This is a genomic window from Niallia circulans (assembly GCF_007273535.1).
Classification (GTDB): domain Bacteria; phylum Bacillota; class Bacilli; order Bacillales; family Cytobacillaceae; genus Niallia; species Niallia circulans_B.
Window position 1 is genome coordinate 1,326,447 of the sequence record NZ_RIBP01000001.1, and the last position, 57,671, is coordinate 1,384,117.

Below are 57,671 nucleotides of genomic sequence, written 5' to 3' on the forward strand. Positions count from 1 at the left end.
CTAGGAGAGAATCGGTTTTTTTAATCAAAATTTCTATCTAATAAAATTCCTACTTGTGCTGCCACGGCCTGAGTAGACTCAGATAATTCATTGGTAAACCATGCTTCTACTATTTCTACTATTGCTGCAGCAAAAAATTTAAGGATTAAATCCTTACTTAACCCCTGATTCTGACCATTATCTACATCCACTTCAGCTTCTAGCTCTTCCATCACAAACTTTATAAATTGACTGCGAAAAACCGGTGCCCCTTTACTTGCAAACATAGCCGAAAAAAAGGAGGAATGACGTTCAAAGTATTCAAACCACATAAGATTTCCTTCTGCAAAGCTCAATTCTGATGCTGATTCGCATAGTTTTCTTAATTCGCCGATATGCCCTTCAATCAGCTTTTCGAGTAAATCATATTTATCTAAATAATGCAGATAAACTGTTCTCCTGCCAACATTTGCTTTATCGGCAATATCTTGGATCGTAATTTCATCAATAGCTTTTTCAGTCATCATTGCAATAAAAGCATTCTTGATAGCTTCCTGTGATTTGATTATCCTTCTATCCACCTTGTTCTCCTTCATACATATCACCAATCTTTCTATTAAAAAATGCACAATTCACCATAATCCGTGCATTAAAACACAAATCTATCGAAATTGGTCATTGTAGGTATTCTAATATCGATTATAATTATACACAAATGTGCGATAATGCACCAAAATGTATTTTACTCAATCCATTAACTAACTGCGCAAATGTTAATGTGTAAATTTAATAGCATAGGAGGGGTAAATATGGACCGTATGGAAAAAAGTATGGAAAAATACGAACAACTTTTTGGCAAGGGAGAACCTGCCTCCTATTCTACAGATCCTGAGTTTCAAAACATCTTAAGCAGGTTTATTTTTGGCGAGGTGTTTTTTCAAGGGAAGCTTGATGATAAAATGCGTGAACTGATCACTATAGTTGTTTTAACTACTAATCAGACACTTCCCCAGCTTAAAGCACATGTTAATGCTGCATTAAATATTGGCCTAACACCTGTTGAAATCAAAGAGGCTGTTTACCAATGTGCACCGTATATTGGATTCCCAAAAACATTGAATGCTATCAATGAAGTGAACGAGGTATTTAAAGCTCATAATATTTCCTTACCAATTGAAAGTCAGACAACTGTAGATGAAGATACGCGACTTTCAAAAGGGCTTGCTATCCAAGTAGAGATTTTTGGTGATGTAATTACAAAAATGAGAGAAAAGGCTCCAGCAAATCAAAGACATATTCAAGATTATCTTTCCGCTTTTTGTTTTGGAGATTTCTACACACGCAATGGACTTGATTTAAAAACAAGAGAGTTATTAACCCTCTGTATTGTCAGTTCCTTATGTGGGGCAGAAGGCCAAGTGAAGGCACATGTGCAAGGAAACTTAAATGTGGGCAACGAAAAGGAAACGCTAATTACCGCTATTACTCACTGTTTACCATATATGGGGTTCCCAAGAACATTGAATGCATTAGCTTGCATTAATGAAAGTAACCCTTGAAACTAGAATATTGCTTTCATTTATTTTCATCTTTTACCTCACGCACGGAATCATTAAAAAAGAAGTTACTTGTACAAGCAGGTAAAGCTTCAATGAATCCTGTAGAGTATAGCATTCAATGTTTCTAAAGAAAGTTTTAATGAAAAATGAGATACCAAATTATAAAAGACAAGTACTCTAAAAAGTAACAATGCAAGGAGACAAAGGCATGTTTAATGAAACTTACAAATTAGCAAATGGGATAGAAATCCCCAAATTAGGTCTTGGCACATGGCTGCTTAACGATGCACAAGCAGCACAGGCAGTCGTGGACGCGATAGCTATTGGATATCGTCATATTGATACTGCTCAAGCCTATATGAATGAGGCTGGCGTAGGAGAAGGTATCCATTCTTGCGGTGTTGCAAGAGAAGAACTTTTCATCACAACAAAGGTTGTGGCAGAAGCCAAAAGCTATGAGTCAGTTACGCAGTCTATTGATGAGTCATTAACAAAGATGGGACTGGATTACATTGACCTTGTGATTATCCACAGTCCACAGCCTTGGAAGGAGTTCCGCGAGGAGAGCCGCTACTTTGAGGAAAACAAGCAAGTATGGGCTGCTTTGGAGGATGCTTATAAGAAAGGCAAGGTAAAGGCAATAGGGCTTTCTAACTTCCTGCAGGATGATATTGAAAATATTCTTGCAAGCTGTGAGATTAAGCCTATGGTAAATCAAATATTAGCGCATGTTAGCAATACTCCTTTGGAGTTGATTGAATTCTGCCAGAAGAATGACATCCTCGTAGAGGCATATTCACCAATCGCACACGGTGCAGTTCTTGAGAATGCTGAGGTTAAAGTCATAGCTGATAAATATGGCGTATCTGTTGCTCAGCTATGCCTCCGTTATGATATCCAGCTTGGTCTTGTAGTAATTCCAAAAACGGCTAATCCTAATCACATGAGTATAAATGCAAAGCTTGATTTTGTTATCAGCGACGCAGATATGGAGCTTTTGAAAAATGCAGAGCCTATTCAAAATTATGGGGAGCATAGTTTTTTCCCAGTATTCGGTGGAAAACTAAAATAATCAAGTAGTCACTGAATTGGAAAATAATGTTGAAAAATCAATAAATTGGTTGCAACAAATTAAATAATGTATTTAGGAGGAATATTAATGATAAAGCATGAAAACGTTAAAAATGGCGTGATTTTCCCAGCGGGTGAAAAAAATGAAGCATTCTCCCAATTTTTCGTTGGACAAAGTTACCTTAAGACATTAATTGCTGACCCTAAAGTGAGTGTTGGTGTCGGAAATGTAACTTTTGAACCTGGCTGCAGAAACAACTGGCATGTTCACCGTAATGGTTTTCAGCTATTACTAGTAACTGGCGGTGAAGGCTGGTATCAGGAGGAAGGAAAACCAGCTCAATTCTTACAGGCTGGTGATGTTATTATCACACATGACGGAGTGAAACACTGGCATGGCGCTGCAAAGGACAGTTGGTTTGAGCATATTGCAATCACTGCAGGTACACCTGAATGGCTAGAACCAGTAACAGATGAGGAGTATAACAAGTTAACATAATAAACGAGAAAAAAAGCCCTGCAGAGCAAGGCTTTTTTTGCATTATCCAAGACTGCTATATAAACGAGCATTTCTTAAGACAGACCATTTATTTTTGCTATCTGACAGCTTCGCTAGACTGAAAATAATAAGAACTAAGAGCTAAAGACTGCTTTGTACAGGACTATCCATAGCCGTAATGGAAACATTCTTGTGGGTAGTTAGTACGAAATAAAGCAAACTCTGTTTGGCTTCGGATATTCATTATTTATGGTGGTAGCCTGTGTCTCTTTTATTTATGGAAGAGTTTATTACGGTGCATCAATTAAGTTCCAATTAATTGTAGCGGTATATTGCCCTTTATACACATATGGTTCGATTAATAATAATGGCCCTTTATCTTCCTCCCAGTTCACGGGGATAATTTGCTGTTCCTTTGTAATAGCTTCATAGACTTTTGTCGCGATGCCAATTTCCATATTTATTTCCTCACCATTATTGTCAATATACTTTAAGGCATTTTCTAATTTATGGCCTTCACTGGTCGTAAACTCGTCCGTTAAAGTCGCTGTTAAACGAAAGGTGCTTCCTTGTCCGCGAGTATCCAATACCACAATTCCCCAATTATCGCTTCTCTTTGAAAAAACGCGCTCTCCGGAAATTTCTGTGTTGTCAAAACTCACATTATCCGGTACATGGTCAAACTTCAATTCACCAACTACCTTAAGCGTTGTTATTCGAACATTAGATTGTCTATCTGTATCATCAATAGCATAGATTTGCAATTTATGTGTACCAATTGATAGCAGTTCAGCTGGAATTTCAAACTCAAAATCAATATCATTCCCTTTGTCAGTGTCGTTAAGTACATTATCAGCAAACATTATAGGACCGTTTTTACCAAGAACATAGTATAAATCAACTTCATCACTATCTAAGTCCTTCCAAGTTCCTGTAATAGTATAGCCGGCTCCATTATCAACGGTGACTTCATTATTTGCATCCTTGAAAGTGATGGAAGGAGGACTTTCGACAATGATTGTTAACTGAACATTTGAAACTCCACCTGACGGATCTGCTAGTGTTATAACCAAGTTATTTTCTCCTAAATTCAACTCACCTGCATGAATAGGATAACTCCATTCAAGCGACTCTAATTCCCCCCCATTATCTAGTACCTCTGTTCCAAGCATAATACCATTTAACTCAGATGAGATGGTATTTGTAGGATGATCTAAATCTTTCCAGGTTCCCTTTACTAAGTATTCTTCACCAACAGATAGATATATTGGTCCCGCTACATCAATCGTCAATTCGGGGACAAAATTAAAAGACTCCGTTATAGTTTGATGAACAGTTCCATTAAAAGAATTATTACTTTCGAGATTCCAAGTTGATACATTTTGTCCTGCTGTATCCCATATTAACTGATTGTGATTGTAATTCCCTTGGCCAATTTCGTAGGTAATATTAGGTACTGACCCGTCTAAGCCAGCCAATACAAGATCTGTAGGATTACCCGTTATTCCTTCCGAAAGATAAATTTGTTGACCTCCAGCTTCAAAGCCCTTGAGATGCAAATCTTTTAAAGTACTTATATCACTTATTTGGTTGTAAGAAATACTTAACGAATTTAGATTCCCTAAATTCTTCAACGAACTTATGTCTTTTATTTGGTTGTTTGTAAGATCTAACTCCTCTAGCTGAGTCAGCCTTTCTAGTCCTGTTATATTTTGTATTCCTTTATCAATCAGCACTAATCTTGTAATACCTTGTAATTCTTCCATTGAAACAGGAACACTCGTATTCTCGTTTTTATTTAAAATATTTGCCATCTCTTTAGCTAAGTAATCATCTGGGAAAATCTCGTGGATTGTCTGGTCTGCCCCGTATGCTTGATGGGGAGGAACGAAAACTGTCATTATTGATAATATTACTATTAAAGCTGCCATCAAACATGAGATAACCCGATTACTCAGCAAGCTTCTTCTATTTTTGCGCATTTGGTAGTCTCTCCCTTAAGAAATGCTTTCACTTAATGAAAACAAAAAAATCTAATCCTCTTCTTTAGGTTTTCTTTTGTTTTTTACAAGTAAAATAGTGATAAGTAGAACTGCTGCTAGTACGGAAGCTGACCAAATAATAATTTTGCTATATTCTTTTTTTGCTTTGACTGCTGTTAAATTAAGTTTTTCTGCAGCAGTATCTTTAATTTCAAACATTTTGTCAAATTCCCATGTGTCCTTGCCGGCAGTCGCAGTTATATATAAATGATATTTTCCAGGTTCAAACTCCTGATTATCCCAGCTTATCGGAAAATCAAAGTTGGAATTAGGGGCCATTGATAAGGATTGTTTTTTCGTTAGATGGAGGACTTTTTGTTCTCCTTCTTTCGTAATACGGGCATCCACAGTTAAGTTATTAATAATGACTGGTTTAATATTTTGTAAATTTGCTGTCACTGCATTTCGATAATTTAATAATTCCGGCTTCACCTTGTTTAACTGTAATTCCGGAGTAACCAATTTATTTGTTTCCGTTAATTTTACACCAATGACATAAGAAAATTCGTTATTAATTTGCACACTTTTGTCTGAGGTTTTTTTGTCCTCCTGAATAACTTCATATATATAGAAACCACCTAATATCACACCATCAAGTGATTTTTCTGGCATTTTAATAGTAAATGGAAGCGTTTTTGTCTCGTTTGCTTCCAAAATAACTTTTTGACTTGGAGAAATAAGGTCTGAAAATGCATACTTTAAAGAGCTGTCTTTCTTGCTGTCAGCTTTACTATAGTCAATGACTCCATTTTGGTTTGTAGTGGCAGTATTTGTTTCAATCATCAGTTCCATTTTTCGGTCAGAGGTATTGCTAACTGTTATTGTTATCGTTTGTTTATTTCCCGGGCTCATTTTTAAATCAAAATAGCTTAGATTTTTATTTAATTGATTTTCTGGCAGGTTCGCTTTCACTGAGTATTCCATCGTTGCAGCAAATGCTCTATCATCCTGCGAATTAATTCCGATACCAATCAAGATTAAAACGAGTAACAAAAAAAAGCTTCGTTTCATTCCTTTTCCTCCATACTTTAACTTTCTAAGAAAAACGAAATTATCTTAAAAAAACTAATATTGTAAGTTCATGTGCAGAAATACTCCTGAGACTTAGCTTTTGTTGTCTTGATAGAAGACGACAATATCTCAGATGAGGGGGCACAGCTCTCGCACATTCATGTGCGAGAGCTGGACTATCTAACGGTTGATACAGCCTCACCATCTCAACTCGAGTCGAAATTTTAAACTTTATTATTGCGGCGCGGCAATAAGGCTCCAATTTAAAGTAGAAACATAATCTCCAACATAGTTGCCTGTTGGTACAGATAGGGTAACCTCAATTGGATTGAATTTATCAATCCATGTACCCATTCCTTCATCTTTTTGAGCTTGCATGAGGATGTTTGTTTCTTCACTTAATACGACTTTCCTTAAATCTTTTGGGGCAGGAGAGATATTTTCGGGAAGCGTCCGGGCGGACCCTTGAGGTAATGTCAATTGTGCTCCCTTTAATGTTTTATTGGTATTTTCATCAACAAATGGTGTTGCCGATACTTGTAATGACCAGCCTTCTCCAGTTCCACGTCTATCAGTTACTTGGACATTAGGATTGTGTGCTGTCGTTATATACACTTCATCTTTTTCAGATATTTTACCCTCGAACTTTAAAGGAGTGACATAGTCGATTGTAAGTTCGCCAGTATTGCCTGTTCCTGGTGGCTCTGGCTGTGGTTCGGGATCAATTGGCTTTGTCGGTCCGTTTCCAGGACCAATAATGATGCTGCTTTCAGAAATAGCAGCATCATCGGCAAAAGCTGGTGTTACCAGCAACAGTGATGCTGCTAATGCTAATCCTCCAAATAATAATTTTTTCTTCTTCATCTTCAATTCCTCCTCTTGAATTCACCTAAAAATTTGTTCGTTAATGCAAGAAGGATTATATCACGGGGAATTTGCAATTCATTCTCAATAATGAAACAAAGAATTTTCTATTTTTTAGGTCTTAAAACATAGTTTTAGATAAACCCGTATGATTCTGCTGAATTTTTGGAAAATATCGTTTTTTATTTAATTTATTTACTATGCCAAACTAATATTTTATTTCAATCATGAAACTAAACAATTCCTAATTGTATCTATTTAACTATAATTTTTAGCAAGGTATTGTAGTTAGTACAGTTTTTTCAGCAAATTTTTGAACACTTGGGTAATGTATAACAATAAAACATTTCACTTCTTATCTAGAATCAAAAATCATATTTGACTGTCTTTATTAACATTTTTTTATTAAGCTCGAATAATTCGCCAGTTGCTTAACTTCCTCGGCAGCTACAGCAAGATACTTTCCTGATTCTCCTGCTCGGGCAGCTTTAATTCCAGCCTTAAATGCCAATAAATTCGTCTGTCTGCAATACTCGTAATAACAGCATTATTTCTATCAACCATCTGTTCACTTACTTTACTAATTACACTTTTCTAACCATTTACCTATTTGTTGCATTGTCAATATCGATGACCGAATTTCCCGATAAATAATTAGTAAACTATGCCTTATTGTGTTGCTTATTTTTTTAATCAATCACCTGCCTGTTTTTTTGCAGTGTATTATCTTTTGAAAAATAGTATTCTAAAAGATTAATAATCGTAAAATCAACTCCATTTACCAATACATTGCCTTCACTGTAATCACCATACCGATTATTAGAAGTAGTATTTTGCTTTATAGCTTCTCTATTTAATTTAGAAACATTAATAGCATCATCCGCGGTAAAGGAAATAAAATTCTCTCCCGCCTGATAAACTACCAAGCTTAAAGGTAAGGAATATTCTAAATCGCTCTTAAATAACAACTTACTTGTATCAATTATCGCAGTATCAATTGTTAGCCTATTGCTTTTTGTATTAATTTTAAAAGGTGACAGGTATGTCAATTGTGTCCATCCAATAAACCAATTACATGTATGCGAAGAATTATCAGCTATCCTTATATCATTTGTAGTATCAATCAATCCTACTATCTTTATAAATTCAAGCTTTAGAGCAAAGTGCTCCTCTCCGATTCTCACCAATAAAAAGTGTTCTTTTTCCATCTAATCTCCTATCCCCTCATACATAATTGTCTATAGAGAATCAATGTTATTATTCTTTTTCAACCTCTAGAACCTGCTGCAAAGCTTGATATATTTATTCAGAAGTTATATTAATTTATTACTTAGTTTTAATCTATTCATATTGAAAGGTCTCGATATAAACTAACCTTGGCAATAATCTACTCCCAATTGCTTTGCTAGCTTTAAATCCTGATAATTTTCGATTCCCTCTAAAACAATGCTAAATTTACGATCTTTAAACTTTGTAATCATCGAAATTACCCTTTGTTTTTCTTTTGAAGTATAAAGGTTTCTAGAGTATGATTTATCTAGCTTTATATAATGTGGATTTACATTACATACTTTACTTATATTTGCAGCCCCAGTGCCAAAATCATCTATAGCTATTTTAAAACCCTATTTTTTCAAAGCAATTATATGCATTTTATATGCAAAACTATCCCATACCTCTTCATCTTGAATATCTTCGTTTAATTCAAAAATAATATTTTTCATTATTTCTGGGTATTTATTGCTTATCTGATTAATGAATTATATAAATTGAGGTTTTGCAATAGTAGACGGAAATACATTGAAAAAAATATTAGTCCAGACTATCCCTAATTCATTTAACTTACTTAAAGCACAATCAATCGCACTACTGTCCAATTGATAAAGATAGTTTTGTTCTCTTGCTGCTTGAAAGAGGTTTAATGGAGAGCTTTCATTAGCACGCAATAATATTTCTTAGCCAAAGGTAGTATCAGTATGACAACATATTATAGGCTGAAATATGAAAATCCATTGAATATGAGATTTGATCACCTTTAGCACTTTTTAGTTCCTGATTTAATCTCATAATGTCTCCTTTTTTCTTTAATTAGTCCAATATTCAAGCATTTCTAATTATTAGCCACCTCTTTAAGGAGTTTCATCGCATAACTAAAGCACTCGTTCCTATTGATAATTCTATGATCATTTGTGTACGGAGTAAATTTAATCTTTCTATACACTGTGTTAAGTATTACTAACTTCATCATTACTAATAATTAAAAACATTGGTCTTATAGTATTTATAGACCTCAACAATTTTTCAAGCAGAAAAAAGCCGATTAACTTTTTGAAGAAACCCAGAAAAAATACTTAAGATTTATATAATCACGAGAAATGTAAAATCTAGCCCAAAATAAAAGGCATTATCATATGCATTACTGATAATGCCAGCAGCGTCTTCTCTTACTCCTTGCTTAAGTTCAAGAAAAGAGCCTCTTGTTCTAGAATGCTTTAATAGCACCAAGGATTTGCATCCTATCCAGTAATCACCATTTAATTAAAAATGAATAAATATATCGGAGTTGATTCTCCACTTATTTAAGAAGAAACTATTTATAAAATCCTCAATTACATTTAATTCACCTTTTGATGGAAAGCTAGATATTTTTATTATTGGTAAATGTTCAAAATTTAGCTCATCTGTGTCTATTACTGCTACAACTAAATCATACTCATTATTTTTTTTTAGTTGCTCATTATCTATATAGTCCATTACCGTTAAACTCAAATTACTTCCAAATTGGTAGTGTAAAACTTGTTTTATATACTCAGCTTCGATAAATGTTCTACATATTAATGCAGCTGTAATAACGGTCTGCGCCTTTTTTCTTAAAAGTGCTGCTTGTACTAGTAAAAAAATCTCAAAAATCCCCATCCTATCTACACTTATATTATCTGTATAATCCTGGTCAATTAAAGATTTGTTAATGATGTCATCAATTTTCTTATATAGTGGATTCGACTCTACATAAGGAAGATAAGAAACCATAGCACTGTTTATACTATTAGTACCTAATTGTGAATCAATATAAATTCTTCGAAAGGTTTGAACAAGCTTGTACAAAAAGGTATCATCTTGAGCTATATCAAACCCTAAATAATCTGAGAGATATCCCATAAAAATCGACAGAAGATTTGCTCGATCATCTGCATTTCCCCTCATTCTGAACCTAACCTCCATAATATCCTTAGATTTATTAACAGGTATTTTTTCGTTAAGAATATTTAAGGAGAAGTAGAGAGCTTCGTTCATTTGGGTTTCTCGATTAGGGCATTTCCTCATGAAATTAAACATTTCACTAGCTACTTTATAAAATTCTGAATTTCCGTATTCCTTATGGATATATTTCGGAAGATTCATGTAACACCCATGAGAAATACGCAGGTTTATAACATCCATTATTGTTGCAAGTCTATGTAATGCGCCCATATGTAAAGCTATTGAATATTTTTCAGTAGAAAGAAGTAATTTACTTTTAAAGTCGGCAATATTAAATGTATCTACTATAGAAGGATCGATTAATTTATTAGAGAACTCGAGATATTGGACAATAAATCGGCGGATTTTCCTTTCATCTCCAGTAAGCCGTAAGCGATTATTTGAGATACTGATGCCATTGAAGCTTGTTACCTCTTTAATTTTTTCAATGTGGCGATAAACAGTTGCTCTACTTAAATGAATCTTTTCCATTAATTCTGCGACTGTTATCCCATTATTAAAAATAATTAGCCCTATAATTTGAATATATGTATTATTTTCTCTTAAATACGTTAGGACATCCTCAATCGTACCGTTACTTGGTTTTTTTAAACGTATTCCCCTTAGCTCATTTTTTTCAATACTCCAATTAGGAGGAAGATTAAAATTCATAAAGCCAATCTCTCGCCAAATCGTACTTTTTGAATAACTAGTTTTTTCCGAGAGATACCCTATACTACACCATGTGTCTTCATGGAATAACTGATATATTATGTCTGAATATCTTTCATTAAACCTGTTCATATTATATTCCTTCTTTATTCATATTTAGTAAGCAACTCCTTATTACTTTTTTCCAATTAATTTTTTTTATTCAAATCGCTTCTATCCCAAACTAGAAATTATGCATTCCATCATCGAGACAGTTTTCACGCAAAAATTTATTAATATAAAATATGTTTTTAAAAGAACTATTTTTAATACCCTGTTCAAAACTTCAAATGCAGATGGACATAATGATTCGTGAATGATAATTTTGTAACAATTTGTTTATGGTATCTTGCTTTAATAGTCTCTCACCGCTTGTGCTGCTCACTTCCCGGTGGGAGAAATGGAGCTTATTTTTGGGATATCAATCATTTCTATTTCCCTCAGAAATCGAGTGTTCTCCGCTCCATTCAACTAAGTTTTTTCAGTCTTGTGTTTAAACCAAAAAAACTGAACTATTAATCGATAATCGATAGTATACTTCAGTTTTTTACTTTAGTCTTACATACTAAGGTTTCTAGCCTGTTATCTTTTTAGGTTTTTAAATTCATTAATCAACTTTTCAGCGTGTTCTCCAAGCTTATTAGCAAGGTCATTCATTTGTTCCATGGATGCTGCTTGTTCCTCTATAGATGCAGAGACTTCTTCAGTGTTTGCAGCTGTTTCTTGTTTAAAAGCAGTAATATCCATGCTTGATTGAATGATTTCTTCTTTTTTCGTTATCATTTCTTCAATGGCTGTAACCACGTCATCAATATTTTGTCCATTTTGTTTTATCGTATGTTCAATGGCTTGAAATGCGCTTTCCGCCTCATTAACAGTCACATTTTGAGCCTTAACTAACTCATGCGTATTCTCTATAAGACCAACAGTATTTTTAGTTTGACTTTGCATTTGTTGAATTAGACCAGCTATCTCCTTTGAAGATTGCGCTGATTTCTCCGCAAGTTTACGAACCTCGTCAGCAACCACAGCAAATCCGCGTCCCGATTCACCAGCTCTGGCAGCTTCGATTGCAGCGTTTAACGCAAGTAGATTAGTTTGGTCGGCTAGCTCTTGTATGGTCAAAATGATCTCGTTGATGTTGTTAGAGTTATTTTCCAACAAATTAATAGCCCCTACCATTTCATTCGTCATACTATTTGTTTGTGCAGATTGTTTTCTAAGCTCAACAACCTTTGTATATCCCTTGTCTGTTTGTAGCAGCATAGCCTCAGAACTGGTTCTGATTTCGACACTTTGCTGCACTACTTCTTCCATCTTCTCCGAAAGAAGCGAAAGATTACTTGAATCTCTTTCGGCAAGGTCGGCTTGTGTTGTAGCGTCATTAGCAATCTTATCCATTGCAGTAGATGTTTCTGCAATGGCACTAGCATTTTCATTCACGCTTATCACTAAGGTATTGGATGCTGTCATTACTGCTCCAGATGCTTCTGCTATCGTGCTCAACATTTTCCTAACTTGCTCTAACATATGGTTAAACCCATTTGTTAGACTTCCGATTTCATCACTCGTTTGTACATCAACAAAAATAGCGAAGTCCCCAGCTCTTACTTTATCCATCGCTGTGCTCAAGTCTTGTAAAGGACGCAGCATCCTTTTGATTACAAAATAAAAGATAGTTGCTATGACAATAACAATAATGCCAAGGATTATTAACATAGGTTTTATAAGATCCCTAGCTTGTGTAGCAAATTCCTTTAAAGGTATAACACCTACTATATACAGGCCTGTAGTTTTATTTTTCACAAAGAAAAGTTCTTTCGCGTCACCTTTATATTCATAACTAACGTTATCACTATTGTTATTGGACGTTATAATCCTTTGAGTGAACTCTTCCGAACTTATGTCCTTGCCATTCGTATCTTTATTTGGATGGTACACAGCAAGTCCCGTTTCATCTAATAAGAATGTATAGCCTGTCTTTCCTATTTCTGTATCCTTCAACAATACGTTAAAAATAGATAAGTCAACATCGATAGCTAAAACTCCTAAAACCTTTCCTTCGGCGTTATTAACCATTTTCGCAACAGTCATCGTTAATTTCCCACTACCTGCATCATTATAAGGTTTAGTTAAAACTATTTCTCCATTTTGCTCAATCGCTTTTGTATACCACGAGCTTTCACTTGCGTCATAATCATCAGGAATATTCTGTTCTGGATATAATAACAATTTGCCTTTGTTTAAATGAATATAAGTATTAAGGATAACAGGGTTATTCTCCTTAAAACCAGCCAATGCCTTCATACCTTTAGCTTCATTTTCTTCTATTCCTTGTATCGCCGGGACTTCAGAAAGTTGAGCCAATGTAGTGCTAAGACTGTTAAATAGACTATCGAATTGTCTGTCTGTTTGTGCAACTACATTTATAGCATTATTAACCAAAATCTCCTTTGTATTTTCTTTGACAAGATCATAATTTAAATAGGTTAAAACAGCTCCGCCAATAGCAAGCAAAGCAATAACTGGTAATAATACTTTGCTTACAACGGATCGTGGTTTCTTCATTTAAGCCTCCTCCATAGCCCTCTTAATAAAAATTAGAATGGTGTTCATATACTCAGGTTTTTAAAATAGTTCTTTCTGTTGCGTTCTACAGCGGGGAGGTATGGCTACTCCTCATCTTTGCTTGCCGGGTCTAAATTATCACTGTTTTCCGCAGCAGTCAGTACACAGTCTCTGCCTCCTTCAACATCATTTCATAGTTAAATTCTAAACCCCAAATTTACAAATAGTAAAATTAAACATTATATACACGATGTTTAGAAAAACTTATTCCCCTGTTAAAGTCCTAACATAACAATCAATGGCTAACTAATAGATGTTCACGTATAAATATGTTTGTTTTGTGCCAATAAAATCTAATGAAATTGCAAAGTTCCGTTACCTTTCACGGTAAATTTTTATCTCATATCTGGGACGACCAGTTTTAATTTTGAGACTATTTCTTACTCGGGATATTGTACTATATTGCCGTAGCAACAAATCTTCAACTTCTTAGAAAACGAGAATTAGAGAAGTAACAAAAATATATAGGAGTTTGGAGTATAAAAATGTGATTATGAAAGCTATTTAATCACCAGTATGTAAAAACTTTCAAAAGAAATAGACATTTTTATCTTTACAATTTTATGGGGTTATTTTTTATCATGTTCAATATCACCTTCCCTCGAAAATATTCCTTCTTTTGTTCACAATTTGTTGCCTATTTACTTTACGAGAGCGGTTCATTAAACATAAAAAACATCCTTCCCTAATAAACCCTAGGATTTATTGGATACCGGGAAGTTTATCTTTGAGAGGAATAATCAATATTATTTTCAAACTATCTAATGGAATTTTAATCCACTTACATTCAGGAGGTATTTAGGAGGATGAAACTAAATTTAGCGATGATGAAGAAAGAGAATCAGAATTGTCTTGAGGAAATTTCACTTGAAAACAGATTACTATTAATTTCCGAAATGAATATAAATTACATTAAATATAATCTAAAAAACGAGAATCCCTTTAGAATTTGTACAAATAATGGAATTGTAGAATTAGAAAGTGCGGAATTGATTAACCTGATATTAGAGACTCACTCAACAGATGATATAAGAGCACTTGTAGCTAATATTAGAAAGATAAAAAAGAGAAATATGCCGATACGGCATTTTTTTCAAACAATAGCTACTGGCCTTATTTAATTTACAATACGTATAGAATAAAAAATTGCATTAAACAGAGGAAAGTATGTCTTTTGACAATGAAGGATTTTTCGTTAGCATAATAAGAAATATTACAGGTTTTTGTACAGAGTACTCTTCTTATTAACTTCAAACTAAATGGAAATGGATATCTTGCCCTTCCATACTACTTCGCCTTGGGACAAAACATAAGATAACCTTTCTAAACACGAATAATAAAATTACATCTAAATTTGAAAAAGGAAACACGTGACTAAATAGAATGCGGGTTTAAAATTAGTTCGTTTCATTGCGCGCTCGACCTCGCGCTTTCCGCGGGGAGGAAGCTGAGCGCCTGCGGGGTCTAAAGCGTCCTCTATTTTCCCGCAGGAGTCGAGTGACCTCCGCTCCATTCCACTAAGTTTTCTAATCAGGTATTAAAACAAAAAAAACGAACTATTTTAATCATTGATTGATTAAGTAGTTCGTTTTTTACGCAGATTCACTTACTTATGTCCCAGCTTCTTCTCTTATTACTTATGATTTAGTCTTATTTGCATAAATGTATAGCAGCATAGATAAGACAGCGCATAAAGAAATGATGACAGAATAGCGAAAAATAGTAAAGAAATACTCCGAATAGGGAATCTCTGTGTATGATGTCCAGCCCTCTTCATCTATGTCACTTATTTCCCGTTTCTTAAAGATTACTAATAGGAAAAACGAAACAATAAATGAGTAAATTCCTGTTTTAACTAGAATTTTTTCCAATGTGTAATCCCCCTTTTCAATACATTTTCTTCCTTTGAATATATTACCAAATTATTATAGTTTTACATACTCATTTTTGAACTAGGAGCGTTCTATTAACCTCAGAATCCATCACCAGTTTAGTCACAATTAGCAGTCACTATAGTTAATTCACACCTTAAAATTGAGTTAAATCGAATGAAATATTCCTAGTTATCATCTGCTATTAACATAGAATATAAGCGCATTTGTTAATAGACACTATATAAGCCCACTACTATTAGTGGGCTTACATAGTGTCTATACTTGTCTATCAACCTAAAAAGTGCTGGCTCAGATCTGGTGATTACTCACTTATTAATTTTTATATGTTTAGTTATTTTAAAATAGTCACATACTTGGCAGAAACATATCCAGTCTTTGATCCGTATTTCACCTTATACCAGGAACCTTGCTGTGATTGAATGACAACTGTTTGCTTTTTCTTTAGCTTAAGAATAACCTTTGAGGAAGTGCTGGGCTTCTGTCTTAAATTAAGCACAGACGGTTTAACACTAGCTTTTTTCACCTTAACCGGTTTTTTAATTATAATTTTCTGCTTCATTGTTTTCTTGTATCCATGTAAATTTTCTGTTGTGATTTCGGCTGTATATGTTCCATTTCCCACCTTGCTGATATTCCAGCTAAATGATAGAGATCCTGTCTTTACCTCTTTATTTTTCACTAAGGTGGATACTGTCTTTCCTTTAGGATCCTTTAAGACAATAGTGATTTTTCCAGCTTTATTGGTTTTCATACCGATTTTGACTGTATTCTTCTTATTATCTGTACTAGCCTTAAGGCTTGATATGGCAGGAGGTGCCTTGTCCTTTTTTACAGTTACCTTATGAGAGGCTGTTTTTTGATAACCATCTTTATTACTTGCTATGATTTCAGCCGTATATGTGGCATTTTCCACTTTGCTAATATTCCAGTCAAAAGAAAGAGACCCAGACTTCACTTCTTTATTTTTTGCTATTGTGGCTACTGTTTTTCCTTTAGAATCCTTGACGATCATTGTCAGTTTCCCTGACTTATTTATCTTCATTGACAGCTTAGTAGTATTTTTCTTATAATCTATACTCGCTTTAAAGCTTGATATATTAGGTGGCACCGTATCGTCCATACCTTGTGAATTGCTTGCTGTACCACTATATTCTTTCATAAGAGCGGCCTTTGGGTAATAGAACTGCAATATTTGATTAAAGCTATGCCCAGCCTCGGCCCTGTTTCTGGCCCCATATTGACTAAGTCCTACAGCATGCCCATTGCCTCTCCCCTTCATATAAATGCTACCGTTTTTCGTTACTGTCTCATCGATTAAATAGCTAGTCATTCTGTCAATACCGACTATTGCGCGGATTTTAGATGCTGCAGTCCCATTCATTTCTAAAACTTTCTTCTCGGCAGTCTTCCCATTAGCCATTAACAAGTAATCCATTTTTAATGTTCCTTTTAACACTCTTCCGCCAGCAGATAATGAAGTTAAGTCTACCCCTAGCTTGTGAATTTTAGCTATTTTAATCTTAGCAACATCATTTGTATATCCTTCGCTTACAAGCCACTTCTTAATATTAATCAGTACAGCGTTATCTGCATCTGTCTCCTTAAGTGTGTTCCACCATATATCCGCTATCGCCAAATTCAATGTAGCGGGCAGTTGCTCTTGTTTCAGTTGAATCGCCCAAGTGAACTTTTCCTTTGTTGCAGGGTTAAAATCAAATGTATCCTCCTTAACTGCGAAGTAAGATAATGCTGCACCACCCCATACACTGCTATTTAATTCTGTCCAACCTCCATTACTTGCAGAAAACACAGCATCTATTAATGCTCCATTAGATTTTAATACCATTCCTTCTGTTTCCTTAACAGCAGTATCCGATTGAGCATGATTTGCCGAACTTCCTCCATATACTTGCTTTGCAATCGTATCTACCATATTACTATCATTCATATGTTTAATTGCATACGTTCTTGCAGCAACGGTTTGTGCCTTAAGTGCCTCCATGCTCCAAAGCGCTGGCATTTCTTGAGGAACCACTCCTCTTAAATATGTTTCTATATCTACTTTGTTAATTGGACGAACATATAAATTACTGTTTTTTGTATCTTTTTCGATAACAAATTGAAAGGAACCATTGTATTTGCGACCATTAACAGAAAGAGTTCCATCTGTTTTAACAGGAGCTGCAGAAATGGTACTATCCTTTTCTATCAATACCTGTCCTTTGCTTGTTTCCATACTCAACTTACTGTTACTAAGCTTTATGACAGCTTCTGTTCCTGAAGAGACCTTTATACCGTTCGAAAGCTTATATTCTCCATTAAAAACTACAGTAATGGACGTTTTATTACCGAGATAATTAACTAATTTCACTTCAATTGTTGGTATAGTTGATGCAGCCTTTATCTTTTCAGGATAAATAGCTGCTCCAAAAAATAATGTAAAAAGAAGCAATATCAATCTAACTTTACGCATCTGTTTTCCCCCTCTTATACTAGTAGAATATTGTCTGACTATTTAATTCTATAGCCTTATAGATATGGTTACTAGTTTTAATCGGTGGAAGAAAACAGGTTCTTATGACCTATATTTATACGATTTTAAACATAATCATAAGCATCATTTCAATTGTTTTAGCACGCCCTCTTAATACAAAGTGATAAAATCTCATAACGAAGTTTGGTTCCGGTATGTAACAAAAAAAGAGTAGTAGATTTCATGAAGGTTTAACTAGCATTTTCCTTAGAAAGCAAATAAGGATATTTATCTCCTCCATTTATAATAAAAAAATAACCCGTTAATAAGCGGGTTATGATCTTAGTATTCTTGAGGGATAGAATCTAGTTTAAGATTGACTGTCTTCAACACAGACAACCACTTTCCCTTTGGTTTTTCCTTTTCCCAAATAATCAATTGCCTCAGGAACCTGATTTAAAGAATATTCTTTATCAATTACAGGAACTAGTTTACCAGCAGTATATAGGTCTTTTAAAAAATTTTGATCCTCCTTGCTTGGTTTGTGAAGCAGAATGGTCATTTTCTTCCTTTCTGTTTTATTAATAATTGGTCCAAGTAATAATAACTGCAAAATTAAGAAGGAAGAACCACCAATCATCACATACTTTCCTTCTGACTTTATTGCTCTTTTATAATGAAAGATAGACCGATTTCCTACAACATCAAGAATCAAGTCATACTTCTGGCCATTTTTCTTTGTGAAGTCTTCTGTTCTGTAATCAATCACATGATCCGCACCTATTGACTTCAGCATTTCTAATTTCCCCTTGCTGTCCACACAAGTTACTTCCGCACCGTATAGCTTAGCTATTTGTAACGCAAAGGTTCCGACTCCTCCTCCAGCGCCATTGATTAATACCTTTTTAGTTTCATGAACCCTTCCTTTATCACGAAGTGCCTGTAAAGCAAGAACTCCTGCCTGGGGAATCGCAGCAGCTTCCTCAAATGTCATATGAGCTGGTTTCAATGATAGTGCCTCTTCAGAAGCACAAACATATTCTGCAAATCCGCCCCAACCGCACCCGGATATGTCCCCGAACACTTCAGCTCCAACAGAAATATTCTTTACGTTTTCTCCAATCGCTTCAACCCTACCCGCTATATCTGCCCCTAAAGTTTTGTACCTCGGCTTTCTAATTCCCCCTAGTCTTGTCAGAAACGGCTTTCCTCGCAAAAGGTCCCAGTCCCAAGAATTTACAGAAGCAGCATACACCTTCACTAATACTTCATTTGCTTTTATCTCTGGTATGTCTACTTCTTTGAGCTCAAGTACATCTGTCAGTCCATATTCACTGTAAACCATCGCTTTCATACAAATAACTCCTTCACTTTAGCTTTGCATATGGATGAAACCATTAAGCATATGACTGTTCATAAGGAATATTTATTTTTAGACCTTTGCATTTATGAGCAGAATTTATTATAAGTTACAGAACCAGTACTTAGAGAACAACTATTTACTATCTACACAATCTTGTCTTTTGTACTACTATTATTCCAGACTTCCCTTTCTAAAACCTTCTTCTTTCTGTTTTCACATGATTTTTGCCTCTCTTTACACATAAAGAAAAGCGCCTCGTTATTTTTAACAAGGCGCTGTGTTAAAACCAGTCTGTTTAACCGCTATCAATCCTCTAATGAATTATAGCCCGACTTCTTTCTTGTTCCTCTTTCAATTTTTCTGGTGTAACATCATTTCCTAATGGATCAATAATAGTTGTATTTAACAGGATACTATCCATGGAGCCACGAAACTCTTTTATATAATCATTAAGGAGGAGTTTGCGTTCGTCTGTTTCTTCTTGTGTTAAGTTTCTTATTTTAGAAGTTCTAGCTAATTCGTTTATTCTATTCAATTTCTGTCTCATAATTGTTACCCCCATGCTCGATTTATTTTTGTCTTCTTAATAATTTATCTTGATTTCGAGATAAATTACCTTTATAAAACTCCTCTTTTAATTAAGGAGTTGAAAGGAAGACTGAATTAAATTATCTTTAATTCAAGATAATTTTACAATACAAACAATCATCTGTCAATAACTTCCTTTCTATTAGAATTTTTTACTGGAGTCATCAAAAAAACTTTCCTCTGCTTAAAGGAAAGTCCTGTTACTATGCTTTTATTCTATACCAGTATTGATAAGCTTCCTTAAACCCTAGTTTTGAGTAAAGCTTTATTGCTGGCGAATTATTTACCATCACTTGAAGATAGGCCAACTGAGCTCCATTATCCTGTCCCCATTGTAAAATATTCTGGATGAGTTTATAACCATAACCTTTATTTCTATGCTGTTCAGATGTGACGATATCAAACAATCCTATGCAGTCATTTTCCAATACACACATCCCACAAGCAACAACCTCATTACTTTTTTCATTTTTTAATTGAAAATAGCGAGCTTCAGCGATTATATTTTTTAGCATAGCGTTCAATGTTAATTGGTCTTGTTTCTTAACATTGTTTAGCTTACAAAAGTTGCAGAACCAATCGTCTTGTAAATGTTTATAAACAACAGCATGATGTTCTAATTCTGTCTGAACATCTTGTAAGGATAAAACTTGAACACTAGTCAAACTGTCTTGAACATAGCTGTTTTCATCCAGTATTAAATCTAGGTTTTCAGGTGACACTTGCTTGGTCATTTTATAAACAACCTTTAAATTCTTATTACGATACATTTGTTCAACAGTCTTTATTTTAAAATCCACATCCTGATTTGAAAAATAAATAGGATTAATAGAATTTGCTCTTTTCGTATATCCACCAGCAAAGCGGATTATCCAGCCATCATACAGCTGTATTTGCAGTGCAGGTAACGCATTCATTGATAATTCCTCTATTTTTTGGATAAGTTGCTTGTTTGTCATTTTCCTATCGCCCCCTTTAAATTGTATAAAAATATACAATATTAAATAATTATACATAAATTCCATAATTCCTTCTAAACATAAAAAAGATGCTTCTTTTAAACAGAAAGCATCTAAAGTTTATCTTTATTGGTTTATACAGTCTTTATCAGGATTCAATTTCAGCTGCTTCCATTTTCCATCGCCATTATTACGGTAGGAGGCAATTTCGATGTCTGTTCCATTTGTCAAAATGAAGAAAATAAAAAAATAGCTTGCACCATCGTTGCCGTAAAAAAATATATACTTCACATAACCCTTTGTTACGGCTGGATATCTCTTCTTAATCAATTTACACCAATCTCCGTATTTCACATCAATTACTGATTCTGCATCATGCTGCCACAGATGATATGGTGCACATAGAAAGTCTTCACGTTCTTGTTGTATATTGTTAATTCGATACCCGCCATTTTCATGAATAAGGTCTATAAATCCATATGAATAACCAAAGTATTCCTCATTTGGCTCAATTAAGCTGATAATTTTTTCAATCTCATAAAAGTACCGTATTCCTTGTGTTCCATCAGGTAGCTTACAAAGTTTAATTAAGTTAATATGTCCAACCCCTGCAAAAGAGTTTAAATAAGCTTCATAATTCAACTTTTTTTGATACGTTTTCGATAAAAAGTTGTATGCTATCGGATAAGGAATATTACCATTTCCAATCGAACCACAATATCTAATCGCAAGATTTGCTGCTTCACGTAAAATGCTAAAGTAATTTATAACAGTATCTTCAGGGGTTTTCGTTAACTGTGCAGGCAAATGTATTTGATCGTACGATTTGTCATAATATTCATCAAAAAATTTCCAATCACTAAATCTTAAATTTAATGCTTTTAAGCAAGACGGCCGAAAATATTTCTGGTTACGGGCGGCTTCTTCCTTCTCGTTTCGTAACACCACATGAATCACCCCCTTTATTGTATGGGTGATTCACATATAGGTGATAAAAAGGCATTGGAATTACTTTGTTGGGTGGTTCTTAAAATAGGCTCGGAACACCCTTTGACTTATGATATTTGCTGCACTGTGCGGCTGTGTGAAGCCGTCAAGATAAGCATTCGGAACTATAACGGCTATAGCAATTTGCGGATCTTTATAAGGGGCAAAACCTGCAAATGAAAGATTCCAAGTCTTCACACCATGTTTATAAGATTCAGAGGTGCCTGTTTTTCCTGCCGCATCATATGGTTCATTGGCGAAATAACTTTTGGCTGTACCTTGGGAACCATGGGTTACAAGCCGCAAACCTTGCTGTACCCGCTCAATCATTTGATTACTCATGTCTACTTTATTCAATATGACCGGTTCTATTTCGTCTACAATCTTTCCTAATCCCTGTTCATCATTAGTTGATTCACGTATCTCCTTAACAAGCTGTGGCTGCATGCGGTACCCACCATTGGCAATCGTTGTCATATATTGAGCAATTTGCATTGGTGTATATGTATCTAGTTGTCCGATAGCAATTTGAAAATACGTGCTGATATTGTTACCTTTAATTCCTGCCGTTTCATTATCAAAACCAATCCCTGTCGGAACGCCCAAGCCAAACTGGTTAAAATAATAGCGAATTGTTTCAATTTTTTTGGAATCAATATTTAATGTGCCATTAGGGATATACTTACCACCCATCATTTCAATCGCTGTTTTCCACATATATACGTTGGATGAGCGCTCAAGTGCTTCCAAGTCATCAACAAGCCCCATAGTTTGATAAGAAGAAAAGGTTCCGGAGCCTTTAAATCTCATTACTTCATCACGCTCTGTTTCGCCTATATTTCTTACACCCGACTGAAAACCAGCTAATACTGTTGCTCCCTTCACAACAGAGCCCTGTTCAAACGCATAAGTAAAGGTTCCCGGCGTAAAATCGCTAAATTCCTTTGACTTCCGATCATACACTTGTCCAGACATAGCAAGTATCCGGCCAGTTCTTGGCTCCATCGCAACGACAAAGGCTGTGTCGAGCAAATTTGTATGAGGCTTTTGGATGGCAGCGACAAGCTCCTCCTGCATTATTTTTTCAACTTGCTCTTGGAATTCCATATCAATTGTCAAAACTATATCATTTCCGTTTTTCCCTTCGGTAACTACATCTGTGTTTACAACCTCTCCATTTCTGTCTGTACTTACGTTTACAACTTCATTTTGGCCCTGTAGCACACTATCATAAAGCTCTTCTATATAGCTTTTTCCAACCCGATCATTAAGTTTGTACCCTTTGGAAGTGTAGAAATCTAACTTTTCTTCTGGCAGACCTTCTTCTGTCGTCGTTACTTTACCAAGCATGTTGTTAAAAGTGTTTCCGAAGTTATGCGCTCTTTTCCAATCTGTTGTTACATCAATCCCCGGCAGATTTCCAAGCGATTCAGCGGCAATTGCGTATTCTTGATTTGTCACATCTTCATTTTTTATAACCGTTTTGGAAAATGCTGATGCAGTCGATAACTTCCGGTATATAGCCGCCATATTTTTATTAATAGACTTTAAATCCTTCTCTGTTATCCGGTCTAATTTCAAGTTATATAGTTCTTTATCATTCACTTTATCATCTTTGAATAATTTTTCTTCCTTATCTGTCAGTAGCCCCGCTCCATTGTCATTTACCAGCAGCCAAATGTCCTTTAAGTCCCTGGTTGTAACTTTTTTTATATCCTTTTTATTCATCGTAACAAAGTCAGCCAACTTTTTGGCCAAGAGCAGCATTTCTTCCGGTTGTGGATGTAATCGCGGCGTATAAACAATTGCCTTTGCTGGAATATTGTAGACTACTAATCTATTATTAGTATCATAAATTTTCCCCCGCGGAACAGAGGCACTAACTGGAGTTACTACTTTATTTTTTACTTGTGCAGTATACTCTTCCCCACTCACAATTTGAATTAGTCCAAGGCGTATAATCAGAACCGAAAACAGAATAAAGACTGAAAAAAAGATACCCGTGATTCTTATTCGGTATTGATTATTTGCTTTTGGTGTTTTTTTGGCTTTTTGCTTCACAGTAATTTTCCCTTTCTATATGTGTGATAGCACTAAATACTACAATTGTAGTATTTAGTGCAGAAATGAGCCAAAAAGAACGCTGAATTCTTTTCGGCTTGCTATTCAATATATATTTTTATCCTTCAAAATTTGCTTGGCTATCTCCATAGCTTTACTTCCACTGGCTTCTGTTCCCTGATTTTGGATATTAATTGCAAAATAGTAACTATGCCCTTCTTTTTTCACAAAGCCAATAAACCAGCCATTTACATTATTCCCGTTTATCGTTCCAGTACCAGTTTTTCCATACAATTGCTTATCCTGTTGGTCATCAATTAACATCGCTTCTTTTATTGCTTCAACATTTTCTGCTTTGAAGCCAAACTTATTTTCTGATAGCTCCTGCAATAAAAGCACTTGTTCAATCGGTGATATTTTCAGAGAGGATTCCATCCAATAGGTATCCAAACCTCCAGACAAGTCCTTATTTCCATAGTTGACCTTATCGAAATAAGCTTGCAGGCGTTTATCTCCTACCTCTTGATCCAGATTTTGAAAATACCAGTTTACTGAATTTCTCATGGCAGATGTTAAGTTATGATCTTTATCCCACTCTTTAAAAGGGTTGCTTCTCCCGTTCCAATACTGTTCAGAGTTATTTATTGCTATAGCATTTGATTCTAATGCAAATAACCCAGAATAAATTTTATACGTGCTATCTGGTGAAATCCTTTGTTCACTTAATATACGATTGTATATTTGAAAATGGCTATTGTCTGCATCGTATAAAACAAAACTCCCTTTATAACCTTTAAAATACGCACTTAAGTCCTCATAGGCTGTATTCCTCCCATCAAAATGATACACATCATTAGAAGTAGCCAATACAGTCGTAAGTGGTGTAATCACGAGTACAAGTATTCCTAAAAGCATACAAATAACCTTACTTTTCATTTTCAATAAAGCAGATGCTTCAGAGAAGTTAGCAATACTTTGAATTCTTTGTTTAATTTGTTGATTAGTTCCGCCAATTCCTGAGGCAAACAATTCAAATGACTTCTCCTGTTTGTTATGGGCAAATCGAATAATTGTATGACCATATTCAAGATAGCCCTTCTCATCTAAAAGATTTAGAACAGAGTCATCACAAGCCAATTCGCGGTCCATTCGGATCCTTTTTAAGGAATACCATATAAATGGATTAAACCAATATATGATTTGAAAAATCCACATCACATAATGAACTAGCATATCTTTGTTTTTATGATGTGTTAGCTCATGCAGTAATACATATTTAATATCCTTTAAAGTAAATACTGTTTGTAAGTTTGATGGTACTAAAATATAAGGCTTGAAAATACCAAACGTAATTGGTGTGGTAATAAAAGGTGTTTCTTTAAGGATAATATTTCTTTTAATCCCAACAACCTCTTTGCACTCTTCTAATAATAGATTTACTTTAATGTTCTTAATAAAAACAGCAGACTTTTGTAGTTTATGAAGCTGATAGTTTGAATATATCAGTATTGCAAGGCAAAGAACCATGCCTATTATCCAAACAGCACATATGAGCTGGTAAATATATTCTGGTGTTGAGTTGTGCACAGATACGGAAAAATCACGGATTAAATCTGTATTAGCACCATTTGACTCTGTTAGGCCACCACTTTTGTACTCATTCTGAGCTGCTGTTTTACCAGTAAACGTCAGCAAGTTTTTTATATATTGTATTCCTTCACCTAACCCTAAATAATTCCATGGTAAAGTGGAAACAAAAAGAGGGACAAACAGAAAAAACCAAATTTTATAATGCGTTTTAACTGACATATGTTTAGTTAATGCCTTTTTCATCAAGAGAATAATAACAATTAGGAGGGATAACGCTATTGTATTAAGCAAAAGCCGTTGTACAACGATATCCATTATTTTTCCCCTCCCTCTTTCTCTCTCTGTGATAGTATTTTCTGTAATTCAGAAATATCTTCATTAGACAACTTATCGTTTTCAATGAAATTTAATACCATTGAATTTAATGTGCCATCGAAAAATTGTTGAAGAAAGGTTTTGCTTTTTTGCTCTATATAATCGTGCTTTTCAATTAGTGATGTATAAATAAACACTCTGCCATTTTTTCTTGCGTGCAGTGCCTTTTTCTTAACAAGACGTGCGAGCATCGTATGAATAGTATTCGGTTTCCAGTCAAACTCTGCAGATGACAGCTTCTCGACTACCTCAGGTGTTGAGATGGGCTCATATTTCCATACAATATTCATAACTTCATATTCTGCTTCTGATATTTGGGGACTCTTCGTCATGGTGAAACCTCCTACTTTTACAATTGTAGTATTTATTATAGCATGAAGGCTTCATTGCTTAAAGTATACACCTAATACCAATTACTGCATTCCAAAATATACATACAGCTTATCTATGAATGATTTATTCAACTGAGTTGCTGAGCTTCCTTGTTGATAATTTTCAACAAGTGAAAGCATAAGAAAATTATCTTGCTCTGTATCAAAGGCAAGTAAGAAACTATTTTCATTCCCCTTTTCCCCTTGTTTCAATTTTAATTCTGCTGTTCCCGTCTTTGCAGCTAGCTGATACTGTTGGTTATATAGGAGATGGGCTGTTCCATTTGGATTACTGACAACCTCTATTAAACTTTTTTTCATTTCATCAGCTGTTGCCTTTGTAATAGCTGATTTTGTTTTGGGGCCGTCTTTACTTTTAACCAACATTGGATAAACGATATTCCCTTCATTTTGAAAAACAGTATACATCGCAGCCTGCTGAATAGGATTTATCAATAATTCGCCTTGACCGTATGCTGTATCTGCCAGGAGAATTTCTGAGTTAAATGTACTTTCTTTTGAGATTTGTGCCGGATTCATGGCAATTGGCAAATCCAACTCCTCCCCAAAGATAAACTGCTTTAAGCCATTTCTAAACACGTCTTCCCCGAATTCAAGCGCCTCTTGGGCAAAATAAATATTATCCGAATAGATTAAAGCCTTTTTCATATCGACTTTTTGTACATCTGAAACACGCGTCACTGAATAACCGCCCCAGCTCCCATCCTTTTGCCAGCTTCGTCCATTTATAGTTCTTTGTTTATCTGGATACGTCACCTTAGTATCAAGCCCAATGCTAGCAGTTATCGTTTTAAAGGTAGATCCAGGCGCATATCCAACAGCAAACCTTGAAATAAATGGCTTTTTATCGTTATTTGCATATTGATCATAATCCTGTTGAGAAATCCCTTGAACCATTTTATTAGGATCATAGGAAGGGGAACTAACTAAAGCAAAAAGCCCGCCTTCTTTAGGGTTCATTACAACTGTCGAACCAGAATTACCTTGCAGATGCTCAAATGCTTCTGATTGAATATAGGAATCTATTGTCAGCTGTATATCTTCGCCATCCGCTTTATCCACAGTTTGAATTTCCTGTTTATTGTCGCCTTCTTCATCAACAATCCATATTTCTCCGCCATCCTTGCCGCGCAGTCGCTTATCAAAAGCCTTTTCCAATCCTGCTTTTCCAATGATATCGCCATCAACTAAATTTGGGTGTTTTTCGATATCCTCTTTCGTTACATTTCCAATATAACCAATTAAATTAGCTGCTGCTTCCTTTAAAGGATAATATCGCAGCTTTATATTCTGATAGGATACTCCCGGAAGTTCTGTTGCTTTATTTGCTTCGATTGTTTTTAAAGGGACAAACAGCTCATCTGTGACCCAGCTTTGATTTAGTTTTTTATTTATCTCTTCTATCGTTAGATCAAATTGTTGACTGATTTTTTGGAGATTTGCCTCCTTTACATTGCCCGCACCTAATTCTTTCGGAACAACACCCATCGACTTAAAATTTTCATTTATCGCCAGACCATTGCCTAAATGATCTTGAATTTCTCCCCGTTCTGCTTTCAGTAATTGATACGAAATTTTATCTTTACCTTCCATACCAGGAAAAATTAACGCAGGTTCCCATTTCACTAAATATTTATCATCTTTCTTCGTCATTTCTGTTTTATATTCCAGCTTTTCTAATGCTCCTAATGGCGTAGTAAAGCTTAGTTGATAACTTAATCCATAAAGATTGGTGTTCACCTTTTCTAATGAAACGTGAGAAGCATGAATATCCGTTATATTAATCCCATTAAATATGCGATCATACTTTTGTTCGACCTCCGCTAACGTATATTTTAAGGACTTATACGACTCCTCATCCAAGACCTTGCCTAAGTTCTTATAATCTCTATTTTCTAAAATCCGAATAAAATCATCTGCGGCATCAGCAAATAGTGCTTTATCATTCTTTTTGATTAATAGGTAGGAAGCCGTGGCTCCGCCCACAATTACAATAACGACTAACAATAATAGTAAAGGCTTGAATCTTCGTCTGTTGTTCTCAACTCTACTATTCAACTTATATCACTTCATTTCATATAGTTTTATACTACATGCGTAGTATTTCATTCAGAACTACACTTGTAGTATTTAGGAAATTATAGCACATTTTTTTGCTAAGGCAAATTATCTTTGGAAATATGCGTAAGAATTACTGAGCAGCACAGGTTATTTTATTCAACGAAAGAAATTCACCATACATAGTTCCTACCGCACATATTACAGATTCAAGTTTGTAAAAAAGCATCCTCTTCAAGAAGATGCCCCATACACTTACTTCTTACACTTAATCACAATAAAGTTAATCGACGGTGCGTTTTCATGGTGCTTATTAGGTTCGTCTATGGTTGAAAACTCTGTCAGTCCATATTCACCAAACTCTCGTTTTACACTATCAGCATCATAAAAGAACATTTTTAAGCCTTCCATGATTTCAAAATAATCTTTATCTATTTGTTTGCCTTTGCCAAACATTGGCGCATCTTGTGATACAGTTGTAAAAATCATATAGCCGTCTGGTTTTAACTGGTTATAACAATCGCTAATAAACTTTTCTCTCTCCTGTTTGTTTAATAAGTGGATAAGTCCATGGCTAAATATTCCATCATAAAGCTTATTTTCAAAAGGCATATCATTAACTGAACCATGAAAGATGTTAATATCGAGCCCATTTTTCTGCGCCAGTTCAATCGCTGTTTTTGAGATTTCAATACCTGTTACATTTATGCCGTTTTCCATAAATACCTTTGCATTTCGGCCATAGCCAATTCCTGGTATCAGTATATCCTTCATACCTTTTTCGAGAAAAAAGTCCTTCGTTAAGATTGCTGAGTCTGTTGGATCAAATCCCCACATCGTTTGTTTTTCAAGAAAGCTCGATTCCCAGAATTCCATTATCTCTCTCCTTTTGTTTTTAGTTTGAATACTTGAACAGCTATATTCCAATTAACGATAAAACGACTCTTTAATAACTATAATAGGTGTTAGCGATTTTGTAAATAATTATTCATTAAGTGTTCTTTTTACCTATTCTATTGAGTTCTTTAAGTAAAAAAATAGTATGCCTGTTAGAGACATACTGTTTTTTAATCTACTTTATTCATTTCACTACTCAATTCTTTTTATCTGTTGATGCTAGTGGGCTAGATAAGGTAACACGGCTCTCACCTGGCAAATTAACTAACCAGATACCAAAAAGAACGAAAGATATTCCCAGCAATGTAATCACTTTAAGCTCCTCATTAAGAAATAAAAATCCTGATAAAGTACCAACAACAGGAACAATCAGTAAAGAAACAGATGCTTTACTAGCTTCTGTTTTAGAGAGGACATTAGACCATAAAACAAAAGCTAATGCAGAAGCTAAAACACCAGAATATAATAGATACAATACGGCCATAGGACTCCAATCTACTGTTCCATTCTCAAAACAAAAGGAATAAAGAAACAGCCCTGCTGCTCCGGCCCCCATCTGCCACGTTGTAAACTGGACATTATCACAGCCTTGTAATTTTTTCTTAAAAATCAAGCTGGATAAAGCCCACGTTATTGCGGAACTTAAAGCGAGAATCGGTGCCCAGATTGTTGCTCCAAGGTGTATATCCATTGCTAGAAACAAGCCTATTATGCCGATTAATATTCCAATCGTTTTGTTGAAATTTAGTTTTTCGCCAGGAATGAAGTAATGGGCGAAAACAGATAAAAACAGTGGCATGCTATATGTTAATACAGAAGTAAGCCCTGCATTTATGTAATTCAATGAAATTTGGATAGCGATATTGAAGTATGTTGTCTGCAGCAGTCCACATAGTATATACCATTTAAGCTGCCCTTTTGCTGGCATAGGTGTTTTTTTTAAGAGAGTTAATCCAAACAGCACGATGGTGCCCAGAAGGAAACGATACGCTGCAAACAATACTGGCGGAAATAAGTCATTGCCCATTTTCATGATTACAAAATTAAATCCCCAAATTAAACATAAGAAAAGCATAATACCCTTCATGACCTATATCCTCCAAGTCTATTATCCTTATGAATTGCTATGACAAAAAGGACCTAAAATGGCCCTTTTTGAACACAAAATGATAATTAATCTAATTGCTCTCCATTACTTGAAATTACTTTTTTGTACCAATCAAAGGATTTCTTTTTTATACGGCGCTTTGATCCTCTGCCTATATCATCTTGATCAACATAAATGTACCCGTAGCGTTTAGACATTTGGCTAGTTGAAGCGCTTATCATATCAATACAGCCCCAGCTTGTATATCCGAATACATCTACACCATCTGTGATGGCCTCTTTTATTTGTAGAATATGATCTCTTAAATAAGAAATGCGATAATCATCATTAATAACGTCGCCTTCCTCCAATTCATCCACTGCTCCTAGTCCATTTTCGGCAATAAATAATGGCTTTTGATAGCGATCAAATAATTGGTTTAAAGCAGTACGTAAGCCCTTAGGGTCAATTTGCCATCCCCAATCACTTGTCGGCAAATAAGGGTTTTTAATACCGCCAGTTATTAAGTTCCCAACAGCTCCTTCAAGATTTTCAGGATGGGCACTAACTGCACTAGACATATAGTAGCTAAAGGAAATAAAATCCACCGGGTAATCACGGATAATCTGTTCATCTGAAGCCTCTGTTTCAAGGACAACATTCTTATCAGCCAGCATTCTTGCTGTATAACCAGGGTAGTAACCTCTCGCTAACACATCAGTAAAGAATAAGGACTCTCGCTGTTTTTCAACTGTTTTTTGAATATCATCTGGGTCACAGCTGTATGGCACTAGAAGCTGATAACTGATCATGCATCCTATTTTTGCATCAGGATTGCTTTCTAGACATGCTTTTTTTGCCAATGCACTAGCAATAAATTGATGATGTGCGCCTTGATATTTTGCTTGTTCGATATGGGGATGGTTTTCCTCGACAACTCCGACACTTACAAACGGATGATGCTTTACACAATTGATTTCATTGAATGGAACCCAATATTTGACCTTATCTTTATAGCGCTCAAAAACCGTTGAGGCAAAACGAGTATAAAACTCAATTAATTTTCGGTTTACCCAGCCTCCATATTCTGTTGCAAGATAAAGAGGCATTTCATAATGAGAAAGAGAAACGAGTGGCTCAATGCCATGCTTATTTAATTCATCAAAAACACGGTCATAGAATGCCAAGCCAGCCTCATTTGGTTCTAACTCATCTCCTTTTGGGAAAATGCGTGTCCAGGCGATCGACATTCTGTACACTTTAAAGCCCATTTCTGCGAACAAAGCAATATCTTCCTTATAGTGATGATAGAAATCTACTCCATGCCTTTTTGGATAGTATTTTGGACTATGCGGGTCTTGTGCCTCTTCTACCTGCTTGTGGGTCATCATATGCCACTGATCTGTCCACTGCTCTTTTGGCATGTTCTCATCAAATATATATACATCCGAAACAGACAGGCCTTTCCCGCCAACTTCACTTGCCCCCTCTACTTGCATTGCAGCTGTAGCGCCACCCCATAAAAAATTTTCTGGAAATGTTTTTTTCATATTAAACATACTTTAATAGCCTCCTATATTTTTTAGTCTATTTTTATAATAATAAAGATAATGCCTCTTCCCCATGTATGATTTGGTTTTTCTTTAAAGGAAGAATATCTAAATATTTATCTGAATTTGTGACAACAATTGGTGTTGTTATATCATAGCCAAGTTCTTTTAACATCTGAATATCGAACTCTGCAATTAAATCTCCTTTTTTCACCTTTGCTCCTGTCTCAACAAAACTAGTAAAACCTTCTCCGTTTAATTTAACGGTATCTAAGCCAATATGAATGAGGATTTCTCCCCCAGCAGTGGATGTAAGCCCATATGCATGTTTTGTTGGGAAGGCCAAGGTTACTGTTCCATCAACAGGTGAGTAAACTTTGCCGTCTTCAGGTATGACAGCAATTCCTTTCCCCATCGCTCCACCTGCAAAGACAGGATCACTTATTTCTTCCAATGGCTTGGCATAACCTGAGAGCGGACTGATAATACTTTCTCTTTTTATCATTGCATTCTCTACAGTTACAGCTGATTCATCTGTTTTTTTCACATCTTCTTCGCTTGCTTCATCTTTAAAACCGATTAAAATAGTTAGAATACAAGAACCTATTAAAGCAAAGAAATAAGCAATAATATATCCAGTCATACCATGAGCAACTACTGGTATTGTCAGGATACTTTTTTGTACTTGAGCAATAGCTGCAGATCCAAATCCACCAGCAATTCCTCCGCCAATTGCTCCCATCGTACAAGCAATTATAAATGGTCTTTTCAGCTTTAAGGTAACCCCATAAACAGCCGGTTCCGTTATACCCATTAACCCTGCAAAAAACGCGGAGAGAGATAAGCTTTTTAGTTTTTTATTTTTTGTTTTAAAGAATACGCCAAGAGCTGCTCCTGATTGAGCTGCAACAGAAGGACCAATCATAGCATTGATAGAGTCTTTTCCATAGACAGTAATATTATTAAGCATGACAGGTACAAATCCCCAATGTAGACCAAATATAACGAGAATTTGCCAGCAAGCGCCTAAGACGATACCTGAAATAATTGGACTTAAATTATAGATAAATAGATATCCTGATGCTATTAATCCACTTGTATAAATGGCAACTGGGCCGATAGCAAGCAGGGTTAAAGGCAGCATTATTAGCAAACAGAAAAATGGCGTTAACAGGTTACGGATACTTTCGTGAAGAAACTTTGTGAAGAAGCCTTCCACATAGTTCAATATCCAAATCGCGATAATAATAGGGATTACCGTACTGCTATATTTTGCTAAAACAACCGGAATTCCTAAGAAACTAAGCGACTCGTTTGCGTTAAGAGCATTAACTAAATCTGGGTAAATTAAGCCACCTGCTAAAGCAACGGCTATAAACTGATTTACTTTAAACTTTCTTGCCGCCGTTATGGCTAAAATAATTGGCATGAAATAATAAAAACTGTCTCCTGCAGCGGCAATAATTCTATAAGTACCTCCAGCTGGGTCAAGAATTTCATACTTTCCGAGTACAAAATTTAATCCTTTAATTAAACCTGAAGCCGCTAATAATCCGAGCACAGGGCTAAATATACCTGAGAGCAAATCAATAAATCGCTCAAATAAGTTACCCTTTTTCCCATCTTCTGCTGTTTGCTGTTTCGTACCTAAACCTGTCTGATCGATAATGGCATCATGTACTGATGCCACATTATTGCCGATAACAACCTGGAACATGCCCCCACTCTCTGTAACTGTAATAACACCATCTAATTTTTCGATTGCATCTCTATTTGCTTTATTGTCATTTTTTAAAGTAAATCGCAACCTTGTAGCGCAATGATAAAGGTCAGATATATTCTCTTGACCGCCAATATGCTCCACTATGTCTTTCGCTAATTTTTGGAAATCCATCTATAACGCCCTCCAGATAATAATAAAAAAAGACTTGGATTCAACTAAAAATTCATGTCTTTAACATGAGTTTCGAGTATAAATCCAAGTCTAGCCTCCCGCAGAGTAACAAGTTTGAATAATAATATTTAGTTTTTCCTTTCTAACAAGCGCTGAATATGAATGGTAAGATAAGTAACTTCCATATCAGATACTTTATATGAATACTGCAAATTAATATGCCTCTTCACTTTTTGAGCAATTTCAAATGCTGCAGCGTACCTTTCCTTGACGACTTCATATAAAAAGGGGTCATCTGAGCTTTCATTAACCTCTTGAGAAAACATCCTATTTGCGAAAAATTTCAAGTGAGTAATAAACCTAAAGCCACTTAATGATTCTTCATCTATCGTCATTTTTAACTGGTATGTTACAATATTGATAATCTCACTAATAAATTTAGTGATTTTTGCAACCGTGTTCATTCCGCTGTTTAGCTGTGCATTTACAAAGTGAAAGGCAATAAATCCAGCCTCATCATCACCAAGTTCAATGTTAAATCGTTCATTTATTAATTGTACAGCCTTTTTAGCAACCAAATATTCTTCTTTGTACAATTTTTTTATTTCCCAAAGCAAACCATTTTTAACATTTAGGCCAGTTTTTATCCGATTGACAGCTAAACTAATGTGATCAGGTAAAGAAATATAGATACTTTCACTAAGCTCTTTCTGTAATTCTCTTCGGGCTAAACTAATAATATCGTCCGCTATATCTATTTCCTCTACAGATACCTCTTGTAGCAGTTTTTTGAATTTAGCATATAAACCTTTGTCCTCTAAATAAAATCGTTTTTCGATTTTCTTATTATCAATCTCATCTCCTTTTTTCTTGCTAAATGCCAGGCCTTTTCCAATTAGGATGACTTCATCCCCTTGGGAATCAATACTTATGGCAATATTATTATTGATAATTTGATTTATTACCATATTACTCCCTCCAATGAAACGTAAAAAGGCAAAACTTCAACAAATAAAAGGACATTAATCCCCTGCATTTGTTGAAGTCTTGCCTGCATAATCAGTAACAACCTTCAATTGAATTTATTTACTTGAGTCCATAATACAATACATCGTGGTTTATGTAAACCTTTTCTTTTGAATTTTGTATTTACTTATGTAATAACCCTATAGCCATGCTGCTCTGTTAGCCGTAATAAGGCTGTCAGTGATACTTTATTTTAATCCTCCACTTTACCTGATTGAGCATTAAAAAGGCTGAGAATTAAGGACAATCCTGCAATAATTCCAACAACATTCATCGAAAATATTTTTTGTAGTTCAAATGAAATGGAGGAACTTTCAAGTATTTCCGGCAAATGCCCACCAAGGGAAAGACTCGCTAAGATCGGAAAGGCAAATGAAAGGATTAGACATGGTATAGCAACACACAATAATAAAGAGAAATTTAGTTTAAAAGACCATTTTTTTACTAAAATAAGTGAAATATATAGACCAAATATTATTGAGATGACCAGCTTAGTCCAAATAACAGGTAGTAAATTGAATGTTTCACTTGCAGATTGTTGAATGTGATTATCTAAATTAAAAGCTATAATGGCTAATGCGACTAAACCTATGAACCAAATTAATTTTAATAAATAGGATACCCAATTATTCTTCACTTAAAATCCTCCTTTTATTTAACTACGTTTGAAAAGTGAATATAGTTTCAAGTAATTGTATAAAACGAACAGGATGTCTGCTCTGCTTAAAAAGGAAGGTTGCTAAAATAACAACATAATAAATAAATTAGCTGAACAATAGGAATATGTAAGTGAAATTCCCCATTAATTGCGGGTCTATATAACTACATTCGGTTCGATTTCCCTTGAAAAAATAATTTAGTTACCCAATACATAATTAACAATTTTATTAAATGAATATACAGGCTTCTAATAATACATAATGGTATCTTTCTTCAAATAACCGCTCCTATCTATTTGCACGCAGAAATAAAAAAAGCAAAAAGATGCTAAGAGGCTGAGACTTTTAAAACCAGATTGCAATTCTTCATCCTCCCGCTTATTTAGGGAAGTATCTGAAGTCTCCTCAGCCGTTCCGTAGATTTCCCAGCACCATTCCATCAGCATCCGCTTAAATAAATAAACAGATAAGCTGAAGCCTTACCAATTACCACAATAAAGAACCCGGAGATTATGCAATTTTTCACATAGTCGTCCGGGTTTATTAAGAGTTATGTCCAAGGTCACTTCCTGTTAAGGAGTCTTGGATCCACCATTTAATGTAGTTAATGCTTCAAGCACTTCTTGAAGCTTAAATTCCGTAACAATTTGTGATTTGACTACAGTGCGCAGCGTTTTCTCCACGCTTTGATTGACAGCTAATAAATCGTATGGAGTTGGGTTAGTACCTTCACTAAAAATAGCCGCTTGGATTTTTTCCCCTTCTGCATTAATAATATGGGAAAGCCCGATCTCTTCTAATGCAATCGAGACTAATACTAAAGATAAAGCATTCTCAGGGCTAATGTCAGGCAGATTTGGAATTGCAGGTATATTTGGTAAACTCATATGAACCACCTCTCATTTTTTGTACCCTGTAATTGTATGCTTTATAAATTTATTTGGGATGGGCAATTGCCCTAGGATAATAGGATTATGTTTCGTATTTAGAAGCTACTTGTCATTTAAGCCTTTGCGTGTTCTAGGTGTTATTTCCTGTTTTTTGTTTTTGCATGGTATTTTATATATATTTAACGTAAAATTCACTTTTCAACAAAAAAATAGCTGCCGAAAAGCAGCTGTTCAAAATAAGTCAATTAAAAGAATATTAACAATAAAGCTCCGACGATAAAACAATAGTAAGTAAAATACACAAGCTTACCTTTTTTCATAATTCCCATAAACCACTTCATGGCAAGATAACTCATGATAAGCGTTGCAATAAATGCTGATAAGTAAGGTAAGGCTAATTCAGCTTTATTTGGTTCTCCAAGAAAGTCAGAGAATCCGAGGATAACTCCACCAAGACTAACGGGAATATACAATAAAAAGGAAAATCGAAGTGCTGTTTCCTGTTTTATCCCTACCGCAATACTTGAAATAATGGTTGCACCTGAACGGCTTATTCCAGGAGTCAAGGCAATCGCCTGCCCTAAGCCCACAATAAAGGCATCTTTAGCTGTAATATCAGCCTCTCCCTTAACTCCGTTCATATTTCTAATGAGAAACAGAGCAATTCCTGTGACAAACAGCATGATAGCAATAGTAGTCATGCTTACATTTGCAGCAATAAAATCACTTAACAACACGCCTAGGACTCCTGCTGGAATCGTACCGATAATGATAAAGCAAACAAACCGAAAATCGCTTTTATATTTATTATCTTTTGTCTTTAAGTACTGAAGCATATTAAATGCTAGTCTTATAATATCTTTTCGATAGATAAATAGGATTGCCAGCAAGGAAGCTGTATTCGTTAAAATCGCAAAAGTAAAGCCCTGTTCTCCCAAACCTAAAATTTGACTGGCTATCATAACGTGTCCGCTTGAGGAAACAGGAATCGGCTCAGTAAATCCTTGTACTAATCCGATAATGATCATTTTAATGATTAAGATTATATCCATTTTCTTTGTTATATCTCCTTAAGTATTATTCGTTCTAATTAAAAAAGGATTTAATAGCATCTTTATTCATATCTAAATCTGTTTTTAAAACAGCTCCTACATTCACTACATCATTTTCATAAGAATCTTGAACAGGGATTCTTAAACTTTCCAATCCTTCTGAGCCATTCATAATTAGCCCTTTGCTCAATGACAATAATGATTGAGTATCTAAGTTTGTATCGATATAAGGTGTTGAGAGCCCAATGATTTTTGGCAGGTTATAAATACTATGAACTGATATTGCTTCTTCCTTAAGCTTTGACATCACTTCCTGCTGTCTTGCGACACGGCCAAAATCACTTAATCTATCATGGCGAAAACGGACATATCCCAACAAATCTTGTCCGTGGAGTACTTGATTACCTGGTTTTAAAACCGTTCCAATTCCATACGACATTTCATATGGAATATCGACCTGTATCCCATCTGGAGCAATAATGTCTACTAACTTAGAAAAACCAGTGAAATCAACTATTGCATAGTAATTAATATCTAAATCAAAGTTTTCCTTCAATGTTTTTCTCACCAATTCGGGACCGCCAAATGCAAATGCTGAGTTAATTTTTTGAAGCCCATGCTCTGGTACTTCAACATATGTATCTCTCATTATCGAGGCTAGTTTTATTTTGTTATTATTAGAATTATAATGAGCAACCATTAAAGTATCAGAACGGGCATGTTCTTCTCCTCTTGAGTCACTGCCAATCAATAATATATTTATTTCTCCTAATTGAGGTTCTGTAGGCAGAAAATCATAATCCTTATGCCCTTTTAAGTTTACATCCTTAGAAGACTCTAATACTCCACTTCTAAATTGATAAACACCAAATGCAACAATAACAATCATCAGCAACACTACGGCAGATAGGAAATACCGTAATCCCTTTCGTTTCCTTTTTATTGAATTTCTCTTTTCCAAATAGCTCCACCTTCTAATATTTCGAGTAATAAATTGATTTTTAAAAAACAGTTTCCACTTTATGTAGTGGCACATTCCCAAAGATAAATCCTTTGTTTACCATGGCAAAGAATCCATTAATCTTCGTTTCTTTGCATTCCAGTATAAATAAGAATTAACCGGATCAGCTCTAACACCGCAACCGCAGCTGCTGCCACATATGTTAACGCTGCTGCGTTCAACACTTTTTTTGTTTGTCGTTCTTCTTCATTATTAATGATTCCAAGTGAAACCACTTCATCCATTGCTCGGTTGGATGCATTGAATTCAACAGGCAATGTAACAAACTGAAACAAAACAGCTGCTGCCATAAAGATAATGCCTAATAATAAAAAGTTAGTTAATCCTGCAATTATACCTATCATGATTAAAATCCATGAAAAGTTACTCCCAATATTTGCAACAGGGACTAATGCATGCCTTATGCGTAAAAAGGAATAAGCCTGTTGATCTTGAAGAGCATGGCCCACCTCATGTGCTGCAATTGCGGCAGCCGCTAACGAATGCCCATGATAATTCTCACTGGATAATCGGACTACTTTTGCTTGCGGATCATAATGGTCGGAAAGCACTCCATGTGTTTCTTCAACATGAACATCGAATAATCCATTTGCGTCCAAGATTTTCCTTGCAGCTTCTCTGCCTGTTAAGCTCGAAGACGAGTTTATTTTTGCATACTTTTTGTAAGTTCCCTTCACTCTCAATTGTGCCCATATAGGTACAATCAATATGATAATAAAAAAAACGAATAACATTTTCCTTCCCCTTCTGCGTAAAAGTATGTAAATACTAATCTTTAAATAAAACTGCTAAATAAATCGTAAATATTACGCTTTTCTTGTTATCTCTGTAATTAAATATTAAACTAGTATCAGCTTAGTATAACCGTTGACATCTTGTCAACATTAGAGTATATTTCAATTGTGAAAAACGGAGGCTGAATTTCAATGACGAGTAAGGATATGAGTGAAAATAAACTCGGACAACTTTTAAAGATGACACTAGAAAATCAAAATATTTCAATGGGCAGGCTAAGCATAGAAACAAATATTGATAAAGCAACCATCTCAAGAATCATTAATGGAAAGCGCAGGGCAACACCACAACATCTGCAAGCAATTTCTGATTCTCTCAAGATACCTGTCTATGAATTATTTACTGCAGCAGGCTACACAGAAAAATCCAGTCAAGCCGAGACTCATTTTGATCTGCATTCGAAAATAGATGTGATCCAAAATATGATTAATTTATATAGTGATGACTTTAAAGTGGAAAAAGTAGAAGACCAATTAATTGGTTATAAAAATCAGTTTGAATCACAAATTGACCATAAGAATTTATTTAGTCAATTTAAGAAAAAAGTTAAAAATTTGGGCGGTGAAGGTCCTTTTATAAAGCAGTTGGAGGATTTATATAACCGATTAAAATACAAAAAAGGAACTCCGGCTCAACTTATATTAATCGGGAGCGGACTGTTGTATTTTGTTAGCACAATAGATGTTATTCCAGATTATTTAATTCCAGTTGGATACCTTGATGATGCTATAGCTATTAATATCATTCTCGATAAAATATCAAAATTATAATGAATTAGAATACATTCATTATTAACAGTTTAGATAATATCCTGTTATGCAACATCCATAGGCTTGGGGTATATCTGTCGTGCATTATCGTATAGGAGTATAAAATGCGAAATTATTTTATTAATTACATTCTGTTAGTAGGAATCATACTTTGGATTTCATTCTTTGGCTGGATTAAGCTAATCAGACAAGGATTGGCCCATTATTTCGGATAAATGCAGAAGAAAAGAAGTGCGGTCGCTTGCCAGAGGATGAATTATTTGTTTTTAAAAGTTATAATATGTGATATACAAATAGGATAATCACTTAGATATGGGCGACCGTTGTAATAAAAAAGGGGTATGCCTGTATCAGTTTAAAATGATCATCTATTTTTCTGGAGTCATAAGGTCACCTTAGAGATAACTTTTACATAACGGAAGAGGTAAGCAAAAATGAAACTGCAAAAATATATAACATGGAAATTATTATTAAGATTAGGGCTACTTGCATTGATTCTTTATTGGTATCGTGGCGAATACAACGCACACTTCCAGGAAATAACCATGTTTCATCAAATTTTATTATATATTTCCTATCTTGCCGTCATACACTTGGCCTTAGAAGTAATGAAGTGGAAATTCTGGAATAATTGGTTTTATGAAGAAGTTATTAAAAACAAAGGAATACACGAGTAAAATGGAGTATGGGCTTCCTGTTATATATATAAATTGCGATTTAAGGGAGCTCGAAAATATAAGGGAGGAATTTCATGCTAAAAAAAGGCGATATTGTTTTATTTCAAATGAAAGAGTATGAAATTCTTTATGTGTATTCAAGTGGGTTTGCTGAGTTAAAAGAACAAAATAAAATTACTAACTTTTTCGAGGTACAATTAGTTTCCCTATCACAAATAAAAAGGAAACTAACCTGATATAAGTGCCTGCGTTAATTTCCTCTGTAATCGCCATACATTTAACAATAGATTTAGAAATTACCATTACTTATTAACCGAAGAATAAATCAAGTATGTTTGATGCACCAGAAGTTTGTTTATTATAAAACTCCGAATAACCACATTTTTTACAATACACCACGATAAACGTATTATGTTGTATATCAAACATCTTAGATAACCCTGTTCCCGTCATTGCAACTTCCTATTTGTCAGCATCTTTGCTTCCACATTTTAGACAACCTTTATTTGTCATTATTAATCCCTCTCTAACAAGTTCAAGTATTTAAATATAGTACGGAGGAAACTCGAAAAGGTTTCGGGTGAAATTATGATTCTTTATTGTTCTTTCGTTCCTTACTATATCTCCTCTCAGCGAAAAATAAGATGACCCCTGCCAAAACCGAACCAGCATAAACAATTCCATAAATTATTTTATTTTTCATTTATCTTTTCCTTTCGATAAGCATCGTCCCATCCCAGATCAAATTAAAATTATGTATAGCTTAATTATAAAGAAGTTCTAAATAGAAAAATATAGTACAATTGGGTATTCACTTTTTTCTAGTTAGGTAAATACTCTTTTCCTGTTACAATTGACACTTCTTCTGTCCAAATAATTAGGATGTATTCCCTCTCATTCTGCACAAATATTTATGATAACTTACCTTTATAGCGAAAAATAGGACAATAATAGCTAAAAAGCTTTGTATGGTGCTTATCAGTTATTGGATAGAACATACGAAAACTATAACAATGCTAGTGGGTGCTGTTAAACAACCTAAACAATATAAGTTTTCGCATAACTCTTTGCAAGTGCTTTAATGATTAATTAATTGCCTACACCTTTTCCATGCATATCATGCATGGTTTTTTTCGATTTTCCGATTCTAAATGAATTAACTGCTGTTAATAATGCTATTAATACGGTAACTCCGCCAATCCATCCTAAATTTATGACGGAGGTATACTTAATCACTAGTCCTCCTATTAATGCTCCTAATGTCATACCAATATTCATTAGTGCTGTATTAAAGCTTAGTACAATTTCTGATGATTGTGGTTTTAGTGAAATTAAATAAAATTGGTTGGCTGGCGTAGTTATCCACGCTGATGCTCCCCAAATCATAAGTGCGATAAGTATTCCAATCATTGAGGTTGCAACTGAAGTAAACACGATTAATATTATGGAATGAAGTATTAAACTCAGAGAAATAGCTCGGACTGGCCCCCGTTTATCGACTGCATATCCACCAATACGGGATCCAATAAACGCAAACACACCAAGGACAAACAAGGCAGTACTTATTTGTTCTGTAGAAAAACCACCTAAGTTACTTAATAATGGTGCAATATAAGCAAACACCATTGTATATCCAAGAATCCAAAATACTGTTGTACATAAACTGCTAATTATTTGTTTATCTCCAACTAATATTAATTGTTGTTTTAATGAAATAGTGCTATTGCCTGCGAGTTTCGGAAGCAATTTAGCCAATAATAGTAAGCTAACTAGCGTTACTGCCGCGATAAATAGAAAAATATAACGCCAATCAATATAGGTAGCAATAAATGTTCCAATCGGTACTCCTAGTACTAAAGAAACAGTGAAACCAGTTATTATAGTGGCAATCGCACTCCCTTGCTTTTCAGGTAAGGCGAGTTTAGCCGCATAATTGGTTGCTACGACAAAGTATAAACCGCCACTCATTGCCATAACGATACGAGAAAGAACCAGTACAATAAAGCTGGAACTTAAAAACGCAACAATATTTCCAACAATAAAAATAATCATGGAAAAAGTTAATATTTTCTTACGCTCATATTTGGAGGTCAGCATCACAAGAACTAATGCTCCAAATGCATGTGATAAAGCATATACAGTGACCAATTGTCCCGCAACAGAAATAGATACATCTAGTTCATCAGAAACTATTTCTAAAATTCCAGAAACAACAAACTCTCCAGTTCCCACACCAAAAGCACCCAGTGCTAACAAAAAAATTGCAAAACGATTCATCTTATTTTCTCCCTCTTATTTAAAAATGTAATAGTGGCCTGCCTAACCAATGTCACTTACTTTACAATCAACAACAACTTAAACAGTATATTAAAGACACTTTATATCCTTAATTAACGTGCACTTACCTACCCTTTATTTATTAATCTGCTAGTATATACTCATCACCTCCTCAATTAATACATTAAAGACTCATTATATCCCTAATTAACGTGCACTCCTCAATTCATAACAGATACAATATCGATTTTCATACCTTTAATCTAAGGAGGAATGTATTTCACTGAGATTTTGCCAATTATTTTATTGACTGTTTGTGCGCAATGTCAACAATTTTAGTCTCTTTTAAATACTGCAGCATTTTTTGCTCTGCATTTTTCATTTCTGCTTGAATGAGACATTCGTCTCCGTGGACAAAATCGCATTCAAACATGGAAGAAGTGCCTTCAATTGCATGAATTATATCTAAAAATGTTATTTCGTCTTTGTTTCGCGTTAATCGGTATCCCCCTTGAGCACCAGAAGCAGACTCAATAATACCGGCCTTCGCCAACTTTGTTAAGATTTTAGAAAGGTATGTTGTTGAAACATCCTGAGATTTCGCAAGTTGTTGAACCCCAATTGGTTTAACGGAAGAAGCAGAAACGAGAGCAAGTGTTGTATGCAGAGCATAATTTGTAGCTTTTGAAAATTTCATTCTAACACCTCATAACAGACTTATTGACTCTATAATATCTTCGTTTAAATTTATCTGTCAAGAGGAACGCAAAAGTAAAAGCCTTTCTTAGGTTAGTTTTACCTACAGTTGTATTTACTTTAGATAAGCTTAAAAATCGAAATTTTGTGGAATATACGCTAAGGAGAACTCGTAAAAATTAGGAGATCCCCTTCCTTAAAGTATCATTAGACTTCTCTTATACTACTCTAATAAATTTAATAAAATACTCTGCCTATACTGAGTGATTTGCTTTACGCGTAAAAATATTTATCAAATATTGAAATACTGGTCCTTGCGAGCTGCTTTTCCGATAGAGTAATTGACTATAAAAATGGAAATCTTCATCCTGAAAGGGAATTCCAGTTACTTGATCCTGCCCCTCTATACTGAATTCAGGCAAAAAGCCTATTCCCCATTTATTGTGCACAGCTTTCTTTATTGTCTCTATACTGCTTAACTCCATTGATAAAGTGAAATCAATATAATTTCGTGCTAATTGGTTCAATAAATAAGCTCTGTATGTACACCCTTCTTCTGTCAGAATGATGGTTTCGTTTTTAAAATCGGCAAGTGTAAGAAATGGTTTTTTTGTGTATGTATGGTCAGGTGGCACGATGACTTTCATCTTTTGTTTTTTTATAGAGAGACTTTGAATTCTTTCAGAAATAAACGGTTTGTCAATTATTAGCCCAAAATCAAGTTCTTTATTATTAAGTTTCTCTATTATCACTGCTTCTGTATCAGGAATAATTTGTACCATTACTTTAGGATATTTTTTCTTAAACTGTGCTAAAACATGGGGCAGTTCGTAAATTGCTAACGATTCGATCGTCCCAATTCTTATTGTTTTGACTTCTTGATTGTTTAATATTTGCTGAGATTCTTCAAATAATGCCAGCATTTTCTCCGCATAACTATACAGAACCTCGCCTGAAGGAGTTAGTTTCATTGCTTTTCCGTGTCTCTCTAACAGACGCTTTCCTCCATACATGGCCTCAAGCTTTTGAATATGGGTCGTAATACTGGATTGTGCATAATCCAAAACAGTTGCGGCTTTAGTATAATTCCCACACTTCACAACTTGAACGAATGTTTTGAAATATAACAGTTCCATCACTTTCCCCTCCCATAACTATCGATATTATTGATAGTATATATCAATAACTATCTAAGTTGTTAAACTATTTCCACCCTATAATGAAGAAGAGAACAATAAGGGAGGAAATATCATGAAAACAGAACCAAAATACTCGTTGACTTTGAATATCCAGCCAAGTGAAACAGAAGCTGCCTATGAGCACTTTATGAGTAAATTATCCTTTGAAGCAGATGTTGCTGATTTACTCATTGACCTAAAAAAGGGGTATAAAGGCATTACAGTTATTGATGTTAGGGATGAGCAAGCTTATCAAGAATGTCATATCTCCCAAGCAATCTCGTTTCCTGGAAATACAATATCAGAAAAAACGGTTGGAAAATTATCTAAGGATCAGGTTATGGTTGTCTATTGCTGGGGTCCTGCATGTAATGGTGCAACAAGAGCATGTGCCAAACTTGCAAAATTAGGGTTTCAGGTAAAAGAACTAATTGGTGGACTTGAATACTGGAGGAAAGAAGGCGGGGAGGTAAGTGGTACTTTAGCCGAAAATGCTCCTATGTACTGGTCATTTGAGCGGTAAACTGTATGATATATATCGCTGGCAGAACAAATAGTAATAATGCTCCTACCTTTTTTAGCACTTTAATGAAGTATCTCTAACCTTCGTACAAAAAAATATACCTTGTTACAATATTAAACAGGAGTATATAATTGTATGTAGATTTTATTACTTAAAGTGGTGATACTAGTGGCTAAAGTAGATAGAAGAATCCTAAAATCGCAGGAAGCAATTAAAAATGCCCTTATTGAGCTTATGTCTGAGAAGAAGTTTGATGACATTACAATTCAAGATATTTCTGATAAGGCAAATGTAAGCAGAGGAACGATTTATCTTCATTACTTAGATAAATACGATCTCTTGGAAAAGCTTATAGCAGAACATATTAATAGTATGCGAGACTTATGCGAAGCTACTTCAGAGTCAGAATACAGTGAAGCAAATTTACCTTGGTTTAACTACCTTGAAAGAAATTACCTTTTCATTTCAACTATGCTCAAAAGCAAAGGTGCTCCTTATTTCAGAAGCCAATTTCATGAATTTCTAATCGAAGAATTCAAGGATGAGGTTGATACTTCTAAAGAAAAAAATACCGAATTGCAAGAAGAGGTTCTTCTTCAATTCATTGTTACGTCATATGTTGGATTAGTGGAATGGTGGGTTATTAAAGGCATGCCAATCTCACCTCAAGAAATGGCGTTACAAGTGGGGATTTTATTAGAACGAAATTTGTAAATACGAAGAGTTGGTGGCATCAAGTATTAAACTAGGTTAAAACTGAACTATTTTATCGATTATCGATTAATGGTTCAGTTTTTTTAACGTTGAAACAATGAACCGTGGAATTTTAAATAGTGCTTGTCTTTAAGATTAGTTCGTTTCATTACGCTCGTCCTCGCGCTTTCCTCTATTTCCCTTTATAGTCGAGTCGCCTCCGCTCCATTTCACAACAAACACAGAATAGTAAAAAAATATTTATCCAAGCCTCCTTCGCATTACCGATATAAATTCGGGATTGTTTCGTTTATGTTTGTTTTGAATGAATGCTATCTATTGTTACTTTCAAACGATTTGTTTATTAATGAACAAATCAGTGTGAATTGTTCATTAACCTGTATTGACTATAATGCGTAAAAAAAGAATAATAAAACTGTTCCATTTTAATAAACAACCAATTTCAACCTTTTATTGATAACGTTTTCTTTTAATTACTAAAAAAATCCAAAAACGACTAACTTTATGGATAATATAATACAATTTTCAAATTATAAGCTTTTTTGAAACTAATATACACAACAAGTAAGGGGAGAAAACCGATGAAGCTTATAGCACTTGATTTGGATGGTACTACTTTAAATTCGAAAAAGGTAATTACCAGCGAGACTATTCAAGCAATCCAGAAGGCACAAGAACAAGGGCATATCGTGATGGCATTAACTGGAAGATCGGCAACGCCGGTGATTGCAGAGCTCGCAAAATATCAATTAGATTTACATGTGGGCGGAAACAACGGAACAGAAATATACGCTAATGGAAAATTAATCGAGTTAACCTCACTACCGCTGCTTCAATGCCAAAAGATTGTGTTAGAACTTGAAAAAGAAGTAATGCCATATAAAATATGTACAAATATAAGTACATTTGCACATATTGATTGGCTTGACCGCTTTGAAAAGGTGGTAGTATCCGGCCTTGTCCCAAGTGAATATTACGACCACAAGGATTATACAATGTTTACGACACCTCCGCATGTGTATGGTCAGCCCGTTTTTAATCAACCAGAAGAAGTACTAAATATTGAATCTTCCGTAATAAAGTTTCTTATTTTAGGTCTTGATCCCATCCAAAAAAACCGGGTTAAAGCACTTTTAGAAGCAATTGAAGACACTTATGTTACCTCCTCCTCTCCATTTAATCTTGAAGTCACTCACGTTAATGGACATAAAGGAAATGGACTAAAGGCAATGGCTCGCTTTTTTAATATTCCTATTGAAAATACGGTAGCTATTGGGGATGAAATTAATGATATCCCCATGTTTCATGCGGCTGGTTTGTCTATTGCAATGGGGAATGCAGAGGAAGAAGTAAAAAAACATAGTGACATAGTAACACTATCAAACGATGAAAACGGAGTAGCTTACGCTTTTGAAAAATATATTTTAACGGATTAATTAAAGGTGGTGAAAAGGAATGCTAATACGCATAAGGAAATTGTTCACAATTAAAGGGTATAGCCTTTTCATGATTTGTATGCTCCTCGTCGGCACAGGTATCTCTATAACCATGCCCTACTTATCATTGTATTCAACCGAAGAATTGGGAATGAACGCGGGAACCTTTGGGATTTTCATGGCTGTGAGCTCCCTTAGTGGCGTATTCATAAATTCTTTTATTGCCAAGCAGTCAGACAACGGCATTAACAGAAAATCAATCATAGTAATAGCAATGCTTTCTTCTGCTATTGGGTATGTATCCTATTTACTATTTCATAACTATTTTGTTTTGTTAATTGTAGTTACACTATTTAACGGCTTAGGGGCTGCTGCTATGCCTCAAATCTTCGCATTCGCACAGGAATCGGCCAATGCTAGCAAAAGTGATGATAAAACATTTGCACTTTCTACATTACGCTCCCTTGTTTCACTTGGTTTCCTTATTGGGCCGTTGGGAGGTACTTTGATCTTAGGAATAGCTGGTTATAATGGACTATTTCTTGGTACTTCAGCCATTTTCCTGATTATTGCAGCACTCGTAGTCTTTTTTCTCCGAAATCAAAGTAATACTATCGCTACTGAAAAGAAGAATAAATCACAAACTCCTGTTTCTATATTTAAAAACAAGCAAATAAAATTCCCTTTTTTCGCCTTCATTCTTCTCTTTGCAGTTAATGCTATTAATGCAATAAATACACCACTTTTTATTGTTAATGAACTGCATGGCAGCCATGCTATCGTGGGCATTGTCGTCAGTGTTTGTGCAGGCTTAGAAATTCCAATAATGATTGCGCTTGGTGCCTTAAGCAAAAAAATAACTAATCATTCATTAATGATGATGAGCTGTTTTATTGCCGGTCTTTATTTTATTATTCTAACAACCTCCACAACTTCTTGGATAATTATAGCAGCACAGTTACTTCAAGCTGTTTTCGTTGCAATCGTTATGGGAAATGGGCTTAGTTATTTTACCGACTTGCTTCCTAATTCACCTGGTATGTCAGCAACTATCTACTCAAACGGCTCTACTATTGGAAGATTAGTAGGCAATCTTGGTGGCGGTCTTTTTGCCACATTGATAGGCTATCGGTTTGTTAACATAGTTTGTCTGCTGCTGGTAATGCTCTCCTTCTTTATCCTTTGGAGAGTTAATGCAGATCGAAGGATAGATAATACAGCAGAGAGTGCTCCTACTTTATAGTTATCTATAGCAACTTAGACAGGATTTATCCTGTCTATATTATCACTAAAGTTTCATTGCTTGAATTTTTATTGCCATGCTAATAGCCCCGACTGTGTGAGAGTTAATATACGCTTATTAAATAAAGATGAAAATATATAAAAAATCCAGTTGCAGTTAGCATCTGGATTAATCGTAGATTGTTCTTCCTTCTAATATTTATCTCTTAACAATCTATCAGCCATTAAATCTAATTTATTCAATAACTCTGATCTTTGTTCTTCGTCTCTTTCTTTCTCTATTTGTTCTGCCACTTCCGCTGCTTTTTCTAATTGTTGTTTTGTACTTGGATTTTTTTCTAACGCAGCATAATGTTTAGCATACGCACTTGCTGCATAGCCGATATTTTGTTCGAAATCTCCTCTATCAGCATATGGTTTATAGGATTCAGAATGGATACTTTCTTTCAAACTAATTAACCAATCTTCCATGTTTGCGAATTCCAGTTTTTCTATTATGTTATTTCTCTCATCTTCAATACCGTAATTCTCAGCAATCATTATTAATTGCTCAACAACGTCATCTAGCTCTGTCATAATTTCACTTCTTTTGTCATCATTATCAGCCTGTTGGAGATATTTACTCCATTTACCTATCTCTATCAAACCGTCAATAAGCGCTGTTTCCTTTGAAGTAGAAGAAAATTGGTTAGAATAATATTCAGCAAATTCTCCAACTTGTTTTGCATAATCTGTTTCTTTAACATGAAGATTATTCTTTTCTTGCAACTTAACGTTTAATTCATATAAAAAGCTTGCTAGATTAGGAAATTGTTGATTATTTTGTTCTTCCTTTTCATTATCAATAGGAATCACCTGGTTATGCTGATTTCCAGAGTTACCTGTTTGGTTTATTATGTATCCACCAAAAAATACAACGAAGCAAGTAATAGCAGCGATAGAAAGTACTGGTGCAAATGAGAAACCTTTCCTTGCTTTTCTATGTAGAAGCACTGCTTTATATAGTTCTTCTTTATCAGTAATACTCATTTTTCCTTGTTGTAAAATGGAGTTGCTCATGCTTTTTCTTAATGACTTCAAGTTACTCATTTCCCTCGCTCCTTTCCAGCTTCTTCTGAAGGATTTGTTTTCCCCGTCTTAACCTAGTTTTAATAGTACTTATATTCAAATTTGTTAGATTCTCTATTTCTTTGATTTTTAGTTCTTCGTAATAGAATAATATAATAATTTCTCGATATTTGGTCGGCAGTGCTAATACCTTCAATGATAGTTCTAAATCATCTAACTTGGTTATTACTCTGTCTTCCACAGAAAACTCATTGCTGGTTACTAACTTTTCCTTCGTAAAGTCTGTCGGAATAAATGCACGATACCATTTACTTTTCAAATAATCTTTACATTTATTTCTGGTAATCTTATAAAGCCATGTTTTATGTGAGCTTTCACCTCTAAATTCATTCATTTTTTCATAACATTTTATAAATACATCTTGTGTAATATCTTCAGCTGCTGACCAATTTCTCACATATGTATAAGCTAACATTTTGATACTCTCAGCATAGAGATCAATAAGTTCTTTTAAATTATCCTCATTTCTATCTAGATGTGACTCCCTATTGCTTAATAACATGGCGAGGTTAATCCTCTCCTTCCTGTAGGTTTATCTATTGACGACTTAAAATGCGATAAGGTTTCTTTTTTTACCATATATGTTTTAAAAAAATTAAAAGGCATGAGTTAGAAAAAAGCTTAACTCATGCCTTTATATTGTTACACGTGTTTTTAAAACATGTAATACATTAAGAAACTACAGAAAATTCATCTCTTATATCACTTACATTAGGATCTATTATTTCAATAAGGGTGAATTGATTGTTTTCGTATTCGAATTTTAGGATGCAGCAATTTCCGATTTTCACTTGTTGGTTGATATTACTTGTATATTCCCAATATCTCATGAAGTTTCGGCAAGCTCCACTATGTGACACAGCTAGAACAATCGCATTATCTTCGTCCATTATTTTTTGACAAGTCGTAACCATTCTCTGTTGTACTTCCTTTTGATCCTCTCCGCCATACTTCACAAAAAAATCATTGTAGGGCAATGGTGGATTTAGGTCTTCACTTTCTCCTTCAAAGGTGCCAAAACTGCATTCCTTTAATCCTTTTAATCTTGTATATGGCATACTAGTTATAAGCTCAAGTGTGTCACAAGCTCTTTCAGAAGTAGAACAGTACGCATGATCGAATACAATATTGCGCTCTTTAAAGTATTCTGCAGCAGCCTTTGCCTGATTTATACCTAATGATGTTAGTGGTGAGTCACACCAGCCTTGAATCTTCCGTCTTTGGTTAAATAATGTTTGTCCGTGTCTCATAAGATACAGCGTCTTTTTCATGTAGTTCCTCCTCTACTTTCTTGAAAATCTGATTTGAATATACTCTATGTAAATTATCCACCAAGACAAAAGAAAGCGCTATCATATTTTTGTGTTTGCCTAGCAGACTTAGGGTAACAAATAGCGTCATATTAAATATCTATTTACTTATGTAATAAATAATGACCTAATTATCGATGAAAATGCCTAATTTGTACTTAATAAAAAAAAGCCAGTAGCGAATAGCAGCCGGCTGATTCATTTTCTAAATGTTGCTGGCACGTTCGGCCCAACATATGGAAAGAATATTTGTTCCCCTGGAGGTCTTGGTGATATCATAAATTGATATCCGCCAATATTATAATGATACGGCGGGCTTCCAAGCAGTTGTTGGTTCCACGCTCCATATGCTGGATTAGGAAAGTTTTGATAAATAGTTCCTCCATTAAGTCCTGTAATGATAGTAGGATGCAAAATAATCCCCCCTTCTGTTTGTTATTTTATGCGGAAAGATGCAAGCATGCTTTAGGTCAAATACATGTGACAAACCAAAAACAACCTCCACAGGACAAAGTGGAGGCTATGAGCATTTCAACATGAAACTTTATCTTTGCATCAAGTTCTAATAAAATGCACAAATATCAACATCAAGAAAGAGATTGCTATTATACTCAATACCCATAACCAAGCCATTTCCATGTTTCCCGAATCAAGTGCAACATAAATGGCTGTCGGAATGGTTTGTGTTTTGCCAGGTATATTCCCCGCAAACATTAACGTTGCTCCAAATTCCCCTAAGGCTCTTGCAAAGCTTAAAATGGCTCCTGAAACAATTGTTTTACTGGCTAGCGGAATGGAGATAAACATTAATAAGCGGTATTCACTTGCTCCATCCACTCGAGCAGCATTCTCAATATCTTCATCCACTGCCTCAAACCCTGTTCTGGCAGATTGATACATTAGCGGGAACGCAACGATAGTTGAAGCAATTAACGCAGCCCACCAGGTAAACATTATTGGCTGCTTAAAAAACCACTCAATAATTTGACCTACTGGACTATTTCGTCCGAAAATGATGATTAATAAAAAACCTACAACGGTCGGTGGTAAAACTAACGGTAAAAGGAAAATCGTATCAACTATTATTTTCCCTTTGAACTTCCTGACTGCCATAAGCCTTCCTAAAAACACCCCAAAAATAATGACTAATAGCGTGGAAACAGCTGCAATTTCAATGGATAATTGAACGGGTGTCCAAAAATTAGTTGCCATGTAGAATTAATTTAGTCCCTTGAATCCATATTCTTCTAAAACTTTCAGAGCGGCATCACTTTTTAAATAGTCGTAAAATAGCTCAGCCTCTTTATAATGAGAGCTATTTTTGATAACCCCAACTGGATAAATAATTGCATCATGTGTCTTTTCCTCTGCAACAGCAGCTATCTCAACTTTATCAGAGGATAATGCATCTGTTTTATAAACAATACCTGCATCCACATTATTCGTTTCCACATATGTAAGTACTTGCCTTACGTCTTTTGCATATACGACTTTCCCTTCAATCTCACTCCACAGACCAAGACTTTCTAACGAATCCTTCCCATATTGTCCTGCTGGAACAGATTCCGGGGTACCAAGTGCTATCTTATCGGCTTTTGTTAAATCCGCAAAGGTACTTATTCCTTTATCTGCCTCTTTAGGTGTGACAAGGACAAGTTCATTACCAACTAGATCTGTACCGTTCTTTTCATCAATAAGTCCATCATCCACTAGCTTTTGAAATTTATCCTCTGCAGCAGAAAAGAAGATGTCTGCTGGCGCTCCTTGAGAAATCTGCTGTTGCAGTGCCCCAGATCCTCCAAAATTAAAGCTAAGTTTAATATTTTGATGTTCCTTCTCAAAGTCTTTCTGAATATCAGTTAAAGCATCTTGTAAACTCGCAGCAGCTGAGATTGTCAGTTCAACATTCTCTTGAGTTGATTCTTGATTTTCTTTTTCTTCTGTTGCACCCGATTGCTCATTAGTAGCACAACCAGTAATGATGATTAATACCATAAACATTGAAAATAAAGAAAGCCCTAATTTTTTCATTTTTTTACTCCTTATTATAATTGGTTATATTTAATTATAACTAATTATAACTAATATGAAAGGTCGAAATCTGTAAAAATGAGGAGATTGTGTGAATTTTGGGAAATTGATTTACACTACAGTGGTCCGCCCCATTCAATAGCTATTTTAATAAATCCTCCTTTTCTTACTAAATTACGTTAAAATACAAAGTGGAGGGATGCATATGTCAAAAGAGTTTTCCTATACAATTGAAGAAGTATCTCAACTATTAAAAGTATCAAAATTAACTATGTATGACATTGTTAAAAAAGGAGAAATTCCTGTATTCCGTGTTGGCAGGCAAATGAGAATCAACGCAGAGGATTTAAATACGTACATAAACAGTCAAAAAACAAACCAATTGAGACCTGTTAAAGCAACTGAACTTAAATCTTCCATTAGTGAAACAAAGGACCTTAATACAATTGTTATAAGTGGACAAGATATGGTTCTCGACATACTAGGTAAATATCTCGAGAAAGAGTCTACCTATCAAGCATTACGATCTTATTCGGGAAGTTTAAATAGCCTTGTAGCTATGTATAGTGGTAAAAATGATATTGTTAGTTTACATTTGTATGATGGAGATACAGGTGAGTATAATCTGCCCTATTTACAAAAGATATTAGTTGGACAGCCATATATTTTACTCCATCTCTTATCAAGGAGAGCTGGAGTGTATGTTAAAAAGGGGAATCCTTTAAACATAACCACATGGTCTGATTTAAAGGATAAAGGAGTTAAGCTTGTTAATAGAGAAAAAGGTTCAGGAGCACGTATTCTCCTTGATGAACAGCTCAGACTAAATAATATTCTCTCTAGTGATATTACAGGCTACCATCATGAAGAATCGAATCATTATAGTGTTGCGTCTGCTGTTTCAAGCGGAATCGCAGATGCGGGAGTAGGCATTGAAAAAGCGGCCAGAATGGTTGGCATAGATTTCGTACCATTAATAACAGAAAGCTATGATTTAGTAATGTTAAAAACTTCCAAAAATCAACCACTTATCGAGAAAGTAAAGACTATACTATCCTCAGCGCAATTTCAGGCAGACATTCATTCTTTAGGAGATTATGATATTTCAAAAACCGGAACTATAATTAATGAAACGTTTTAAGACTTCTCAAAAAAAGTTACCCCTCGGTAACTGAAAGTAAAGCTTATTATGAGTATCTTCATAAGCAGCTGATTATAGGTAAGCCTCGTTTGGATCTGATGACAGTTCTTGAATGGAAAGGAAATCAAAATGAACAGCTTGATCCTTTCCTTGAGGGCTGCAAGCGAATAAGCCAGCTGAAATAAGGGCATTCTCAGGGATGTCCAAGTGAGCTATCCGTATTTGCAGCCACTCTTTTCCGTCCCAAGAAAAATCAACATAGCTATTTTGTGCAATTCTTGAAATGCGAAAGTATAACTCAACCTCTTTTGATTCCATATGTTGTGTTGACCAATCAGAGTATCCTCTATTTGTAACAACTGCACCGAGTTTACTTAAGCTACTTGTAATATATTCTAAAGACGTTTTAACCCAGACATCCTTTGAAAAGCGAATCATTAAACCAGAATGGTCGTATTTCGATTTTGGAAAAGCTTTAACTTTTGTGGTCATTCTAAAGTTCTTATCTGTTTGTACATACAGAAAATGTCCGTTATCTACTTCAAATCCGTAATGTGTTTTTTGCCAGTAATCTGTTTCTAGATCAGTTTCTACCTTCAATTGAGAACTGCTTCTGTCAATAACCCATGTCTTAGGTTCACACCGCCATTTAAGTAAGCTATTTAACTCTGTGCCTTCAAAATTCTCCTGTAAAATCCATTTCCCCATACCGATAACCTCCATTTTTAGAAATATATAACATATATAGTATACTATCCTTTTATTAATAGAATAAATAAAAGTAGATTTTTTTCTTAAATAGTAGTTATGGCAAGGTAGGAAATGAATTTCTTAGGGGTATACGTTATTACTTGTCTAACAGAAAATTATTTAGTGTATCCATACAGGTCATTTCATTTTCACCATTAACATATAAAGTAACTTCATCGCCATTGCTCACATTTAAGTCCATAACCTTCATTATTTCTTTCCCGTCTGAAGAGTTACTGCTTTTTGAAAGAATGACATCACTGTTAAAGGAACGTGCTGTAAAGACAAAAATAGTTGTATTTCTTGCTTGAAGTCCACGAGGCAATCCAACTGTTAATTTTGTTACCAACAATTCACTCCCTCCTAAATGTTAACTGGCAAGTGGTTTTGTTTGAGATTGCTTTGAGTAGTTTCTTACAATAATAGATATTAAACCTAATATTAAGGATAATATCCCAACAAATATGACATATTCTGTTCCGATGCCTGAAATAAATAATCCACCTGCTGCCGTACCAATTGTTGTTCCTACATTACAAGAAGAGATAAATAAACCGTTGGCAAAATCAGGTGCTTCAGGAGCAGAAGACATTATCCAATATTGATTGATATTACCACCTATTCCAGCTAAAACTCCCCAAGCTAAGATAATAACAGCGGCAGGAATCGAAAACTGTCCAAACAGAAATAACGCTATATAAACCGCCACCAATGCGAAGGGAAAAATCATTACAGATTTCGCGGCATTATTTGTTAGCAGCTTCCCTGCGACAATATTGCCAATTATATTAGCTCCTCCAAATACGACTAACATGATGGTAATACTATTGGAAGACATAGCTGTTACAGTTTTCAAATATTCAGCTAAGTAACTGTACACGCCAAAAACTGCTGAATTAAGGAAAATAACTGCAACAATCGATTGCCACGTTATTAGTTTTTTTAGCACAGATAATTGACTGCCGTAAGAAAGCTTCTCTTTAACAGGCATGGAAGGTATATATATCAGCGTAGCAATGAATGCGATTGTATTAACAAGCGCAAAGAAGGCCATTGCCATTTGTAAGGAAGCTGTATTGGCAAGAAAGCTGGCAATTGGTACACCGATAACCATGCCAGCGGAAACTCCTATAAACACCTTTGAAACAGCTTTTGGGGCTTCTGCTTTGCTGACAGATGCAGCAGCAACTGAAAAAGCTAATGAACAATAAATCGGATGAAAAAAAGCTGGTACAATCCGGGCAAGTAATGCCACTGTAAAGTTAGTAGTAAATATGGAAACAACGCTTCCTAATACGAAAATTCCTAAAACTAGGAGCATTACCTTCTTCCGATCAATGCCTGCAAAAAATAAAGGCATTGTCGGACCAGAAACAGCAATTACGAGTGCAAAAAGACTAACTAACAATCCTGCTTTTGATATACTAACACCAAAATGTTCTGCCAATGATGGCAGTATGCCAATAACACCCATTTCCGTATTAATAATGCCAAACACACCAATCGTTAATATAAATATAAGTAGCTTGTTTTGTTTAACCAAAAAAATTCACCTCTTATGAGAATTGAAAACGGAGATAATCTAAAAACTGCCACAAATTATTGTTAGATTTTTGTGGCAGAATTATTATTTACTAGAAGTTTTTATTAGTCTTCTTGTTTTGTTGGACGTATAATAATTTCACTAACTGCGACAGTTTCAGGAGTACTAATTGCATAAGCAACCGCTTCGGCTACATCGCTTGCTTGCAGACCGTTCGTACGTTGAAGATTCTCTACCCAATTTCGTCTTTCTATATCATTAATGGTTGTGTGAAGCTCTGTATCTACCGTTCCTGGAGAGATTAACGTACTGCGGATATTGTGATGACGTTCCTCTTGACGCAAGCCTTCCATAATGGCTCGAACTGCAAACTTAGTTCCACAATAAACTGCTCCTTGTTGAAAAACAACATGTCCAGCGACAGAATCCGTCGTCACAATTTGTCCAGATTGTTGTTTTTGCATGATAGGTAACACTGCAGCAATCCCATTTAACACGCCCATAATATTAATATCTAATAGTTGACGCCATTCAGCAAAGCGTTTTTCCGACAGAGATGCTGTTGGCATAATACCAGCATTATTAAAAAGCACATCTACCCGTCCATATTTTTCCACCGCAAGGTCAACCACTGCTTGCACTTCATCTTCTTTTGTCACATCTGCAACTGTATACGAAACGTCAGCATTAGGTATTTTGTCAACAATAGCCTTTAATCGGTTTTCACGGCGAGCTGCTATTACCAACTTAGCTCCTGCTTCTGCCAGTCTTTTAGTGGTCGCTTCACCAATTCCGCTTGATGCCCCCATGATTACAACAACTTTGCCTTGAATAGAATACATATAAGCTAACATTCCTTTCTTCTTATTGACTTTTATTCTGTTGGTATTTATTTTAGCGACTGCACCTATATATAACAAATACCTATATCAAATAACAAGATATGCTTGAAAAGCATTTCAGATATATATATACTAAACAATTAAAAGGAGGCTGTAACAAAATGGAGCTAAGAGTATTACGTTACTTTCTTGCAGTT

General features: G+C 35.0%; 55 protein-coding genes and 2 pseudogenes (1 of these 57 only partly in view). 13 read left to right on the plus strand and 44 right to left on the minus strand.

Annotated elements, in window-relative coordinates; translation table 11 throughout:
* Positions 1–20 precede the first annotated feature (20 nt).
* Positions 21–575, minus strand: a complete 555-nt coding sequence (locus CEQ21_RS07400) for a TetR/AcrR family transcriptional regulator (protein WP_185763925.1) — start codon at positions 573–575, stop codon at positions 21–23.
* A 213-nt stretch (positions 576–788) separates the two neighbouring features.
* On the opposite strand from CEQ21_RS07400, the gene CEQ21_RS07405 reads away from it, so the two are divergent.
* The 3 genes from CEQ21_RS07405 (at position 789) to CEQ21_RS07415 (ending at position 3,108) form a co-directional block, all read left to right on the plus strand.
* The gene (locus CEQ21_RS07405; RefSeq protein WP_185763926.1) at positions 789–1,538 is read left to right on the plus strand and encodes a carboxymuconolactone decarboxylase family protein; all 750 of its coding nucleotides are present in this window, start codon (positions 789–791) and stop codon (positions 1,536–1,538) included.
* A gap of 208 nt (positions 1,539–1,746) precedes the next feature.
* Positions 1,747–2,610, plus strand: a complete 864-nt coding sequence (locus tag CEQ21_RS07410; protein WP_185763927.1) for an aldo/keto reductase — start codon at positions 1,747–1,749, stop codon at positions 2,608–2,610.
* Positions 2,611–2,697: 87 nt separating this feature from the next.
* The gene (locus CEQ21_RS07415; RefSeq protein WP_144457863.1) at positions 2,698–3,108 is read left to right on the plus strand and encodes a cupin domain-containing protein; all 411 of its coding nucleotides are present in this window, start codon (positions 2,698–2,700) and stop codon (positions 3,106–3,108) included.
* 290 nt (positions 3,109–3,398) lie between these two features.
* On the opposite strand, the gene CEQ21_RS07420 is transcribed toward CEQ21_RS07415, so the two are convergent.
* From CEQ21_RS07420 to CEQ21_RS07460, 9 genes and pseudogenes are all read right to left on the minus strand, one after another.
* On the minus strand, positions 3,399–5,090 hold the full coding sequence (locus tag CEQ21_RS07420) for a leucine-rich repeat domain-containing protein (protein WP_185763928.1): 1,692 nt from the start codon (positions 5,088–5,090) through the stop codon (positions 3,399–3,401).
* Between the two features lie 51 nt (positions 5,091–5,141).
* A complete protein-coding gene (locus CEQ21_RS07425) occupies positions 5,142–6,161 on the minus strand; it encodes a WxLIP family cell surface protein (protein WP_185763929.1) in 1,020 nt (339 codons plus the stop codon).
* Between the two features lie 234 nt (positions 6,162–6,395).
* The gene (locus CEQ21_RS07430) at positions 6,396–7,025 is read right to left on the minus strand and encodes a WxL domain-containing protein (protein ID WP_185763930.1); all 630 of its coding nucleotides are present in this window, start codon (positions 7,023–7,025) and stop codon (positions 6,396–6,398) included.
* Positions 7,026–7,422: 397 nt separating this feature from the next.
* Positions 7,423–7,548, minus strand: a pseudogene (locus CEQ21_RS07435) (methyl-accepting chemotaxis protein); the annotation flags it as partial.
* 166 nt (positions 7,549–7,714) lie between these two features.
* On the minus strand, positions 7,715–8,233 hold the full coding sequence (locus tag CEQ21_RS07440; protein ID WP_185763932.1) for a hypothetical protein: 519 nt from the start codon (positions 8,231–8,233) through the stop codon (positions 7,715–7,717).
* Between the two features lie 162 nt (positions 8,234–8,395).
* Complete coding sequence (locus CEQ21_RS27465; protein ID WP_185764139.1) at positions 8,396–8,641, minus strand: EAL domain-containing protein; 246 nt, start codon at positions 8,639–8,641, stop codon at positions 8,396–8,398.
* A gap of 742 nt (positions 8,642–9,383) precedes the next feature.
* Entirely contained in the window at positions 9,384–9,530 is a 147-nt protein-coding gene (locus CEQ21_RS07450; protein ID WP_185763933.1) for a hypothetical protein, read from the minus strand.
* 33 nt (positions 9,531–9,563) lie between these two features.
* Positions 9,564–11,069: a helix-turn-helix domain-containing protein gene (locus tag CEQ21_RS07455; protein WP_185763934.1), complete on the minus strand. Its 1,506-nt coding sequence runs from the start codon at positions 11,067–11,069 to the stop codon at positions 9,564–9,566.
* A gap of 489 nt (positions 11,070–11,558) precedes the next feature.
* A complete protein-coding gene (locus CEQ21_RS07460) occupies positions 11,559–13,544 on the minus strand; it encodes a methyl-accepting chemotaxis protein (protein WP_185763935.1) in 1,986 nt (661 codons plus the stop codon).
* An 866-nt stretch (positions 13,545–14,410) separates the two neighbouring features.
* On the opposite strand from CEQ21_RS07460, the gene CEQ21_RS07465 reads away from it, so the two are divergent.
* A complete protein-coding gene (locus CEQ21_RS07465) occupies positions 14,411–14,725 on the plus strand; it encodes a hypothetical protein (RefSeq protein WP_185763936.1) in 315 nt (104 codons plus the stop codon).
* 516 nt (positions 14,726–15,241) lie between these two features.
* Here CEQ21_RS07465 and CEQ21_RS07470 read toward each other — a convergent pair.
* The 20 genes from CEQ21_RS07470 to CEQ21_RS07565 all read right to left on the minus strand — a co-directional run bounded on the left by CEQ21_RS07470 (position 15,242) and on the right by CEQ21_RS07565 (position 39,155).
* On the minus strand, positions 15,242–15,475 hold the full coding sequence (locus CEQ21_RS07470; protein WP_185763937.1) for a hypothetical protein: 234 nt from the start codon (positions 15,473–15,475) through the stop codon (positions 15,242–15,244).
* A gap of 355 nt (positions 15,476–15,830) precedes the next feature.
* Entirely contained in the window at positions 15,831–17,972 is a 2,142-nt protein-coding gene (locus CEQ21_RS07475; protein ID WP_185763938.1) for a SpoIID/LytB domain-containing protein, read from the minus strand.
* A 370-nt stretch (positions 17,973–18,342) separates the two neighbouring features.
* Positions 18,343–19,326, minus strand: a complete 984-nt coding sequence (locus CEQ21_RS07480; protein WP_185763939.1) for an NAD(P)-dependent alcohol dehydrogenase — start codon at positions 19,324–19,326, stop codon at positions 18,343–18,345.
* A 322-nt stretch (positions 19,327–19,648) separates the two neighbouring features.
* Entirely contained in the window at positions 19,649–19,882 is a 234-nt protein-coding gene (locus tag CEQ21_RS07485) for a DUF896 domain-containing protein (RefSeq protein WP_185763940.1), read from the minus strand.
* Between the two features lie 244 nt (positions 19,883–20,126).
* The gene (locus tag CEQ21_RS07490) at positions 20,127–20,882 is read right to left on the minus strand and encodes a GNAT family N-acetyltransferase (protein WP_185763941.1); all 756 of its coding nucleotides are present in this window, start codon (positions 20,880–20,882) and stop codon (positions 20,127–20,129) included.
* Positions 20,883–21,008: 126 nt separating this feature from the next.
* Positions 21,009–21,830 (minus strand): hypothetical protein, encoded by an 822-nt coding sequence (locus CEQ21_RS07495; RefSeq protein ID WP_185763942.1) that lies wholly within the window; start codon positions 21,828–21,830, stop codon positions 21,009–21,011.
* A gap of 60 nt (positions 21,831–21,890) precedes the next feature.
* Positions 21,891–23,930, minus strand: coding sequence for a peptidoglycan D,D-transpeptidase FtsI family protein (locus CEQ21_RS07500; RefSeq protein ID WP_185763943.1), 2,040 nt, complete (start codon positions 23,928–23,930; stop codon positions 21,891–21,893).
* A 105-nt stretch (positions 23,931–24,035) separates the two neighbouring features.
* Positions 24,036–25,835, minus strand: coding sequence for a BlaR1 family beta-lactam sensor/signal transducer (locus CEQ21_RS07505; RefSeq protein WP_185763944.1), 1,800 nt, complete (start codon positions 25,833–25,835; stop codon positions 24,036–24,038).
* A complete protein-coding gene (locus CEQ21_RS07510) occupies positions 25,835–26,227 on the minus strand; it encodes a BlaI/MecI/CopY family transcriptional regulator (RefSeq protein WP_185763945.1) in 393 nt (130 codons plus the stop codon). Before CEQ21_RS07510 ends, CEQ21_RS07505 begins: the two co-directional genes overlap by 1 nt.
* 81 nt (positions 26,228–26,308) lie before the next feature.
* Positions 26,309–28,345, minus strand: coding sequence for a penicillin-binding protein PBP4(5) (locus CEQ21_RS07515; protein WP_185763946.1), 2,037 nt, complete (start codon positions 28,343–28,345; stop codon positions 26,309–26,311).
* A 255-nt stretch (positions 28,346–28,600) separates the two neighbouring features.
* Positions 28,601–29,221: a class I SAM-dependent methyltransferase gene (locus CEQ21_RS07520; protein ID WP_185763947.1), complete on the minus strand. Its 621-nt coding sequence runs from the start codon at positions 29,219–29,221 to the stop codon at positions 28,601–28,603.
* A 217-nt stretch (positions 29,222–29,438) separates the two neighbouring features.
* Positions 29,439–30,329, minus strand: a complete 891-nt coding sequence (locus CEQ21_RS07525; RefSeq protein ID WP_185763948.1) for a DMT family transporter — start codon at positions 30,327–30,329, stop codon at positions 29,439–29,441.
* Positions 30,330–30,415: 86 nt separating this feature from the next.
* Entirely contained in the window at positions 30,416–31,888 is a 1,473-nt protein-coding gene (locus CEQ21_RS07530; protein WP_213087331.1) for a glycoside hydrolase family 1 protein, read from the minus strand.
* Positions 31,889–31,922: 34 nt separating this feature from the next.
* Positions 31,923–33,773, minus strand: coding sequence for a beta-glucoside-specific PTS transporter subunit IIABC (locus CEQ21_RS07535; protein ID WP_185763949.1), 1,851 nt, complete (start codon positions 33,771–33,773; stop codon positions 31,923–31,925).
* A 128-nt stretch (positions 33,774–33,901) separates the two neighbouring features.
* Positions 33,902–34,741 (minus strand): BglG family transcription antiterminator LicT, encoded by an 840-nt coding sequence (gene licT / locus CEQ21_RS07540; RefSeq protein ID WP_185763950.1) that lies wholly within the window; start codon positions 34,739–34,741, stop codon positions 33,902–33,904.
* Positions 34,742–34,992: 251 nt separating this feature from the next.
* Positions 34,993–35,436 (minus strand): hypothetical protein, encoded by a 444-nt coding sequence (locus tag CEQ21_RS07545; protein ID WP_185763951.1) that lies wholly within the window; start codon positions 35,434–35,436, stop codon positions 34,993–34,995.
* Between the two features lie 594 nt (positions 35,437–36,030).
* Positions 36,031–36,345: an alpha-helical endospore appendage domain-containing protein gene (locus tag CEQ21_RS07550; RefSeq protein ID WP_185763952.1), complete on the minus strand. Its 315-nt coding sequence runs from the start codon at positions 36,343–36,345 to the stop codon at positions 36,031–36,033.
* A gap of 248 nt (positions 36,346–36,593) precedes the next feature.
* Positions 36,594–37,400 (minus strand): undecaprenyl-diphosphate phosphatase, encoded by an 807-nt coding sequence (locus CEQ21_RS07555; RefSeq protein WP_185763953.1) that lies wholly within the window; start codon positions 37,398–37,400, stop codon positions 36,594–36,596.
* 34 nt (positions 37,401–37,434) lie between these two features.
* Positions 37,435–38,361 (minus strand): LCP family protein, encoded by a 927-nt coding sequence (locus CEQ21_RS07560; RefSeq protein ID WP_235907197.1) that lies wholly within the window; start codon positions 38,359–38,361, stop codon positions 37,435–37,437.
* Between the two features lie 116 nt (positions 38,362–38,477).
* Positions 38,478–39,155, minus strand: coding sequence for a zinc metallopeptidase (locus tag CEQ21_RS07565; RefSeq protein WP_185763954.1), 678 nt, complete (start codon positions 39,153–39,155; stop codon positions 38,478–38,480).
* Between the two features lie 192 nt (positions 39,156–39,347).
* Between CEQ21_RS07565 and CEQ21_RS07570 the strand changes: the two genes are divergently transcribed.
* The 3 genes from CEQ21_RS07570 (at position 39,348) to CEQ21_RS07580 (ending at position 40,899) form a co-directional block, all read left to right on the plus strand.
* A complete protein-coding gene (locus CEQ21_RS07570) occupies positions 39,348–39,986 on the plus strand; it encodes a DUF1232 domain-containing protein (RefSeq protein WP_185763955.1) in 639 nt (212 codons plus the stop codon).
* 434 nt (positions 39,987–40,420) lie between these two features.
* Complete coding sequence (locus CEQ21_RS07575; protein ID WP_185763956.1) at positions 40,421–40,663, plus strand: hypothetical protein; 243 nt, start codon at positions 40,421–40,423, stop codon at positions 40,661–40,663.
* Between the two features lie 74 nt (positions 40,664–40,737).
* Positions 40,738–40,899, plus strand: a complete 162-nt coding sequence (locus CEQ21_RS07580) for a hypothetical protein (protein ID WP_185763957.1) — start codon at positions 40,738–40,740, stop codon at positions 40,897–40,899.
* A 73-nt stretch (positions 40,900–40,972) separates the two neighbouring features.
* Here CEQ21_RS07580 and CEQ21_RS07585 read toward each other — a convergent pair.
* From CEQ21_RS07585 to CEQ21_RS07600, 4 genes and pseudogenes are all read right to left on the minus strand, one after another.
* Positions 40,973–41,176 (minus strand): annotated as a pseudogene (locus CEQ21_RS07585) (zinc ribbon domain-containing protein).
* Positions 41,177–41,752: 576 nt separating this feature from the next.
* Positions 41,753–42,940 (minus strand): MFS transporter, encoded by a 1,188-nt coding sequence (locus tag CEQ21_RS07590; protein ID WP_185763958.1) that lies wholly within the window; start codon positions 42,938–42,940, stop codon positions 41,753–41,755.
* Positions 42,941–43,238: 298 nt separating this feature from the next.
* Positions 43,239–43,637 carry an Rrf2 family transcriptional regulator gene (locus CEQ21_RS07595; RefSeq protein ID WP_185763959.1) on the minus strand — a complete coding sequence of 133 codons (399 nt, stop codon included), beginning with the start codon at positions 43,635–43,637 and terminating at the stop codon, positions 43,239–43,241.
* 253 nt (positions 43,638–43,890) lie between these two features.
* The gene (locus tag CEQ21_RS07600) at positions 43,891–44,772 is read right to left on the minus strand and encodes a LysR family transcriptional regulator (RefSeq protein ID WP_185763960.1); all 882 of its coding nucleotides are present in this window, start codon (positions 44,770–44,772) and stop codon (positions 43,891–43,893) included.
* Positions 44,773–44,887: 115 nt separating this feature from the next.
* Here CEQ21_RS07600 and CEQ21_RS07605 point away from each other — a divergent pair, with 115 nt between their 5' ends.
* From CEQ21_RS07605 to CEQ21_RS07620, 4 genes are all read left to right on the plus strand, one after another.
* Positions 44,888–45,337 (plus strand): rhodanese-like domain-containing protein, encoded by a 450-nt coding sequence (locus CEQ21_RS07605; RefSeq protein WP_185763961.1) that lies wholly within the window; start codon positions 44,888–44,890, stop codon positions 45,335–45,337.
* A gap of 168 nt (positions 45,338–45,505) precedes the next feature.
* Complete coding sequence (locus CEQ21_RS07610; protein WP_185763962.1) at positions 45,506–46,051, plus strand: TetR/AcrR family transcriptional regulator; 546 nt, start codon at positions 45,506–45,508, stop codon at positions 46,049–46,051.
* A gap of 581 nt (positions 46,052–46,632) precedes the next feature.
* Positions 46,633–47,487, plus strand: a complete 855-nt coding sequence (locus tag CEQ21_RS07615) for a Cof-type HAD-IIB family hydrolase (protein ID WP_185763963.1) — start codon at positions 46,633–46,635, stop codon at positions 47,485–47,487.
* Positions 47,488–47,506: 19 nt separating this feature from the next.
* A complete protein-coding gene (locus tag CEQ21_RS07620; protein ID WP_185763964.1) occupies positions 47,507–48,730 on the plus strand; it encodes a sugar efflux transporter in 1,224 nt (407 codons plus the stop codon).
* A gap of 191 nt (positions 48,731–48,921) precedes the next feature.
* Here the strand turns inward: CEQ21_RS07620 and CEQ21_RS07625 are convergent, their stop codons facing one another.
* The 6 genes from CEQ21_RS07625 to modA all read right to left on the minus strand — a co-directional run bounded on the left by CEQ21_RS07625 (position 48,922) and on the right by modA (position 53,198).
* Positions 48,922–49,818, minus strand: coding sequence for a hypothetical protein (locus CEQ21_RS07625; RefSeq protein ID WP_185763965.1), 897 nt, complete (start codon positions 49,816–49,818; stop codon positions 48,922–48,924).
* Positions 49,811–50,359 (minus strand): sigma-70 family RNA polymerase sigma factor, encoded by a 549-nt coding sequence (locus tag CEQ21_RS07630; protein WP_185763966.1) that lies wholly within the window; start codon positions 50,357–50,359, stop codon positions 49,811–49,813. The genes CEQ21_RS07625 and CEQ21_RS07630 overlap by 8 nt, the downstream gene beginning before the upstream one ends.
* 169 nt (positions 50,360–50,528) lie before the next feature.
* The gene (locus CEQ21_RS07635; RefSeq protein WP_185763967.1) at positions 50,529–51,128 is read right to left on the minus strand and encodes a histidine phosphatase family protein; all 600 of its coding nucleotides are present in this window, start codon (positions 51,126–51,128) and stop codon (positions 50,529–50,531) included.
* Positions 51,129–51,365: 237 nt separating this feature from the next.
* Positions 51,366–51,581, minus strand: a complete 216-nt coding sequence (locus CEQ21_RS07640) for a hypothetical protein (RefSeq protein WP_185763968.1) — start codon at positions 51,579–51,581, stop codon at positions 51,366–51,368.
* Positions 51,582–51,722: 141 nt separating this feature from the next.
* A complete protein-coding gene (modB, locus tag CEQ21_RS07645) occupies positions 51,723–52,379 on the minus strand; it encodes a molybdate ABC transporter permease subunit (RefSeq protein ID WP_185763969.1) in 657 nt (218 codons plus the stop codon).
* A 6-nt stretch (positions 52,380–52,385) separates the two neighbouring features.
* Positions 52,386–53,198: a molybdate ABC transporter substrate-binding protein gene (gene modA / locus CEQ21_RS07650; RefSeq protein WP_185763970.1), complete on the minus strand. Its 813-nt coding sequence runs from the start codon at positions 53,196–53,198 to the stop codon at positions 52,386–52,388.
* A gap of 205 nt (positions 53,199–53,403) precedes the next feature.
* Here modA and CEQ21_RS07655 point away from each other — a divergent pair, with 205 nt between their 5' ends.
* Entirely contained in the window at positions 53,404–54,339 is a 936-nt protein-coding gene (locus CEQ21_RS07655; RefSeq protein ID WP_185763971.1) for a substrate-binding domain-containing protein, read from the plus strand.
* 72 nt (positions 54,340–54,411) lie between these two features.
* Here the strand turns inward: CEQ21_RS07655 and CEQ21_RS07660 are convergent, their stop codons facing one another.
* The 4 genes from CEQ21_RS07660 to CEQ21_RS07675 form a co-directional block, all read right to left on the minus strand.
* Positions 54,412–55,047, minus strand: a complete 636-nt coding sequence (locus tag CEQ21_RS07660) for a DUF1349 domain-containing protein (RefSeq protein WP_185763972.1) — start codon at positions 55,045–55,047, stop codon at positions 54,412–54,414.
* A 139-nt stretch (positions 55,048–55,186) separates the two neighbouring features.
* Entirely contained in the window at positions 55,187–55,441 is a 255-nt protein-coding gene (locus CEQ21_RS07665) for an HPr family phosphocarrier protein (RefSeq protein ID WP_185763973.1), read from the minus strand.
* 18 nt (positions 55,442–55,459) lie between these two features.
* Entirely contained in the window at positions 55,460–56,632 is a 1,173-nt protein-coding gene (locus tag CEQ21_RS07670; RefSeq protein WP_185763974.1) for an MFS transporter, read from the minus strand.
* A 104-nt stretch (positions 56,633–56,736) separates the two neighbouring features.
* A complete protein-coding gene (locus CEQ21_RS07675; protein WP_185764142.1) occupies positions 56,737–57,474 on the minus strand; it encodes an SDR family oxidoreductase in 738 nt (245 codons plus the stop codon).
* 161 nt (positions 57,475–57,635) lie between these two features.
* Here CEQ21_RS07675 and CEQ21_RS07680 point away from each other — a divergent pair, with 161 nt between their 5' ends.
* Positions 57,636–57,671 carry the 5' end (the start) of a LysR family transcriptional regulator gene (locus tag CEQ21_RS07680; protein ID WP_185763975.1) on the plus strand. Its footprint extends 864 nt past the window's final position, so 36 of the gene's 900 nt are visible here — the first part of the coding sequence; its start codon is at positions 57,636–57,638; its stop codon lies beyond the right edge, outside the window.

Bases quoted from the DNA above. Each gene is read 5' to 3' on its own strand.
- CEQ21_RS07400 (WP_185763925.1), bottom strand. From the start codon at position 575: ATGAAGGAGAACAAGGTGGATAGAAGGATAATCAAATCACAGGAAGCT.
- CEQ21_RS07405 (WP_185763926.1), top strand. From the start codon at position 789: ATGGACCGTATGGAAAAAAGTATGGAAAAATACGAACAACTTTTTGGC.
- CEQ21_RS07410 (WP_185763927.1), top strand. From the start codon at position 1,747: ATGTTTAATGAAACTTACAAATTAGCAAATGGGATAGAAATCCCCAAA.
- CEQ21_RS07415 (WP_144457863.1), top strand. From the start codon at position 2,698: ATGATAAAGCATGAAAACGTTAAAAATGGCGTGATTTTCCCAGCGGGT.
- CEQ21_RS07420 (WP_185763928.1), bottom strand. From the start codon at position 5,090: ATGCGCAAAAATAGAAGAAGCTTGCTGAGTAATCGGGTTATCTCATGT.
- CEQ21_RS07425 (WP_185763929.1), bottom strand. From the start codon at position 6,161: ATGAAACGAAGCTTTTTTTTGTTACTCGTTTTAATCTTGATTGGTATC.
- CEQ21_RS07430 (WP_185763930.1), bottom strand. From the start codon at position 7,025: ATGAAGAAGAAAAAATTATTATTTGGAGGATTAGCATTAGCAGCATCA.
- CEQ21_RS07440 (WP_185763932.1), bottom strand. From the start codon at position 8,233: ATGGAAAAAGAACACTTTTTATTGGTGAGAATCGGAGAGGAGCACTTT.
- CEQ21_RS07455 (WP_185763934.1), bottom strand. From the start codon at position 11,069: ATGAACAGGTTTAATGAAAGATATTCAGACATAATATATCAGTTATTC.
- CEQ21_RS07460 (WP_185763935.1), bottom strand. From the start codon at position 13,544: ATGAAGAAACCACGATCCGTTGTAAGCAAAGTATTATTACCAGTTATT.
- CEQ21_RS07465 (WP_185763936.1), top strand. From the start codon at position 14,411: ATGAAACTAAATTTAGCGATGATGAAGAAAGAGAATCAGAATTGTCTT.
- CEQ21_RS07475 (WP_185763938.1), bottom strand. From the start codon at position 17,972: ATGCGTAAAGTTAGATTGATATTGCTTCTTTTTACATTATTTTTTGGA.
- CEQ21_RS07480 (WP_185763939.1), bottom strand. From the start codon at position 19,326: ATGAAAGCGATGGTTTACAGTGAATATGGACTGACAGATGTACTTGAG.
- CEQ21_RS07485 (WP_185763940.1), bottom strand. From the start codon at position 19,882: ATGAGACAGAAATTGAATAGAATAAACGAATTAGCTAGAACTTCTAAA.
- CEQ21_RS07490 (WP_185763941.1), bottom strand. From the start codon at position 20,882: ATGACAAACAAGCAACTTATCCAAAAAATAGAGGAATTATCAATGAAT.
- CEQ21_RS07505 (WP_185763944.1), bottom strand. From the start codon at position 25,835: ATGGATATCGTTGTACAACGGCTTTTGCTTAATACAATAGCGTTATCC.
- CEQ21_RS07510 (WP_185763945.1), bottom strand. From the start codon at position 26,227: ATGACGAAGAGTCCCCAAATATCAGAAGCAGAATATGAAGTTATGAAT.
- CEQ21_RS07520 (WP_185763947.1), bottom strand. From the start codon at position 29,221: ATGGAATTCTGGGAATCGAGCTTTCTTGAAAAACAAACGATGTGGGGA.
- CEQ21_RS07525 (WP_185763948.1), bottom strand. From the start codon at position 30,329: ATGAAGGGTATTATGCTTTTCTTATGTTTAATTTGGGGATTTAATTTT.
- CEQ21_RS07530 (WP_213087331.1), bottom strand. From the start codon at position 31,888: ATGTTTAATATGAAAAAAACATTTCCAGAAAATTTTTTATGGGGTGGC.
- CEQ21_RS07535 (WP_185763949.1), bottom strand. From the start codon at position 33,773: ATGGATTTCCAAAAATTAGCGAAAGACATAGTGGAGCATATTGGCGGT.
- licT (WP_185763950.1), bottom strand. From the start codon at position 34,741: ATGGTAATAAATCAAATTATCAATAATAATATTGCCATAAGTATTGAT.
- CEQ21_RS07550 (WP_185763952.1), bottom strand. From the start codon at position 36,345: ATGAGTTTACCAAATATACCTGCAATTCCAAATCTGCCTGACATTAGC.
- CEQ21_RS07555 (WP_185763953.1), bottom strand. From the start codon at position 37,400: ATGGATATAATCTTAATCATTAAAATGATCATTATCGGATTAGTACAA.
- CEQ21_RS07565 (WP_185763954.1), bottom strand. From the start codon at position 39,155: ATGTTATTCGTTTTTTTTATTATCATATTGATTGTACCTATATGGGCA.
- CEQ21_RS07570 (WP_185763955.1), top strand. From the start codon at position 39,348: ATGACGAGTAAGGATATGAGTGAAAATAAACTCGGACAACTTTTAAAG.
- CEQ21_RS07575 (WP_185763956.1), top strand. From the start codon at position 40,421: ATGAAACTGCAAAAATATATAACATGGAAATTATTATTAAGATTAGGG.
- CEQ21_RS07580 (WP_185763957.1), top strand. From the start codon at position 40,738: ATGCTAAAAAAAGGCGATATTGTTTTATTTCAAATGAAAGAGTATGAA.
- CEQ21_RS07590 (WP_185763958.1), bottom strand. From the start codon at position 42,940: ATGAATCGTTTTGCAATTTTTTTGTTAGCACTGGGTGCTTTTGGTGTG.
- CEQ21_RS07595 (WP_185763959.1), bottom strand. From the start codon at position 43,637: ATGAAATTTTCAAAAGCTACAAATTATGCTCTGCATACAACACTTGCT.
- CEQ21_RS07600 (WP_185763960.1), bottom strand. From the start codon at position 44,772: ATGGAACTGTTATATTTCAAAACATTCGTTCAAGTTGTGAAGTGTGGG.
- CEQ21_RS07605 (WP_185763961.1), top strand. From the start codon at position 44,888: ATGAAAACAGAACCAAAATACTCGTTGACTTTGAATATCCAGCCAAGT.
- CEQ21_RS07615 (WP_185763963.1), top strand. From the start codon at position 46,633: ATGAAGCTTATAGCACTTGATTTGGATGGTACTACTTTAAATTCGAAA.
- CEQ21_RS07620 (WP_185763964.1), top strand. From the start codon at position 47,507: ATGCTAATACGCATAAGGAAATTGTTCACAATTAAAGGGTATAGCCTT.
- CEQ21_RS07625 (WP_185763965.1), bottom strand. From the start codon at position 49,818: ATGAGTAACTTGAAGTCATTAAGAAAAAGCATGAGCAACTCCATTTTA.
- CEQ21_RS07630 (WP_185763966.1), bottom strand. From the start codon at position 50,359: ATGTTATTAAGCAATAGGGAGTCACATCTAGATAGAAATGAGGATAAT.
- CEQ21_RS07635 (WP_185763967.1), bottom strand. From the start codon at position 51,128: ATGAAAAAGACGCTGTATCTTATGAGACACGGACAAACATTATTTAAC.
- modB (WP_185763969.1), bottom strand. From the start codon at position 52,379: ATGGCAACTAATTTTTGGACACCCGTTCAATTATCCATTGAAATTGCA.
- modA (WP_185763970.1), bottom strand. From the start codon at position 53,198: ATGAAAAAATTAGGGCTTTCTTTATTTTCAATGTTTATGGTATTAATC.
- CEQ21_RS07655 (WP_185763971.1), top strand. From the start codon at position 53,404: ATGTCAAAAGAGTTTTCCTATACAATTGAAGAAGTATCTCAACTATTA.
- CEQ21_RS07660 (WP_185763972.1), bottom strand. From the start codon at position 55,047: ATGGGGAAATGGATTTTACAGGAGAATTTTGAAGGCACAGAGTTAAAT.
- CEQ21_RS07675 (WP_185764142.1), bottom strand. From the start codon at position 57,474: ATGTATTCTATTCAAGGCAAAGTTGTTGTAATCATGGGGGCATCAAGC.